The organism is Pseudomonas sp. FG6 (genome assembly GCF_057809015.1).
Window position 1 is genome coordinate 1 of the sequence record NZ_JBMDJD010000009.1, and the last position, 55346, is coordinate 55346.

Consider the following 55346-nt stretch of genomic DNA (forward strand, 5'->3'; position numbering starts at 1 on the left):
GAGCTTGCTCCCGCTGGGCTACGGAGTAGCCCCAACCATTTCAGGGCCGCTTCGCGCCCCAGCGGGAGCAAGCTCCCTCGCCACAAAAGTGCTGCGTAAGCCAAGTGATCACCGATCCTTGGCCTCCTTCGCATCCATTTCCGCATTGCGCTCGGCCACGCGCTTGCGCTGTTCATCCGTCAGCTCGACCTTGTTGGCGGTGTCGCGCAGCAGCATTAAGCCACCGACGATCGAGCCGATGGCAACGATCAGAATCAACCAGGCATACCAGGGCATAGGGCTCTCCTTGAGGGTGCAATGGACACCTGTCCATCGCACCTACCACTTATGAGCGAAGGTCGTTCGCAGTGGTTCCATACTACGCCCGTTGCGCCGGGTTCACCTCACAGCCCGGTCAACATCGCATCGGCCGGGGCGTCGGCGCGTAGTTGGGCGGTGAGCAGGAAATACAGGAAACCCACCACCATGAAGCCGAGGAAGATCAGTCCGATCAACGCGTTGAACCAGGCCATCGCCACCAGGCACACCACGGCCAGCACCAGGGCGATGCCTGGCACGAGGGGATAGCCGGGGGCACGGAAGGTGCGTTCCAGGTTGGGTTCGGTTTTGCGCAGTTTGAACAGGCTGAGCATGCTCATGATGTACATGACGATGGCGCCGAACACGGCCATGGTGATCATCGCGGCGGTCAGGGTCATGCCGCCGAGGTTGATCAGGCCGTCGCTGTAGATCGCGGCGATGCCGATCACGCCGCCGGCAACGATGGCTCGGTGCGGGGTCTGGAAGCGTGACAGCTTGGCCAGCGAGACGGGCAGGTAGCCGGCGCGGGCCAGGGCGAAGAACTGGCGCGAGTAGCCGAGGATGATGCCGTGGAAACTGGCCACCAGACCGAACAGGCCGATCCACACCAGCATGTGCAGCCAGCCGGAGCTTTCGCCGACCACGGTTTTCATGGCTTGGGGCAGCGGGTCGTTGATGTTCGACAGGGTGCGCCAGTCGCCGACGCCGCCGGCAAAGAACATCACACCCATCGCCAGGATCACCAAGGTCAGGATGCCGCTGATGTAGGCCTTGGGAATCGTGCGTTTCGGGTCCTTGGCTTCTTCGGCCGCCATGGCGGCGCCTTCGATGGCCAGGAAGAACCAGATGGCGAAGGGAATGGCGGCAAACATCCCGGCAATCGCGGGTGCACTGAATGCATCGGCTCCGGCCCAGCCGTTCAAGGCAAAGTTGCTGAAGCTGAAGGCCGGGGCGACGACGCCCATGAACACCAGCAGTTCGAGCACAGCCAATACGCAGACAATCAGCTCGAACGTCGCGGCCAACTTTACCCCGAGGATGTTCAGGCCCATGAACACGATGTAGGCACCGACGGCGGCGTGTTTCGGGTCGAGTGCCGGGAATTGCACGTTCAGGTAGGCGCCGATGGCCAGGGCGATGGCAGGCGGGGCGAAGACGAATTCGATCAGTGTCGCCAGTCCGGCAATCAATCCACCTTTCTCGCCAAAGGCCCGGCGGCTGTAGGCGAACGGTCCGCCGGCGTGAGGAATGGCGGTGGTCAGCTCGGTGAAGCTGAAGATGAAGCAGGTGTACATGGCCGCGACCATGAATGAGGTGACCAGGAACCCCAGCGTGCCGGCGACGCCCCAGCCGTAACTCCAGCCGAAATACTCGCCGGAAATCACCAGGCCGACCGCAATTCCCCATAAATGCAGGGTGCCCAGGGTGGGTTTGAGTTGTGTGTTCATCGGTGGCTCCCCTCGATCCATAGCAAAAGCGCTGGGGAGGGCAGTGCAGTGGGCGTGCCAGTGTGACGAGAGCGGTCGTAATGGGTGAAATCGTGTCGTATCGGGGATGTTCCCTGCTTGATGTTCCCCTGTTGTGCGCCAGTTGAGGGCGTTGGTGTTGATGATGCCGCCTTCGCGAGCAAGCCCGCTCCCACACTGGTCTTGCGGTGAGCGGTCGATTTCATACACACCACAAATCTCTGTGGGAGCGGGCTCGCGAAGAGACCCGCCCAGCCAACCACCCAGCCAACCACCCAACACTTTTTACGGATTCTTTACCCCCCAGCCCCACCCTAGATCTCGTTCCTTTACAGCCTCCCTGCCGACAATTACTCCACACGCGGCACGACGCCGTATCACGGAGAAGTCCCATGAGTGTCCTGGACGGGGTGTCGCTGCTGCTGGCAGTGGCGCTGTTCATTTACCTATTGGTTGCGCTGTTGCTCGCGGACCGGAACTAGGAGCGGTTATGCACGGTTATGACTACGGGCTGATCCTCGCCTTTTTCGCGCTGGTGCTGGTTCCGGCTCCCTTTCTCGGACGGTTCTATTACAAAGTCATGGAAGGCCAGCGAACGTGGCTTTCCCCGGTTCTCGGGCCGCTGGAGCGCGGATGCTATCGCGTGGCCGGTGTAGACCCTGCGGTCGAGCAGAGCTGGCAGCAATACACTTTGGCCTTGCTTGCCTTCAATCTCGCGGGGTTTGTGTTGTTGTTTGCGATTTTGTTGCTGCAAGGCTATTTACCGCTCAACACCGAGCAATTGCCGAACATGGAGTGGACCCAGGCGTTCAACACCGCCGTCAGTTTCATGACCAATACCAACTGGCAGTCCTACAGCGGCGAAGCGTCCCTGAGCTACCTGAGCCAGATGGTTGGCCTGACCGTGCAGAACTTCGTCAGCGCGGCGACGGGCCTGGCGGTGCTGGTGGCGCTGTGTCGCGGGATCGGGCGCAAGACCACCCAGACCCTGGGCAATTTCTGGGTCGACATGACCCGCGCGACACTCTATGGACTGCTGCCGCTGTGCTTGCTGCTGGCGTTGTTCCTGGTGTGGCAGGGCGTGCCGCAGACGTTCGCGCACTATGTGCACGGGGTCACCACGATGCAGGGCGCCGACCAGGTGATCCCATTGGGCCCGGCCGCCAGCCAGATCGCGATCAAGCAACTGGGCACCAACGGCGGTGGCTTCTTCGGCGTCAACTCGGCGCACCCGTTCGAGAACCCGACGGCCTGGAGCAATCTGTTCGAGCTCGCCTCGATCATCCTGATCCCCGTCGCGTTGGTGTTCACCTTCGGCCATTACGTCAAGGACCTGCGCCAGAGCCGGGCGATCATCGCCTGCATGCTCGTGTTGTTCCTGATCGGCGGCGCCACTTCGCTGTGGGCCGAGTATCAGCCCAATCCGGCGCTAAACAACGCTGCGGTGGAGCAGACCGCGCCGTTGGAGGGCAAGGAAGCGCGCTTTGGCACCACCGCCACGGTGCTTTGGTCGGTGACCACCACGGCGGCGTCCAACGGCTCGGTCAATGCCATGCACGACAGCCTCAACCCCCTCAGTGGCATGGTCTCGCTGGTGAACATGATGGTCGGCGAGGTGATCTTCGGCGGCGTCGGGGCCGGGCTCTACGGGATGTTGCTGAACGTGTTGATCGCGGTGTTCCTGGCTGGCCTGATGATCGGCCGGACCCCGGAGTACCTGGGCAAGAAACTCGGTGCCCGGGAAGTGCAACTGCTGGTGGTGACCTTGTTGGTGATGCCGGTGAGCGTGCTGGTACTGGGTGCCGTCGCCGCGAGCCTGCCCGGGCCTGCCGCCGCTGTGAGCAACCCCGGCGCCCACGGCTTCAGCCAATTGCTCTACGCCTACACCTCGGCGGGCGCCAACAACGGTTCGGCATTCGGTGGTTTCAGTGCCAACACGCCGTTTCATAACCTGATGCTGGGCCTGGGCATGTTGATCGGGCGGTTCGGCTACATCCTGCCGGTGCTGGCGTTGGCCGGTAGCCTGGCGCTGAAGAGAACCGCGCCGATCGGCCAGAACAGCTTTCCGACCCATGGCCCGCTGTTCGTGACGTTGCTGACCGTGACCATCCTGCTGGTGGGCGGCCTGACCTTCCTGCCGACCCTGGCCCTGGGGCCGATTGCCGAACATCTGAGCATGGGCTTCTGAGGATCTGATGATGAATATGCCGATGAGCAAAGCCGCCGTCGCCAAGGCGCCGGAGCAACCTAAGACCGCCATTTCGGCCCTGTGGCGGCCGGCGTTGGTGCAAGCCTTGCGCAAACTCGACCCGCGCCAGTTGCACCGCGCCCCGGTGATGTTGGTGGTGGAGCTGACCGCGATCCTCACCACCGTGCTGTGCTTTATCCCCGACAGTGCCGTGCCGACGTTCGTGGCCGCGCAAATAGCCCTTTGGCTCTGGTTCACGGTGCTGTTCGCCAACTTCGCCGAAGCCTTGGCCGAAGGTCGTGGCAAGGCCCGGGCCGATAGCCTCAAGGCCGGGAGCGAAGGCCTGAGTGCCCGGCGCCAGAGCGCCAGTGGTTTTGAAGTGGTCCCGGCCACCCGCCTGCGCAAGGGCGACGTGGTGCGCGTCGAGGCCGGGGAAATGATCCCCGGCGACGGTGAAGTGATCGAGGGCATCGCGGCGGTCAACGAAGCGGCGATCACCGGCGAATCGGCACCGGTCATTCGCGAATCGGGTGGCGACCGGTCTGCCGTCACCGGCAATACCCGGCTGGTTTCCGACTGGTTGCTGGTGCGCATTACCAGCAACCCTGGCGAATCCACCCTGGACCGCATGATCGCCCTGGTCGAAGGCGCCAAGCGCCAGAAGACACCCAATGAAGTCGCGCTGGACATCCTGCTGATCGGCCTGACCCTGATCTTCCTGCTGGTGGTGGTGACGCTGCAACCGTTTGCCCACTTCGCCAACGGCAATCTGCCGCTGGTGTTTCTGGTGGCGCTGTTGGTGACCTTGATCCCGACCACCATTGGCGGGCTGTTATCGGCCATTGGCATCGCCGGGATGGATCGGCTGGTACGCCTGAATGTAATCGCCAAGTCCGGCCGTGCCGTGGAGGCGGCGGGGGACGTGCATGTGCTGATGCTGGACAAGACCGGCACCATCACCTTTGGCAATCGTCGCTGCGCCGCGATCCACGCCGCTCCCGGTGTGAGCCCTCAGCAGTTGGCCGAAGGCGCCTTGCTCGCCTCGTTGGCCGATGAGACGGCCGAGGGCAAGTCCATCGTCGAGTACCTGCGGGGCCTGCATGCACAACCCGAACCCGGCAAGGACTCGTTGCTGGCCGTGCCCTTCAGTGCCGAAACCCGGTTGTCCGGTGTCGATTACCAGGGGCATGTGTACCGCAAGGGCGCGGTGGATTCGTTGCTCAGTTTCATTGGCCTTGCGCGCAATGAGTTGCCCTCGGCGCTGGCGCGGGAAGTCGACAAGATCGCCCAAAGCGGCGGTACGCCGTTGCTGGTTTGCGCCGACGGCAAGCTGCTGGGGGCGATCCACTTGAAGGATGTGGTCAAGCCGGGGATCCGCGAGCGTTTTGCCGAGCTGCGCAAATTGGGGATCCGCACGGTGATGGTGACCGGTGACAACCCACTGACGGCGGCGGCGATTGCCGCCGAGGCGGGCGTCGATGATGTGCTGGCCGAAGCCACGCCAGAGAAAAAACTGGCGCGCATCCGGCATGAGCAGAATGACGGTCGGCTGGTGGCCATGTGCGGTGACGGCGCCAACGATGCCCCGGCCCTGGCCCAGGCAGATGTAGGCATGGCGATGAACGACGGCACCCAGGCGGCGCGCGAGGCGGCCAACATGGTCGACCTCGACAGCGACCCGACCAAGCTGCTGGATGTGGTGCAGATCGGCAAGGAACTGCTGGTGACCCGTGGGGCGCTGACCACCTTTTCCATCGCCAACGATGTGGCCAAGTACTTTGCCATCCTGCCGGCGTTGTTTGCCTCGATTTATCCACAACTGGGCGTGTTGAACATCATGCATCTGAGCAGCCCGCAGAGCGCCATCCTGTCGGCCATCGTCTTCAACGCCTTGATCATCGTCGTGCTGATCCCTTTGGCCCTGCGCGGCGTGCGGGTGCAGGCCGCGAGCGCGGCGGCGCTGTTGCGGCGCAACCTGTTGATCTATGGCCTGGGTGGGATTGTGGTGCCGTTCGTGGGGATCAAGGCGATCGATATGTTGCTGACGGCGTTGGGGTTGGTATGAGCCTACTAATGCCGGCTATTGACTTTGTGGCGAGGGAGCTTGCTCCCGCTAGGCTGCGCAGCAGCCTCAAAGAAACTCAGCACTGCTTTGTCTGATGCATCGAGATAGCAGGCTTTGGGGCTGCTGCGCAGCCTAGCGGGAGCAAGCTCCCTCGCCACAACGACGTATGCCTGGAAATTTGCGGTTTCTTATTCGAGGGTTTTGAGATGTCCACTCTGATTCGCCCGGCCTTGAGCCTATTGTTTCTGATGACCCTGCTCACTGGCGTCGCTTACCCACTGGTCGTCACCGGCGTGGCGCAAGTCGCCTTTCCCGTCCAGGCCAATGGCAGTCTGGTCCAGGATGCCGAGGGCAAGGTCCGTGGTTCAACGTTGATCGCCCAGGATTTTACCGGCGATGCCTGGTTTCACCCACGGCCCTCGGCCGGCGCTTTTGCCACGGTCGCCAGTGGCGCCAGCAACCTCGCCCCGAGCAATCCGGCCTTGGCGACGCGGGTGTTCGATGATGCCCGCAAGCTCCAAGTGCCCGGTCAGGGTCCGGTTCCGCTAGCCTTGCTGACCACCTCTGGCAGCGGCCTGGATCCGCACTTGCCACCGGCGGCGATTGCCTATCAACTGGCGCGTGTCGCCGCCGCGCGCAACCTGCCGATTGCAACCTTGCAGCAACTGCTCGATGCCCACATCGAACAACCCCTGGTGGGGCCGCCGGTGGTGAATGTGCTGGCGCTGAACCTGGCCCTGGAAAAACTGTAAGAACCCTTTCCAAACAAGAGAACACCCAGCATGAGCGACTCCGGCCGCGCCGACGCACTGTTAGCCAATCTGCCCCGCAACGGTTGCGGTCGGCTCAAGGTTTTCCTGGGCGCGGCGCCCGGTGTCGGCAAGACCTTTGCCATGTTGCAGGCGGCCCATGCCCGGATGCGCCAGGGTGTGAAAGTCATTGCCGGCGTGGTGGAGACCCACGGTCGCAGCGAAACCGAAGCACTGCTCGGCGGCCTGGCGCAACAGCCGCTGGTGCGCTCGGAGTATCGCGGCGTGATGCTCGAGGAAATGGACCTCGATGGCTTGCTCGCCGCCCGCCCCAGCCTGGCCCTGGTGGACGAACTGGCTCACAGCAACGCACCCGGCAGTCGCCATGCCAAACGCTGGCAAGACATTCAGGAACTGCTCGCCGCCGGCATCGACGTCTACACCACCGTCAATGTCCAGCACCTGGAAAGCCTCAATGACCAGGTGCGCGGCATCACCGGCGTGCAGGTACGCGAGACGTTGCCGGACTGGGTCTTGCAGGAGGCCGATGAGCTGCTGCTGATCGACCTGCCACCCCGGGAACTGCTGGAGCGCCTGCGCGATGGCAAGGTCTACGTGCCGGAACAGGCCCGGGCGGCGATCGATGCGTTTTTCACCCAGACCAACTTGACCGCGTTGCGTGAACTGGCGATGCAGACCGCCGCAGCCCAAGTCGACAACGATCTTGCCCAAGGCTATCGACAGCTGGGCCAGGCGGCGCCGGCGGTGCGCGGTCGGCTGCTGGTGGGCGTCGACGGTGATCTTCAGGCCGAACGCCTGGTGCGTCACGCCAGCCGGGTGGCCCAGCGTCGGCATCTGCCCTGGAGTCTGGTGCACGTCGACAATGGCAGCGCCCGTGACGAGCCCTCGCGCCAGCGCTTGCAGAATGCCCAGCAACTGGCCGAACGCCTGGGTGGCGAAGTTGTGCTGCTGCGGGCCGGCGAGGTCGCGAAAACCCTGATCCAGCACGCCACGGAGCGGCGCGCCACTCTGGTGTTGGTGGGCCAGTCGCGGCCAAGGCTGCGCCGACGCTGGTTCGGTGGCGGCCTGGCGTCACGCTTGCTGCGCGATGCCCGAGGGCTGGAGATCAACGTGCTGGACAGTGACGAACAACCACGTCCCGCCCGCGTGCGCTCAAGCGCCGTGCAGACCGGCTTCGATTATGTGCTGGCGCTGGTGGCGACCGTGGCGGCCAGTGCATTGGCCTGGGGGATTTCGGGGCTATTGGCGCTGCCCAATATTTCCCTGGTGTTCTTGATGGCGGTCTTGCTGGTGGCGGTGCGCAGCAGTCTCGGGCCGGCGCTGGCCTGCTCGGCGCTGTCGTTCCTGGCTTATGACTTCCTGTTCATCCCGCCGAATTTCTCCTTCACCATCCAGCGTGAAGAGGACGTGCTGACGCTGGTGTTCTTCCTCCTGATGGCGACCCTGACCGGCAATCTCGCGGCCCGTCAGCGACGTCAGTTGCAAGCCCTGCGCGACACCCAGGAGGAGACAGGCGAATTGCTCGACCTGTCGCGCAAACTCACCGCCGCCACCGACCGTCAGGCCGTCATCAGCGCCGCCGCGCAGCACCTCGATGGCTGGCATGACCTGCAATTGTGCTTGCTTAACCGCGACGGCCAGGCTGGCTGGAAGGTCGAAAGCGGCGCACCGATGACGTTCACTGAAGCCGAGCGCGCCGCGGCCGACTGGGCTTGGCAACACGATCAACCGGCCGGCGCCGGTACCGGTACGCTGCCCTCGGGGCGCTGGTGGTGGTGGCCGCTATCGGCGGAGGGCGGGCCGCTGGCGTTGCTCGGGGTATGCCCGACGGAAGGCAAGCCCCTGAGCGGTCAGCGTCGGCGTTTATTGGCTGCCCTTAGCCAGCCCCTGGCCCAGGCACTGGCCCGGGCGCAACTGGCCCAGGACCTGGAGGCCGCGCGTCTGCACGGGGAAACCGAGCAACTGCGCAGCGCCTTGCTCGCGTCGGTGTCTCATGACTTGCGCACACCGCTGACCGCCATGCGCGGCAGCATCGACAGCCTGCTGGCGCTGGGGGAAGCGATCCCGATGGAGGACCGACGCGAGCTGCTCGAGGGCACCCGCGATGAGGCCGAGCGCCTGGATCGCTACATCCAGAACCTGCTGGACATGACCCGTCTCGGCCACGGCGCCCTGAAACTCGCGCGCGACTGGGTCGCACCGGCCGATATCGTCGGCAGTGCGTTGAACCGTCTGCGAGCCGTGCTGGCGCCGCTGGCGGTGGGCATCGAGGTGCCTGCCGAACTGCCGTTGCTGTATGTCCATGCCGCGTTGATCGAGCAGGCCTTGGTGAACGTGCTGGAGAATGCGGCGCGATTTTCACCGGCCCACGGGCGGCTGCTGATGAGTGTCGAGACCACTGACACAGAGGTGCGCTTTGCGGTCGCCGACGAGGGCCCCGGGATTCCCGAGGATGAGCGGGAGAAAATCTTCGACATGTTCTACACCGCCGCCCGTGGCGATCGAGGCGGGCAGGGCACCGGACTAGGCCTGGCGATCTGCCAGGGCATGATCGGCGCCCATGGCGGGCGGATCAGCGTCGGCGATGGGCTCGACGGCCACGGTACCCGCATCACCCTGCACCTGCCGTTGCAGGCGCAACCGGGCTTGGAAAATGAAGCCTGAAGGGTTCTGGGTTACTCTCTTTTCCAGTTGATTGCATTGAACGGACCCTATGAGCCAGACCGCGACCCTCCTGGTCATCGACGATGAACCGCAGATCCGCAAATTCCTGCGCATCAGTCTCTCTTCCCAAGGCTACAAGGTGCTGGAAGCCGGTACCGGTACCGAAGGGCTGGCGCAGGCGGCCTTGAACAAACCCGATCTGCTGGTGCTCGACCTGGGCCTGCCGGACATGGACGGCCAACAGGTGCTGCGTGAGTTTCGCCAATGGTCGACGGTGCCGGTGCTGGTGCTTTCGGTGCGGGCCAGCGAAGCGCAGAAGGTCGAGGCGCTGGATAACGGGGCGAACGATTACGTGACCAAGCCGTTCGGCATCCAGGAGTTCCTCGCCCGGGTCCGCGCCTTGTTGCGCCAGGCGCCGGCGGGCGAGCCACAGGAAGCCGCGCTGACATTCGGCCCGCTGACGGTCGACCTGGCGTATCGCCGGGTGCTGCTGGACGGTGCCGAAGTGGCCCTGACCCGCAAGGAATATGCCGTGCTGGCGCAACTGGCGCGGCATCCTGGGCGGGTCATCACCCAGCAGCAATTGCTCAAGGACATCTGGGGCCCGACCCACACCGAAGACAGTCATTACCTGCGGATCGTGGTCGGTCACCTGCGCCAGAAACTGGCCGACGACCCGACCCGCCCCCGGTTCATTGTCACCGAGGCGGGGGTGGGGTATCGGTTGGTGGGTTAACCACAAGGTTTAAGCCAAGCGCTGTTGTGGCAAGGGGATTTATCCCCTCGCCACAGCAGGCCAGTGACCCTATTCAGTTCTGCTCATCCTCATAGCGATCCAACGTATCGCTGGCAATCTGTCGTCCCAACGCGATCAATTCCGGCGCCTTGTAGAACTCAAAGAACCGACACACTCGCTTCGGCACGTTGATCAGCACATCCGGTGGGTAGCCGGCGATCTTGTACTGGGCCAGCGACGTCTGCATCACCTCGAAACTCTGGTTGATCAGGTCCAGTAACGAGGCCGGCCCGACGTTGTCGATGATGAACGAACCGGTGGCGGATTTCGGTGCGCCGTCGGTTTCTGGCGCCGCGGCCGGTTGTTGGCCTTCGGGCTCGGCCGATTCGATCCAAGGATTGATCTCGGCGGCTTCGGCCCGCAAGGCTTCCTGTTCCAGCAACAACAGTTGCTCGGCCTGCCTGCGGCGAAAGGGCAGGCGTGAACCCAAGGAGTTGACCAGGGTATCGAAGCGCCGCCGGAACGCCGCGGGACGCGGGATCACCGGCAGCGCGTACTGTTTCTGATTGGTGGCGTTGAGGTTGACCGCGATGATCAGATCGCAATGGCTCGACACCACCGGCACGATCGGCAACGGATTGAGCAAGCCGCCATCCACCAGCATCCGGTTGCCTTGCATGACTGGGGTGAACAGGCTGGGAATCGCCGCCGAGGCGCGCATCGCCTGGTGCAGGCAGCCCTCCTGGAACCAGATTTCCTGCTGGTTGGTCAGGTCGGTCGCGACGGCCGTGTAGGGGATGCGCAAATCTTCGATGTCGAGCTCGCCGACGATCTTGCGAATCTGCCCGAAGACTTTTTCTCCGCGAATGGCCCCCAGGCGAAAACTGACGTCCACCAGCCGCAGGACATCCAGGTAGTCGAGGCTTTCGATCCAGTTGCGGTACTCGTCGAGCTTGCCGGCGGCATAGATCCCACCCACGACGGCCCCCATGGAGCAACCGGCGATGCAGGCGATGTCGTAGCCACGTCGTTCGATTTCCTCGATCACGCCGATATGGGCATAGCCCCGGGCGCCGCCCGACCCCAATACCAATGCCACACGTTTTGTCATGAGCCGGCCTCTTATCGATCAGGTTCAACAATGCACCCATCGACGGCCCGGCTCAATCGTTGCGGCGCAAGCGTCGTTTTTTGACACGTCGGGGTGGCATTTGCGTATTCTCGTCCACACTTGAATAGAAGCGGTCTGGCAAGGCACTTTTTGCCGGCGGGACCGTCTTATCAGCACGACTGTTTTACCTGACTTGAGGTGTAATCGATGAAAGCCCGGATTTGCCTACCCTTGGTGGCATCCCTGATGGTCCTGACCCTGGCCGGTTGTGCAGGCAAGACCGCTTACCGTGACAGTTGCGGCAGCCAGCTCGACAGCGCCTGGCACGAACTGGACCTGGCCAAGGCCGAAGGCTTTGCCGGTACCGTCAGCTACTCCAAGGCCCTGTCGTTGCTGACGGGCGCCAAGACCCAGCAGCAGTTCGAAGCATTCGAAGGCTGCGCCCGCAAGGCCGAGAAGGCGCGCTTCTATATTCGTGAGTCCCGCGCAGGGCGATAAAGATAAAAGCAGCGGCAAGCTGCTAGCTTCGAGCTGCAAGAGGGGGCGCATCGCTTCTCTCTTGCAGCTTGGAGCTTGTCGCTCGAAGCTGCGTACGGAGTACGCCCCATGATCGATCGGCTGGTGGCCCGGATACTGGGCCTGGAAGTGCGGCTGCTGGCCTGTCAGGCACGCTTGAATGCCAATACCGACAGCGAGGCGCTGCATGACCTGCGCACCACGGTGCGTCGTTTGCGCAGCTTGTTGCGTCCGTTGCGCGGGTTACCCGGTGTCGAGCAGCTGGAAACAGCCGCTTCGGCAGTCGGCACCCTGACCACGCCCTTGCGTGATCGGGAAGTGCTGGCAGCGTATCTTGAGCAGCACGGCCAGACGCAAGCGGCCCAATGGCGCAGGGCGCAGATGACCCACGCCTACCCTGGGGTGGCCGGTAGCCCCGAGTTGGCCCAGCTGCTGATGATCCTCGACGCGTTTCCCCGTTTCATGCGCGCAGCTCAACGCGAAGGGCTGCTCAAGCGATTGCGCAAACGCATTGAAAAACGCCTGGACAAACAATGGAAGGAGCTCGGTGAAGCCTTGCGCGACCCGGCGCACGATCGCCACCGCTTGCGGTTGCTGATCAAACGCGTGCGCTACGCCATGGAGGCCTACCCCGAACTCGACCGCTTGCCCGAAGCGGCGATGCCCCGCCTCAAGTCGGCCCAGGGCGCCTTGGGTGATTGGCACGATTGCTGGCAATGGCTGGCCCGCGCCCAGGAAGAAAGCGATCTGCAAGCCTGCGTGCCGACCTGGCAGGTCACGATGGAGAAGGCCGAGGCCAAGTCCGACAAGGTGCTCGACAAGCTGGTTGGCTGTTGCTTCAAAAAAACCTGAGCCCACCTCCGCTCCCACAGGCGATATTTGTTGGGTTCAGGTTCGCGGCCTATCTGCCAGCCCCTTTGGCCAGAATGAACCCTGTGTCGTCCACCCGGGCTGGGTAAGATCCCTTCATCCTTTTCCTCTGTTTTCGAGGTCTCCATGCGCTTTTCCGATTTGATCGATGCTGTGCGTCGCCAGCCTGGCGCTGTGACCATCGCACCTGAGTGGGGCCAGGGGCGCGCCAGTTTTGGCGGGGTGGTGGCGGCGCTGCAATACGAGGCGATGCGTGCCCGGGTACCGGCGGATCGTCCGGTGCGCTCGCTGGCGATCACCTTCGTCGGCCCGGTGGAGCCTGATGTGCCTGTCAGTTTTGACGTCGAGGTCGTGCGCGAAGGCAAGGCGGTGAGCCAGGTGTTGGGGCGCGCGGTGCAGAACGGCCAGGTGGTGACCGTGGTGCAGGGCAGTTTCGGGGCGTCGCGTTCTTCCGTGGTGGCCGTGTCCGCTGATCCTGCGCCGGAGTTCAAGCCTGTGGAGCAGTGCCAGGAGCTGCCCTACGTCAAAGGCGCCACGCCGGAGTTCATGCGGCACCTGGCGCTGTGCTGGAGCGTCGGTGGCTTGCCGTTCAGCGGCAACACATCCCGGCGCATGGGCGGTTGGGTACGCTTGCGTGGCGACGTCAAGGAGGAGCCCTTGAACGAGGCCCATATCCTGGCGCTGGTGGATGCCTGGCCGCCGGCACTGCTGCCGCACCTCACGCAAATGGCCCCGGGCAGCACGCTGACCTGGACCATCGAGTTCGTCCAGCCATTGCTCGCGCTCAGCACGCTGGACTGGTGCAAATACCTGGCGGAAATCGAACACGCCCAGGACGGCTATGGCCACGTCGCGGCGAAGTGCTGGAGCGCCGACGGCCGCCTGATCGCCCTGAGCCGGCAGACGGTCACGATCTTCGGCTAGGGCGCTTCATGATCGTGGCGCTGCAATCCGAGCGCTGCGATCACACCGATGATGCCGATGGCGATATCCGCCAGGTTCGCGCTGATCACCCCCGATACCGTCAGCAGGAACCCGATGATGAACAGTGGTACGGCGATCAGCTGCGAGGTGGGTTGATGATGGCCGGGAAGGATGTGCCATTGCCAGGCGGCGGGATTGGAATGACGTTTGCCCATGATGCTGCTCCTTGGTGAAACCGAATAACCCAAGGATAGGTTCGGCCGGGCGGCGCGGCGAATCGTGGATGGCTATCGAAGCGATAGGCGGCCAAAAATTTTCAACTATGCGGCGAGGGACTGCTCTTGTGGCGAGGGAGCTTGCTCCCGCTGGGCTGCGAAGCAGCCCCCAAACAGGCTGAGTTCATCCACCTGACACTCCGCGGTTGTGAGTAGGTCTGCTGCGCAGCCCAGCGGGAGCAAGCTCCCTCGCCACAATGAGCAGTTCTAAAGCTTGAGCTGCCCAATCGCCTGGCTCAGTTCCCCCGCCAATGTCGCCAATTCATGGCTGGTGGTGGCCGAATCCACCGTCTGGCGCACGGTGTCTTCCGTGACGTCGCGAATGCTCACCACTGCCCGATTCATTTCCTCCGCAACATGGCTTTGCTGCTCGGCCGCGACGGCGATCTGGGTGTTGCTTTCGCGCATCTGCGCCACTGCACGGGTGATCTGTTCCAGCGCATCGCCGGCATCGCGGGCCTGCTGTACGCAGTCGTCGGCCTTGTACGAACTTTCCTGCATGAAATCCACAGCGTCGCGGGTCCCGGCCTGGAGGGCTGAAACCATGGAGGTGATTTCATCGGTCGAGGTCTGTACCCGCTTGGCCAGGTTGCGCACTTCGTCGGCCACCACCGCAAAGCCCCGGCCCATTTCCCCGGCCCGCGCCGCCTCAATCGCCGCGTTGAGGGCGAGCAGGTTGGTTTGTTCGGCAATGCTGTGGATGACGCTGACCACGCTGTTGATCTTCTGGCTGTCTTCGGCCAGGCGCTGGATCATTCCGGCAGTCTGCTGCACTCCAGTGGAGAGCCCGGTAATCGACTGCTGTACGCGGCTGACCACCTCGCGGCCATTGCCCGCCAGCGTGTCGGCGGTTTGCGACAAGTCGCGCGTGGCGCCGGCGTGCTGGGCGATGTGATGAACCGTGGCGGTCATTTCGTTGATGGCTGTGGCGGCCTGATCGGTTTCGCTCTGCTGGCCGAGCATGCCGTGGCGCACATCGTTCATGCTCGACGCCAGGCGCGCCGCGCCGCCGTCCAGTTGCCTCGCGGTGCTGGCGACGGTGTCGACCACCCGTTGATAGCCGGCCTGCATGGCATTGAAAGCCGCCGCCATCTGACCCACTTCGTCCCTGCCGGCCAAAGGTACGCGTGCGGCCAGGTCACCGGTTTTTTCCACGTGCAGCATCACGTCCTTCAAGGTATTGAGCTGGCTTAGCAGAAAACGGATCAACAGCTGCGATGCGCCGAGCATGGCCAACATCAGCACGAAAACCGCCGCCGCGTATTGCCCGAAGCGTTCGCCAAACACTTGGCCCAGGCTTGCACCGTGGGCCAGCACGGCGAGCTGCTGACCGTCGCCTCGACGGACCACTTCGGCGCCCACCAAAGGGTTGTCGTCCAACAACGATGCCGTGTTGAACTCGACCCAACCATCGGCCTGCGCCAGGGAAGGCAGCGGCTGCTCGTTGAACACCGGAATCTGGCCGCGTTGCAACAGCAACAGGCCGTCGGCCTTGGGCAGTGGTTGGCCTGCGGGCCAGGCACCGAGCAACCGTGCCTGGGCCTGGGCGTTCGCCTGGGCCAGCTGGTTGCGCGCGTGCTGTTCCAGGTGCACCGCGTAGAGCACCAGCAGCAGGGTCGTGACGAAGGCGACGGCATTGACCGCCCAGAATTTGTACTTCAGCGAGATATTGCTAAGCCAGGCACCCATAGAAGGTCTTCTCTGATAGCGGAAACAGCAAGGTGCCATTATTCTGCCGCCATTCAGGTGCCACTCGATTGATATGAATCAAAAGACCACCAAATCCCCAGTGGGCGCGAGCAAGTCCGCTCCCACAAGGGGTCGTGGGTTCATTCGGAAAGGGTCGGCAACCCGAAAAACGCCCGGGCGCAGGCAGTGGTGTGGGCTGCCAGGTCATCCGGGGTTTCGCCCCGGTGCGAGGCGACTTCGCGCAAGACCTCCGTGAGGTAGGCCGGTTCGTTGCGACCATTCTTGGGTTTGGGCCGCAGCGTGCGGGGCAGCAGGTACGGCGCGTCGCTTTCGAGCATCAAACGACCGCGGGGGATCTCGCGCACCAGGGGATGCAGGTGAGTGCCCCGGCGTTCATCGCAGATCCAGCCGGTGATGCCGATGTGCAAGTCCAGGTCGAGGTAGCTGAACAGCGCCTTTTTTTCACCGGTGAAGCAATGCACAACGGCTGCCGGCAACTGATCGCGAAAGTCCCGCAGGATGTCCAGCAAGCGCTGGTCAGCGTCGCGCTCATGAAGAAAGACCGGCAGTTGCAATGCCGCGGCGAGGGCGAGGTGCTCTTCGAGGACTTTTTCCTGCTGCGGGCGAGGGGAGAAGTCCCGATTGAAATCCAAGCCGCATTCCCCCACCGCGCGGACCCGGTCCTGCAACAGCAGATCCTTGAGGTGCCTGGCGCTGTCGGCTGTCCATTCGCTTGCGCTGTGGGGATGAATGCCGGCGGTGCAAAACAGCCGCTCGCCGCTGTCGTCGAGTTGATGGCACAGCTCCAGCGCTTGCTCGCTGCCCTCGACGCTGGTGCCGGTCAAGACCAGTTGGCAGACCCCGGCCTCGAAAGCTCGCTCAAGCACCGCCCGGTGTTTGTCGGCGAAGCTGGGGTTGGTCAGGTTGACGCCGATATCGATGAGTTGCATGGTGCTACCTCGGCCCAAAGGCCGGAAAGCATATCAGAGCTGTAGATTTATAAGAAAAGCCAAGAACTACAACGGGTTGAGGCGGTCTGTCGAGGTCGTGGGACAACTCGGATTGGTATAAACGCCGGCGTTGTGCCAGTCTTGCGCACTTTTTCAGCGCCCCAGGTGCTCTGTTTCTGCCGACCCCACCCCTTTTTTTCAGGGTGGTGGCCAGCAGTCGTCCTTTGCGGAGAGTAGATGACACGTCCCCAAGTGTTGCTACTGTTGTGTTGTTCGCTGTGGTTGCCGATGCCGGCAGAAGCGCGGCTGCCCGGACCAGTGCAGGCCGTGGCGCCTGGCACCGTGCGCGACCTTGCGCAGATCCGCAGCAGCCGGGTGCTGAACGTTCTGGTCAATCAGAGCCGCAACAGTTCCGGTGAAGTTCAGGGGCAACCCATCGGCGTTGAATACCATCGACTGCGGGCGTTCGAGCAGTACCTCAACGGCCATGCCCGCGATGGCCAGGAAATCACCCTCAAGATCATTCCCAAGGCCAAGGACCAGTTGCTTGGCGCTTTGCAGCGGGGCGAGGGAGACTTGGTCGCCCCCGGCGAGTTGCTCGAGTCCCAGGCTGCCCATGCGGTCAGCGCCAGCGATCCGATCCGCACCGATGTGCCGTTGTTGCTGGTGGGCATCAAGGGCGAGAAGCGCTACACCCGTGTGGAACAACTGTCCGGCAAGACCCTGGCGCTGCCCAATGGCAGTGTAGCGGGGGAGGCGGTGGGCCAGATCAACCAGAAGCTGGCGCTGCTTAAATTGCCACCGGTGAAGATCGAATGGGTCGACCCCACACTGGCCGTGGAAGACGTGCTGGAGATGGTCCAGGGCGGGATTTTCCACCTGACCATCGTCGAGCAACCCATTGCCGAACGTTGGGGCAAAATCCTTCCCAAGCTGCGCTTCGACCGTCAGCTGTTGATCGGTGAGCCGAACGACGAGTACTGGTTCGTGCGTCGCGACGCCGCCATGCTGCGAGCGAGCATTGACCGCTTCCTAGCGACCTACAAGGTGCCGGCCAACCAGGACGCGGATTTCCTGCGCATCTACCGTCGCTTGTACCAGGTTCACTATCCGTTGGCCCGCGCCGACCGCCAACGCTTGGAAAGCCTGCGCCCAGTGCTGCAAAAACATGCCGAGGCCCAAGGCATGGATTGGCTCAACCTGGCGGCCCTGGCGTTCAAGGAATCGGCCTTGCAGCCCACCTCCCGCAACGGCGGTGGCCCCACCGGACTGATGCAGATCACCCCGTCGGCGGCCCAGCGGGTCGGTGTCGATAACATTCAGAACCTGGACGCCAACGTTCAGGCTGGCGCGAAATACCTGGCGCTGATCCGTCGCAAGTTCTTCGCCAGCCCCAAGCTCAACGAGCGCGAGCGCATGGCCTTTGTCCTGGCCGCCTACAATATGGGACCTGAGCGCGTCCAAGGCATGCGTGCCGAAGCGCGGCGTCGCGGCTTGAACCCCAACCAGTGGTTTTTCCAGGTCGAGCGCATCGCCATGGAGCAGGTAGGAATGAGCGCCGTCAGCTACGTTAATAGTGTGAACAAATACTATCTGGCGTTTGATCGTGAGCGGGAGTCGTTGGAGCCGAGGGAGCAGAAGGTTGCATCACGCAAGTGATCGAATAAATTGATTGGTATTACGGATTTTTTCCGCTTTTAACATGAGTTTTATTGATTAATATAGCGACCAACCCCAACCTATTCCCAAGGAATGCACGCTATGAGCCCTTTCATCAACAAAATCCTTTCCACCCGCGCCGGCTATGGTTTGACTGTCTTGCGCATTGCGGTAGGTATCATTTTCGCAGCCCACGGTTCGCAGAAACTCTTCGGCCTGTTCGGTGGCTACGGTCTGGCGGGAACGGCGCAATGGATGGAAAGCATCGGCCTGACCCCGGGTTACCTGATGGCGACGCTGGCCGGTGGCACCGAGTTTTTTGCGGGCCTGGCCTTGATCATCGGTTTGCTGGTGCGTCCGGCGGCGCTGGGCTTGGTTTTCCTGTCGCTGGTGGCGATTTTCTCTGTGCACATTGGTAATGGGTTGTTCATGGCCAACAATGGTTATGAATTTGCCCTGGCCTTGCTGGCGGGGAGTGTTGCGGTGTTGATCGAAGGTGGCGGTAAGTTGTCGGTTGATCGCGCTATTGCGGGGTGATTGCCTAGGAACGTGTGGTAAATGCCCGAGAAAAAGGCGCTTCTTTCGGAAATGAAGGAGGCGCCTTTTTTTGTGGGGTTTGGATGGTGGGTAGATCCGTTTCATCGATTACGGCGGCTTATGGTTCCGCCCTTACGGCGGGTCACTTTTTGAGGAGCGCAAAAAGTAACCAAAAACGCTTTGCCCCACCACTCGGCACCTCGCCTAGGCGAGGTGTTCCCTCACTCCGGCATTGCTCCGTGGGCCCGCCGCGAAGGGCCATCCATGGCCCAGCGCGGCTATCCCGGCCTCCATGCCGGGATGCCCACTGCGCAATGCCTGCGTTCGGCCAGCGTGGTTGATGGGGCGCTAAGATCAAGATCAAGATCAAGATCAAAAGCCAAAGCCAAAGTCTGTGGGAGCAAAGCTTGCTCGCGATGACGTCTGCCCAGACACCACAACCCCCTTGGCGAGGGAGCTTAAACGAACAGCATTACCTCAGATGGCAGCTATTCTTGACACTGTCCGGTCCGCTTCTCTAGGATGCTGCCCATGCGCCGATTTAAACAGCTACTTGCGGGGCGCCAGGTGACTCTTTCGTCGCCGACAGAAGCCAGGAACGGGCTTCGAAATACCGCTAAAGCGCTGGCTCGGTGTTGCCTCTCACCTGCCATGCAGACTTTTGAGGCAGAGACACGACACGATGAATGCTCCCAGCCCCCTTGTACGTCTTGCGCCCATCACGGCGAACCTTACGCAACGCAACCCGAAAATTCTCCTGGGCGGTACACACCAGCCAACGTTGTTGCGCTATCTCGACGGCTGGCCGCGTCGCAACCACGGCCCTGCAGCGTTCCTGATCCAGTTTGTCGAAGACGGTGAGTCGCTGGCTCGCTTTGCCAATGACAGTTTCGACCTGGCCGTCATCCAGTCCCCCAGTGCGGCGGACGCTCCTGAAGTGATCCGGCAATTGATCCGTGTGGCACGGCAAGGGCTGATCACGCGCCGTTGAGGTGCTGACATTGAATTGGAAGCGCCGACCGGTCTGCATACTCTAACGGCGCGGATTACGAATACGTGATGTCGACGATGTAGACCAACTTCTCTCCTGTCGGCGTCTGGACCTTGACCTCGGCATCCAGGGCCTTGCCTATCAAGGCTCGCGCCAAGGGTGAGTCAATGCTGATCAGGTTCTGCTTCAAGTCCAGTTCGTCGGGGCCGACGATGCGATAACGGGCTTCTTTGCCATCCTCGTCTTCGACGGTGACCCAGGCGCCAAAATAGACCTTGTTCGGGTCGCTGGGTTTTTCACTCACCACTTTGAGCGCTTCGAGGCGTTTGGTGAGGAAGCGGACGCGGCTGTCGATCTCGCGCAGCATTTTCTTGCCGTAGGTGTATTCGGCGTTTTCCGAACGATCCCCTTGGGCTGCCGCCTCGCTGACCGCCTGGGTCACCTGGGGGCGGCGCACGTGCCACAGTTCATGGAATTCAGCGCGCATCCGCGCCTCACCCTCGGGGGTGATCAGCGCGGTGCCGGCGGTGCGGGGTGGGCGATAACGGCTCATGGCATTTTCTTGTAATAGCGAAGCCGAAAGTCTATCAACCCTCGCGCAATACTGTCAGCGGGCTCGCGTTCAGCGCTCGACGGGTACCAAAGACCCCGGCTGCGCCAATCAGCAGCGCGCCTATCAACGGTAGCGCCAGCAGCCAAGGATGCGGATGCCAGGGCAGGTCGAAGGCATAGCGGTAGAGCACCAGGCTCACCAGTTCGCTGCCCAGGGCCGCGAGCAGGCCGCTGACCGCTCCCAGCAGACCGAACTCGATCCGTCGGGCCTTGATCAGCAGGGGCCGTGCGGCACCCAGTGCGCGCAATAAAGCGCCCTGGCGAATCCGCTCGTCGAGGGTCGCCTGCAGACCGGAAAACAGCACGGCCAGGCCAGCTGCCAGGACAAACAGCAGCACGTATTCCACGGCCAGGGTCACCTGGGCCAGGATGCTGCGCAACTGTTCGAGCAGGGCCTCGACTTGCAGGATGGTTACCGCGGGGAAAGCCCGGGACAGTTCGACGATCTGCAAGTCATGACCCGCCGCCAGGTAGAAACTGGTGAGGTAGGTGGCGGGCAGGTCCTTCAAGGTGCCGGGCTGGAAGATCATGAAGAAGTTGGGCTGGAAATTGTCCCAGTTAATCTCCCGCAGGCTGGTGACCTTGGCTTCCCGATTGACGCCCCCCACGCTGAAGACCAGGCGATCGCCCAGCTTGATCTGGAGGTTTTCGGCCACTTTACCTTCGACCGAGACGCCCGGGATGTCGTCCGGTGCCTGTTGCGACCACCAGTTCCCCGCCGTGACGACGTTGCCCTCTGGCAGGTCGGCGGCCCAGGTCAGGCTCAGGTCGCGTTGCAGCGCCCGGTCGCCAGCGGAGTCCTTGGTGACGAATTCCGTCGCCGGCTTACCGTTGATGCTGATCAGTCGTCCGGGTACCACTGGGTAGAGCGGGGCTGATTGAGCCGACAACGCCAGCAGCTTGTCGGTGAAGGCCTGCTTGTCATTGGGCAGGATATTCAAGGCGAAATAGTTCGGAGCGTCCTTGGGCAGTTGGTTCTGCCAAGTGTCCAGCAACTCACCGCGCAACAGTGCAATCAACGCCATGGACAGCAGAATCAGGCCGAATGCCAGCGCCTGGCCGGCCGCTGCCAGGGGGTGACGCAACAACTGGCCGAGTCCCAGCCGCCAAGGCAGCGCCGCGCGGGCCAGCAGGCGACGCAGGCTGCGGAGCATGACTAGTAACAGGCCGCCTAGCACCAGGGCAGCAATGACCCCGCCACCGAGCAGGGCGAAAGTCAGCACCAGATCCAGGCTCAGGCGCCACATGATCAGGCCCAGGGCGCCCAGTGCGGCACCGTAGACCATCCAGGTACTGGATGGGATCGGCAACAGGTCCCGGCGCAGCACACGCAACGGCGGCACGCGACCCAGTGCGGCCAGCGGCGGCAGGGCGAACCCGGCCAGTGCCACCAGCCCGGTGCCGATCCCGGCGAGGGCGGGCAGCAAGCCTCCTGGCGGTACCGCGGTCGGCAACAGGTCATGCAACAAGGCGAACAGCCCCAGCTGGGCGACCCAGCCGAGCAGGGCGCCGCTGATGCTGGCCAGAAGCCCCAGCACGGCCAATTGCAGGCTGAACAGCACCAGGGTTTCCCGGCGGGAAAGCCCCAGGCATCGGAGCAGGGCGCTGGCATCGAAGCGGCGGCTGGCGAAGCGGTTGGCCGAAAGGGCGACGGCGACGCCGGACAACAGCACCGCCACCAGGCTGGCCATGTTCAGGTAACGCTCGGCCTTGCCCAGGGCGCCGCCGATCTGGCGGTTGCCGTCGCGGGCGTCCTGCAGGCGCTGGTGGGCCTCCAGGCCTGGCTTGATCAGGTCGCGGTAGGTTTGCAGGGCGGGCGCCGGCCCACGCCACAGGTCGCGGTAGCTCACCCGGCTACCGGGTTGCACGACGCCGGTGGCTTCCAGGTCCTTGAGGTTGATCAGGACGCGGGGGGTAAGGCTGTAGAAATTACCAGCGCGATCCGGCTCATAGGTCAGGACGCGGCTCAGGCGAAGCGTCTGGTTGCCGACGTCGATGCTGTCGCCGATCTTGAGGTCCAGCGCGGTCAACAGGCGTGCCTCGACCCAGGCTTCGCCGGGGTTCGGGCGTCCGCCAGGTTGCTCCGGGGCGAACGGCGCCGGGGCGCTCTTGAGTTCGCCGCGCAACGGGTAGGCCTCATCGGCGGCCTTGACGCTGGAAAGCTGGATACCGTTGTCGGTGGCAACGACGCTGGAGAACTCGACGACCCGGGCATGCTCCAGGCCCAGTTCGGTACCGCTGCGGATCTGTTCCGGGCGGGCGGGCGAGCTGCCTTCGAGCAGCAGGTCGGCGCCGAGGAATTCGGTGGCGCGCATCATCATCGCGCCGTTGAGGCGGGCTCCGAAGTAGCCGATGGCGGTACTGGCCGCCACCGCCACCAGCAAGGCGAAGAACAACACCCGCAACTCACCGGCGCGGGCGTCGCGCAACAATTGGCGGACAGCGAGACTGAACAGGCGCAACAGCGGCATACGTGCCATCAAGGCTCCAGGGGCGCGACCATCTGGCCGGCTTCAAGTCGGATCAGGCGCTGGCAGCGATGGGCCAGGCGTTCATCGTGGGTGACCAGCACCAGGGTGGTGCCGCGTTCCTTGTTCAGGTCGAACAAGAGGTCGCTGATCCGCTCGCCTGTGTGACTGTCGAGGTTGCCGGTGGGTTCGTCGGCAAACAGCACGTCGGGTTCGGCGGCAAAGGCACGGGCAATGGCCACGCGTTGCTGCTCGCCGCCGGAGAGCTGGCGCGGTGAATGGGTCAGGCGCTGGCCCAGGCCGACGCGCTGCAACAATTCCGTGGCGCGCTCACGGGCATCCTTGTGCCCTTCCAGTTCCAGCGGCAGCATGACATTTTCCAGGGCATTGAGGCTGTCGAGCAATTGGAATGACTGGAAGACAAAGCCCACATGCTCGGCGCGGATCCGCGCCCGCTGGTCTTCATCCAGTGTGCTGAGCGCTTGGCCGGCGAGCGTCACTTCACCCCCGCTCGGCAGGTCGAGGCCGGCCAGCAGGCCCAGGAGGGTGGATTTGCCGGAGCCGGACGCACCGACGATAGCCAGGCTGTCGCCTCTGTTCAGTTCCAGGCTGAGTTCGTGCAGGATGGTCAGTTCACCTTCCGCGCTGGGAACCACTTTGCTAAGGTCCGTCGCGGTGAGAATGCTTGAGCCCATGGAGAATCCGATGCGTGTGTGGTTTTTGAGTGCCGGCCTGGCCTTGATGTGCATGGCCCAGGGCGCAGCGGCGGGTACAGTCCTGATCGTCGGCGATAGTATCAGCGCGGCTTTCGGCCTGGATACCCGGCAAGGTTGGGTGTCATTGCTCGAGCAACGGCTCAAGGCCGAGGGTTTTGACGATAAAGTGATCAACGCGTCCATCAGTGGCGACACCAGCGCAGGAGGCCAGGCGCGGCTGCCGGCGCTGCTTGCAGCCCATAAGCCGGACCTGGTGGTGCTCGAGCTCGGTGGTAACGATGGCCTGCGTGGACAGCCGCCAACACAATTGCAACAAAACCTTGCAGCGATGATCGACAGCGCCCGAGCCAGTGGCGCCAAGGTGCTTTTGCTGGGCATGCAATTGCCACCCAATTACGGGCGGCGCTACACCGATGCCTTTGCCCAGGTCTACAGCACCCTCGCCGAGGAGAAAAACGTGCCGTTGGTACCGTTTTTTCTCAAGGACATAGGTGGTGTTTCCGGGATGATGCAGGGCGACGGACTGCACCCGTCCGTCGCGGCCCAGGGCAAGTTGCTGGAAAATGTCTGGCCGACGCTCAAACCGCTGCTTTGACGCTTTTCTACAGGCGGGCTTTCGGCTAATGTGGCGCCCCCGATTTGGAGCCCTCGATGCCGCGTCCCGCCTGGTCCTTGTTTGCCTATCAACTGATCGAGCCTGACGAGCAGCTGGATCTGTTCGCCTGCCAGGAAGTGCGGGTGCATCTGGTGACCCGTCAGTTGGAACTCGGCGGCTCGGCTGATCGGACGCTTTGTGGCAGCCTGTTGCCGGCCCAGCCGCGTTGGTCGAGCGTGGATCGCCGGATCTTCCAGGACCATCGCCTGTGTTCATTGTGCCGGGCGATCCTGGAGTCGCAGAAGCGCGGTACCTCGCCGATCTGGCCGGAGTTGCGGTTCGAGTTGTAATCCCGCCCTGATTCCCGGCATGACCTTTGTGGGAGCGAGCCTGCTCGCGATAGCGGTGAATCTGCTTGCGTTGATGTTGAATGAGCCGCCGCCATCGCGAGCAGGCTCGCTCCCACAGGGCGAATCACAATGTTGCGCATCGGTACCGCTCTCCCCGAAATTACAGGGGGCGGTGTACAATCGCTGTTTTCACCCTCTTTATTCGATCTGCGAAGGATTTCCCGGATGTCGCCGCGCTTGTCTGCCGTTGCCCGCTGCCTGTCTCTTGCCGCCTTGTGTATGGCGGGCCCTGTCGCTGCATTGGAGCTGCCCCTGCCACCACCGGGTGAAGACATCGTGGGCCAGGTGCAGGTCATCAAGGCCAAGTACGAAGACACCTTCGCCGACCTGGGCACGACCTACGACCTGGGCTACAGCGAGATGGTCGCCGCCAACCCCGGAGTCGATCCGTGGTTGCCGGGGACCGGCACCGAGGTCGTCCTGCCGACCCGTTTCATCCTGCCGCCGGGCCCGCGCGAGGGCATCGTGATCAACCTAGCCGAGTACCGCCTGTACTATTTCCCCAAAGGCCGGAACGTGGTCTACACCTTCCCGCTGGGAATCGGTCGCGAAGGCTGGGGATCGCCCATTGCCCATACCAGCATCACTGCCAAGACGCCAAACCCGACCTGGACGCCGCCAGCTTCGATCAGGGCCGAGCATGCCGCCGACGGCGACCCGCTGCCCAGCGTGGTACCGGCCGGTCCGGACAACCCGCTGGGGCCGTTCAAGTTCACCTTGGGTACGCCGGGTTACCTGATCCATGGTTCGAACAAGAAGTTCGGCATCGGCATGCGCACCAGCCATGGCTGTTTCCGGATGTTCAACAACAACGTGCTGGAAATGGCCAAGATGGTGCCGGTCGGCACTTCGGTGCGGATCATCAACGATCCGTACAAGCTCGGCCTGAGCGGCGGCAAGGTTTACCTGGAAGCCCATACCCCGCTGGACGACAAGGGCAATCCGTCGGTGGTGGACAAGCACACCGCCGTGATCAACGCGATGCTCAAGCGTGAGGACATCACCAGCAATCTGCGCATGGACTGGGACGTGGTGCGTGACGTGGTGGCGGCCGAAGACGGCCTGCCGGTGGAGATCGCCGTCCCTGGCACCTCGGCCCGCATGGTGTCGAGCGCGCCGATCGACCTGCAGCAGTAAGTTATCCGCTGCTCACCCGCCCGCCGGTATTTGACGATGCCGGCGGGTTTTTTATTGCCGGGCCAAACACCGGGTAATCGCTTTCAAATCCCCAAAAAAAAGCCGACCCAAAATGGGTCGGCTCGATAACAATCCCGAGGGATTATTACTTGCGGCTAGCTTTTTCCAGCATGCGCAGAGCACGCTCGTTAGCTTCGTCAGCAGTCTGTTGTGCTTTTTGAGCAGCAGCCAGAGCTTCATCAGCTTTACGGTAAGCTTCGTCTGCACGAGCTTGGGCGCGAGCGGCTGCGTCTTCGGTAGCAGTCAGACGTGCTTCGGTTTCTTTCGATGCGCTGCTGCAACCGGTAGCCAGAACTGCGGCCAGGGCCAGAGCAGAGAATTTCAGAACGTTGTTCATCGTGTTCCCCTTCAAGGACTTTCTATTTAATGACTGTCTCCCCGGACTGGGGAGTTAGCCGGCGTACATACTACCCATTACTTGTAGTAAGTAAACTGACGTAGCGCAAGAAGCAAAAAAATTGTAGTGGGTGATTCTTTTTCGAGCAACTTTTCTTCTGCTTGTTGAGAAAATATACAGCGCCGAGCCCTTGGCTTGAGCGTCCAGGCGCAGAAAAGTTCCGCCGCAGGGCGAACTCTTGCAGTCCTGCTAACGTCGTTGTTTATTGATTTGCTTACACTTCTGTACAAAATTTGTGCAGCGCGTCAGGCATCTTGCAGGTGGGTGGTGACTTTAACTAGGCGAGTTCGTCTCAAGACTCAACAACTGGCGATGTTCAGCTATTGCACCGTGGTCGACTACAGCGTGATGGAGCTGCTCAATCGATACACCGCAGGGATTTTATCCCTCTAATGACAGGTGTGCCTTGAGCATTTGCGTCATTGGTGCCTACTATTCACGACGTGCTCGGGTTTGAGCGGTTCGATTTTGGCGCTCGGTGACCATCAAGGCACGGGGTGGCGTAGATGTTCCTTCGCCGGAAAAACATCGGTAAGGTAGGGTCAGCATTCAGACCCGCGAGGAGTAGCAATGAGCGAGGCGTTGTCCATCCACCATGACCAGGCTGGTCATCAGTTCGAGACCAATGTGGACGGTCATCGTGCCTACCTGACCTATATGGACCTGGGCAAACAGACCCTGGATATCTATCGCACTTTCGTGCCAAACGCCCTGCGCGGCCGTGGCATTGCGGCGGCATTGACCGAAAGGGCGCTGCAGTATGCCGAAGAAATGGGCTACACGGTGATCCCGTCCTGCTCCTACGTGGAGCGCTACATGGAGCGTCACCAGCGGCACGCCGCAAAGCTCTGACAAAACCGATTCCCAAAAAAACGCCGGACTGGAAAGTCCGGCGTTTTTTTATGGCTTGAGGGACGCAAAAGATCGCAGGCTTCGCCAGCTCCTACATCCCCAAACATGTATGGCGACCGTGTAGGAGCTGTCGAGTGAAACGAGGCTGCGATCTTTTATTCAGCCGCGCTGACGCTTCGGCAACACGTCCTTGAGCTTGGCGTGCATGCTGCGCAGGGTGTTCTCGGTTGCGCTCCAGTCAATGCAGGCGTCGGTAATGGAGACACCGTACTGCAAATCCGCGAGGTCTTTCGGGATCGCCTGGCAACCCCAGTTCAGGTGACTCTCGACCATCAGGCCGATAATCGACTGGTTGCCTTCCAGGATCTGGTTGGCCACGTTCTCCATGACCAGCGGTTGCAGTGCCGGGTCCTTGTTGGAGTTGGCGTGGCTGCAATCGACCATGATGTTGGGCTTGATCTTGGCCTTGTTCAGCGCTTGCTCGCACAGTGCAACGCTGACCGAGTCATAGTTCGGCTTGCCGTTGCCGCCGCGCAGCACCACGTGACCGTAGGCGTTGCCCTTGGTGGTGACGATCGACACGCCGCCTTCCTGGTTGATGCCCAGGAAACGGTGAGGGCTGGAAACCGACTGCAAGGCGTTGATCGCCACGGTGAGGCCGCCGTCGGTGCCGTTCTTGAAGCCCACTGCCGAAGACAGGCCGGAGGCCATTTCGCGGTGGGTCTGGGATTCGGTGGTGCGCGCGCCGATGGCCGACCAACTGATCAGGTCCTGCAGGTATTGCGGGGAGATCGGGTCCAGGGCTTCGGTGGCGGTGGGCAGTCCCATTTCCGCCAGGTCCAGCAGCAGTTGGCGACCGATGTGCAGACCGTCCTGGATCTTGAAGGAGTCGTCCAGGTAAGGGTCGTTGATCAGGCCTTTCCAGCCGACGGTGGTCCGCGGCTTCTCGAAATACACACGCATGACCAGGTACAGGGTGTCGGACACTTCCGCCGCCAGCACCTTCAGGCGTTCGGCGTATTCGTGGGCGGCCTTGATGTCATGGATCGAGCAGGGCCCGATGACCACGAACAGGCGATGGTCGGTGCCATCGAGAATGTTGCGAATAACTTCCCGGCCCTTGGTCACGGTGCGCAGGGCAGCGTCGCTCAGGGGGATATCGCGCTTGAGCTGGTCAGGCGTGATGAGGGTCTCGTTGGAGGCGACGTTAAGGTCATTGATCGGTAAATCAGCCATCGTGTTACTCGTCAGGTCACGGGTGCCGGCCGCCAGCGATCCCCGCGCGGCGGTGCACAGCGGATTTTAAGCGCGTCGGGGAGCCGAACCTTATCGCGTTAACAGGCCGCTCGACAATGGGCAGCGCCCGGTTTTATTGCGCCGAGGGGCTGTGGGGGCAAGCCCTGCCTCCACAGCCGAGCTCTTTGCCAGAGGGTTGTGTAATGATGGGCACAGGGGATCTACCAGAGGATTGGCAACGATGCAGGCAGGCGTTAAACCGCGGATCGGGATGATTGGCACCGGGGCGATCGGCGGATTCTACGGGGTGATGCTGGCCCGCGCCGGTTTTGACGTGCACTTTTTGCTGCGCAGCGAGTTTGGCGCGGTGGTCCGGGCAGGCTTGCAGGTCGACAGCGCGGTTCATGGCGCATTGACCCTCAACCCGGCCCAGGCGTATCGCACGGCGGCCGACATGCCGCCGTGCGACTGGCTGCTGGTGGGCGCCAAGACCACCAGCAATGCCGAACTGGCCCCGGCCATTGCCCAGGCTGCCGCTGAGGGGGCGAAAGTCCTGTTACTGCAAAATGGCCTGGGCGTCGAAGATGATCTGCGTCCGCTGTTGCCGGATTCGTTGCACCTGCTGGGCGGCCTCTGCCTGATCTGCGTGCACCGTGTCGGCCCCGGCGTGATTGCCCACCAGGCCCTCGGCGCGGTCAACGTCGGTTACCACAGCGGTCCCAGCCACGATCAGGCCGGGCGCCTGGCAATCGTGGAGGAGGCGGCGGCGCTGTTTCGTGTCGCCGGCATCGACTCTCAGGCCATGCCCAACCTGCAACAGGCGCGGTGGCAGAAGTTGGTGTGGAATGTGCCGTACAACGGCCTTTCGGTGCTGTTGGGGGCTAGTACCACGCCGTTGATGGCCGACGAGCAGAGCCGTGGATTGATTCGCGCATTGATGGCCGAAGTGGTTCAAGGCGCCGAGGCCTGTGGGCATCCCATTGCGCCGGGCTATGCCGACTATCTGTTCGCGATGACCGAGAAAATGCCTGACTACTGGCCGAGCATGTATCACGATTATTCCCACAAGCGTGCGCTGGAGTCGGACGCGATCTACGCCCGGCCCCTGGCGGCGGCAAAAGCGGTGGGATGCGAGCTGCCGAAAATCGAAGCCTTGTACCAGGCGTTGGCGTTCATGGATCGGCGTAACCGCTGATCGGGCGAAGGGGGAGCGATATGGCAAACAACATTGACGACAAGTTGGTGCTGGCGATTTCGTCACGGGCGCTGTTCGACCTGAGTGAAAGCCACAAGGTGTACTTGTCGAGCGGCGTCGAGGCCTATCGGCAATACCAGATCGAGCATGAAGACGAAGTCCTTGAACCCGGCGATGCCTTCGCCCTCGTGCAAAAACTGCTGAGCCTCAACGAACACTTGGGGCGTGCCCGGGTCGAGGTGATTCTGGTGTCACGCAACAGTGCGGACACGGGCCTGCGGGTATTCAACTCGATCCACCACTACGGCCTGGCGATCTCCCGCGCGGCGTTCGTGGGCGGTCGCAGTCCTTACCCGTACCTCAAGGCCTTCGGCTGCGACCTGTTCTTGTCCACCCATGCCGAGGACGTACGCAGCGCCCTGGACGCCGGGTTCGCCGCGGCCACCATCCTGTCTGGCGGGGCCAGTCGCGCGGCCAGCGAAGAACTGCGCATTGCCTTCGACGGCGACGCGGTGTTGTTTTCCGATGAGTCGGAGCGTGTCTACCAGGCGGGCGGCCTGGAGGCGTTCCAGGCCAGCGAGCGGCAAGCCGCGCGCGAACCGCTGCGAGGCGGGCCGTTCAAGGGCTTCCTGGCGGCGCTCAATGCGTTGCAGCGCGAGTTTCCAGAGGATGCCTGCCCGATCCGCACGGCGCTGGTCACGGCCCGTTCGGCACCGGCCCACGAACGGGTCATCCGCACCTTGCGCGAGTGGGACATTCGCCTGGATGAGTCGTTGTTCCTCGGCGGCCTGACCAAATCGGCCTTCCTCGAGGCCTTTGCCGCCGATGTATTTTTCGACGACCAGACCGGTCACTGCGAGCTGGCTCGCGAGGTGGTCGCGACCGGCCACGTGCCCCACGGCATCAGTAACGAAGTGAAGCTTTGACCGCCCGTTCTTCGGGACATCAAGCCGCACGTCGCACTCATCGAGGCGCTGCTAAGCTGAATCCATCTCCGCCATTCTGGCACGCGAGGAGGTCACATGATTCGTTCGATGCTGTACGCCACAGACCTGGGGCTCTATGCCCCATATGTGATGCAGCATGCCTTGGCGTTGGCACGGACGTTTGAAGCCGAGTTGTATGTGGTGCATGCGGTAGAACCGATGGGGTTGTTCGCCGAATCGGTATTGCAAAGCTATCTCGATGAGCAGGCGCTGAACGAATTCCATCGCGAAGGTCTGAATACGGTGATGGCCAATATCGAGCAGCGGGTCCTGGACAACTTTCGTGAGGAGCTGGGGGAGGGGCAGCAGGACTTGAAGCTGATCAAATCGGTCCGGGTGTTTCAAGGCGATCCTTCCCAGGTGATTCTCGAACAGGCCGCGAAACTCTCCGTCGATTTGCTCATCGTTGGCAGTCATTGCCAGGGCGCCAGCGCCGAGGCGCCGTTGGGCAGGACTGCCGCACGGGTATTGCAGTTGGCCCGGGTGCCGGTCTACCTGGTGCCGCTGGTGCAGCGCCGACGGCAGGGTGAAGCTTGAGGCTAAATGATGGCTTTTTATAAAATGTTCTAGATTTATTGTTTCAACCATTCATATAGTTATATACACCGTCGCTGATGCCCGTGGCGTCCAACTGCTTTGAGGGATTCATATGAAGCTTCAACAACTGCGCTACATCTGGGAAGTGGCGCACCACGACCTCAACGTTTCCGCTACAGCCCAAAGTCTCTATACGTCGCAACCTGGCATCAGCAAGCAGATCCGCCTGTTGGAGGATGAACTGGGCGTCGAAGTCTTCGCCCGCAGCGGCAAGCACCTGACCCGCGTGACCCCCGCCGGTGAGCGCATCATCACCACGGCCGGCGAGATCCTGCGCAAGGTCGAAAGCATCAAGCAGATCGCCCAGGAGTTCTCCAACGAGAAAAAAGGCACCCTGTCGATCGCCACCACCCACACCCAGGCCCGTTATGCGTTGCCGCCGGTGATCAGCAATTTCATCAAGCAGTACCCGGATGTGGCGTTGCACATGCACCAGGGCTCGCCGATGCAGATCGCCGAGATGGCGGCCGATGGCACGGTGGATTTCGCCATTGCCACCGAAGCCCTGGAATTGTTCGGTGACCTGGTGATGATGCCGTGCTACCGCTGGAACCGCTGCGTCGTCGTGCCCCAGGGGCATCCATTGACCAAGTTGCCGAAACTGACCCTCGAAGCGCTGGCCGAATACCCGATCGTGACCTATGTGTTCGGCTTTACCGGTCGTTCGAAACTCGACGAGGCCTTCAGCCATCGCGGATTGACGCCGAAAGTGGTGTTCACTGCCGCTGACGCCGACGTGATCAAGACCTATGTCCGCCTTGGCCTGGGCGTGGGCATCGTGGCGAAGATGGCGGTCGATACCAAGCTGGACAGCGATCTGGTCGTGCTGGATGCCAGCGAGCTGTTCGAGTCGAGCATCACCAAGATCGGTTTCCGCCGTGGCACTTTCCTGCGTGGTTTCATGTGCGACTTCATCGAGAAGTTCGCGCCGCACCTGACCCGGGAAGTCATGGCCAAGGCCATCCAGTGCCACAACAAGCAGGAACTCGAAGAACTGTTCGAAGGCGTCGAACTGCCCGTTCACTAAATTCCTCTAGATCGCCTCGGTGACAGCGAACTGTTGCCGGGCGCCCGCGACCACGATCTCCACTTCATCCCCTTCTAACTTGCCCAGCAGGCCCCGGCCCAGCGGTGAGCGAGGGGTGATGACGGTGATCGGCTGGCCCACCAGCGAAACCTTCAAGCCCGCCGCGTCCGGCCCCAGGAACAGCCATTGCTGGCGGCCGTCCTCGTCCTCCAGTCCGATCAATGTCCCGACCTGGATACCGCGTTGCTCGTCGTACGGCCGCAGCGTCAGGTTCTGGCAGAGGGCGAGGGCCTGGCGGATTTCTTCCACGCGCCTGGCTTGCCCGGCTGCGAGGTAGGACGCTTCCAGGCCGAGAGTGTCGTACTTGTTCTCGGCGATGTTCTCCTCGTGGGTCGCGGTCTCATAGGCGGTCTGGGCTGCGCGTTCGGCGATCTCCAGGTCGACCTTGAGCTTGTCGAGGATCAGTTGGTGGACGGTCTGCTTGTTCATGCTCATTCGCAGAATTGCAAAACGTTGGCCCGGCTTTTTTCACTGGGGGCGGTCTGGTCCTGTTGCAGCCAGAACTGGCACTTGGGGTTGGACAGGTTGCGAGGATTGCTGCGCGCCTGGTCGAGCGCCTGCCGCTGTTCGTTCTTCTGCAGGTTCTGCTGGTATTGCTCGAACATCGGTGTCGGTGGCTCGACGGCCGGTGGCGGTGCGGGTGCCGGTGGTTGCGCCAGCCGATGCATGGCCGTGGCCATCGGGGCCATGGGACCCTCGAACAGGTATTTCGACAGCAGCCAACCCGTCAGGACGATGGCCAGGAACCCGAGCCACAGGCCCATGGCAATGCTGAGGGTCAATTGCACGGCTGAAAGTCGTGGGGCGGGTGGGTGATCAGGCATGGCTGCTTCCTGGCAGTGGCTGGGTGGGCGATGATTGTCGCATGAAGATTAATCGCCGTCGGCTCTTCTGCATGATCGGCTTATTCGGGACAATCACGCCTTTGCCATGGAGAGTCGCGAATGACCGTGCGCTGGGATATTTTTTGCACCGTCGTCGATAACTTTGGCGACATCGGCGTCACGTGGCGCCTGGCTCGGCAACTGGTGGCCGAGCATCGATGTGCGGTGCGGCTATGGGTCGATGACCTGCGCGCCTTCGAAAGGCTGTGTCCGGAAATCGACATCACCCTGTCCGAGCAATGGCAACAAGGCGTGCAGGTTTGCCATTGGCCTGCGCACTGGCCGTCCACCGAGGCCGCCGAGGTGGTGATTGCCGCGTTTGCCTGTCAGTTGCCGGCCGCCTACATGGATGCCATGGCCGCGCGCCCGACAGCGCCGCTGTGGATGAACCTCGATTACCTGAGCGCCGAGGACTGGGTGATCGGTTGCCACGGACTGCCGTCGGTCAAATACAAGCAGGTGCAGAAGTATTTCTTTTTCCCAGGGTTCCAGAAGGGGACGGGTGGCCTGCTGCGCGAGGCGGGTTTGCTGGAGCGCCGTCGGCAATTTCAACAGGACCCCACGGCACAGCGGCTTTTCCTGCAGGGGTTGGGTGTCGAGCGGGCGCCGGAGAGCTGCCTGATCTCACTGTTCGCCTATGAAAACGCCGGGCTGGCGAGCTGGTTCGACGCCATGGCGTCCGGTGTCCAGTCGTTTCATGTGCTGGTGCCCGAAGGGCGGGTGCTGGGGGATGTCGAACGCTGGCTCGGGGTCGAGGGCCTGGGTGTCGGCGCGCTGCATCGACGCGGGGCGCTGACGGTGCAGGTGCTGCCGTTCGTCCGCCAGGATCAGTATGACCCACTGCTCTGGTGCTGTGATTTCAACGCCGTACGGGGCGAAGACTCCTTCGTGCGCGCCCAATGGGCCGGCCGGCCTCTGCTCTGGCATATCTACCAGCAGGAAGAAGACGTCCACCTGGAAAAGCTCGACGCGTTTCTCAGGCTCTACACCCAAGGCCTCGACGAGGCGGCGCAAAAAGCGATCAACGGTCTCTGGAAGGCCTGGAACGCCGGCCAGGACATGACCGAACACTGGAAAATGGCCTGGGAACAGCGTCATGAACTGACCGAACATGCCCAGGCATGGTGTCTGGAACAGGCCTCGCGACCGGATCTCGCTGCGGCGCTGGTGAAGTTTTACCTAAATTGGATATGATACGCGGCCTAGATTTTTGTACATTCCATCCAAATTCGGATATTCGCAATGAAAACTGGTAAAGAACTCAAACCCGGTACCGTGATTCGTATCGACAACGATCCTTGGTTGGTTCAGAAAGCTGAATTCACCAAGTCGGGCCGTAACAGCGCGATCATGAAGACCAAGCTGAAGAACCTGCTGACCGGCTACAAGACTGAAACCGTCTACGGTGCCGACGACAAGCTGGACGACGTGATCCTCGACCGCAAGGAAGCGACCCTGTCGTTCATCAGCGGCGACTCCTACACGTTCATGGACACCACCGACTACACCATGTACGAGCTGAACGCCGAAGACATCGAAAGCGTTCTGCCATTCGTGGAAGAAGGCATGACCGACGTCTGCGAAGCCGTCTTCTTCGAAGGCCGCCTGGTTTCCGTAGAACTGCCGACCACCATCGTGCGTCAGGTTGACTACACCGAAGGTTCCGCTCGCGGTGACACTTCCGGCAAGGTGATGAAGCCTGCCAAACTGAAGAACGGTACCGAGCTGTCGGTTGCTGACTTCATCGAAATCGGCGACATGATCGAGATCGATACCCGCGAAGGCGGTTCCTACAAAGGCCGCGCTAAGTAAGCGAAGCCTTGTGGATGAAAAAGCCCGACCATTGAGTCGGGCTTTTTTGTGCCTGCCGGATCATGTTCAGGCCGAGGGGCAGGATGGGGGCGGAGGTGAGGGAATTGATCCCAGCCTTGTGGGAGCAAAGCTTGCTCGCGATACAGGCGCCTCTGTCCTCATCGCGGGCAAGCCCTGCTCCCACAGTCACCACAAGTCATTTCAGGTGTTGTTTGAGCTCCTGCGACACCTGCAACATCGCCGAGCGCACCGCCGGCACTTGGCTGACCACGTTGAGCAAACCGTAATCGTGAATCATGCCGTTGTAGCGCACGGCGGTGACCGGTACACCGGCCGCGTCCAGCTTGCGGGCATAGGCTTCGCCTTCGTCGCGCAAGACATCGGCCTCGGCGGTCTGTACCAGCGCCGGTGGCAGGCCCTTGAGTTGTGCGGTGCTGGCGCGTAACGGCGAGGCATAGATCTCGCCGCGTTGCCCAGCATCGGTGGTGTAGTTGTCCCAGAACCACTTCATCATGTTTTTACTGAGGAAGTGCCCTTCGGCGAACTGGTTGTAGGACGCGGTCTCGAAGCTGGCATCGGTCACCGGCCACAACAGTGCCTGGAAACGGATCGCCGGCGCACCTTTGTCCTTGGCCATCAGCGCCACGACCGCCGCCATGTTGCCACCGACACTGTTGCCTGCAACCGCCAGGCGCTTGCCGTCGACGTTGATCTCTTTGCCATGCTCGGCCACCCATTTCGTCGCAGCATAGGCCTGGTTGATCGCGACGGGGTAATGCGCCTCGGGTGACGGCGTGTAGTTGACGAACACCGCGACAGCGCCCGAGCCAGCCACCAGATCCCGAACCAATCGTTCGTGGGTCGGGAAGTCGCCCAGCACCCAGCCACCGCCGTGGAAGAACATGAACACGGGCAACTCACCCTTGACCCCGGCCGGGCGGACAATGGTCAGGCTGATCGACTGGCCATCGACCTGGATGGTTTTCTCGCTGACGTCGGCCTTGGGCAAGGTCAGTTTGACCCCGGCCTGAGCGCCAACCAATACGGCGCGGGCGTCCTTGGGCGACAGTTGTTCCAAGGGTTTGCCGGTACCGGCATTCAGCGCGTCGAGAAACGCCTGAGTGTTGTGCTCGACGATGCCGTCGGCGAAAGCGCTACTGACGCCAAGTGCGAGAAGGGTGCCGGTCAGGGTCTTGGTGAACGTGTTCATGCGCATCTCCTTGGGTTCGGTCCGGGTTGGTGGGTTAAACGGTCACATGCAGGCGCACGTCGACGTTGCCGCGGGTGGCGTTGGAGTACGGGCAGACCAAGTGAGCCGCGTCCACCAGGCTTTGCGCGTCGGCCTGATCCAGGCCCGGCAAGCTGATGTGCAAGTCGATGTCGAGGCCGAAACCGCCGGGAATCTGACCAATGCCGACATGGGCAGTGATCGAGGCGTCGTCCGGGATCTTGCGTTTGCTTTGGCTGGCGACGAACTTCAGCGCACCGATGAAGCAAGCCGAGTAACCGGCGGCGAACAGTTGTTCAGGGTTGGTCGCTGCGCCGCCTGCGCCACCGAGCTCCTTGGGGGTTGCCAGTTTGACGTCGAGAATGTTGTCGCTGGAGATTGCACGACCGTCACGGCCACCAGTGGAAGTTGCGATTGCGGTATAGAGCGTTTTCATGATGAGAGCCTCGTTTCTGGGTTGGTATTGTTGCGCAAAATGTTTGCGCGCTAAGTAGCTGTGAAGCGAATGTATAGTGCTAATGTTTTGCGCGCAAGATAAATTTTGAGTGAAATAGACTCTAGGGTGCGTAACTGACTTTAAATATTTGATTTAAATGATTTTTTTTGAGGTGAAAAAATTTGTGGAGAAGGGCTGTGGGGGGGGCGCTAGCGCAAGCTATGCTCCCCTGGGACTGAAGACAGGCATGAATGCCGAGTCCACCCGAGGTCAAGGTAGGAGCGAGCTTGCTCGCGATAGCGGGGATCAGTTGGCAGGGGATGTGCTGCCCTCATCGCGAGCAGGCTCGTTCCCACGGGAAGTGGTGGTGTAGCTGGGCTCAGAGACTGTCCTGCAAATGCCCGCGCAGTGCCTGCAGGTCCTGTTGCAGCTTCTTCAACTGCTCCAGGGTCTGGCCGCTGGCGGCGAGGATGCATTGGGGGATGTCTTGGGCCTTTTCACGCAAGGCGCGGCCCTGTTCGGTGAGCTCGACGATCACCACGCGTTCGTCCTCTCGGCTGCGGGTGCGGCTCAGCAGGCCTTCGGCTTCCAGGCGCTTGAGCAGCGGAGTCAGCGAGCCGGGATCGGTGAGCAGGCGCGTGCTGATTTCGCCGACGGTCAAGCCGTCCTTTTCCCACAACACCATCATGGCCAAGTATTGCGGATAGGTCAGGCCCAGGGCTTGCAGCAGCGGCTTGTAGACCTTGGTCATCAACAGCGACGTGGAATGCAGGGCGAAGCAGACCTGGTTGTCGAGCAACAGGGCTTCGCAGGCCTCGGGGGTGTCGCGCTGGGTTGTCATGACAAAACCTTCAACTCAATGAGAGTGATGAATCTAGCGGGCGAATCTTTAATGCGCCAGGTAATTTTCGATCAGTGGCGGTCAAGGTTGGTTCGCAGCGCCAGGTCCCAAGGGGGGATCGGGCTGAAACGGGTCTTGAGGTATTCCAGCAGCAAGCGACTGCGTGCGCTGGGTTGTTGCTCCAGGCGCAGGGCGTAGATGCCGGTGCTTTCCGGTGCGGGCAGGCCGTTTTCGCAAAACAGCGGCAGCAGTTCGCCCCGCAGCAGGTATTCACTGGTCAGCCAGGTTGGCAGGTGCGCGATACCTAATCCGGCCAGTGCGCCGCACACCAGCGCTTCGGCATTGTTGGCACTCATGCGGATCCGTGCCGGCCGATGCAGTTGCATCTGTCCGTCGCGCGCAAAGCGCCAGGCGAAGGGCGGCGCCAAGCCTTCCCAGTCCAGGCCGTCATGGTCGGCCAAGTGTGACGGATCGGTCGGCATGCCCCGCCGCTGCAGGTACTCGGGGCTGGCGCAGGCGATGCGCACCATGCTCGCCAAGGGCGTGGCCACCAGCCGCGTGTCAGCCATTTGCCCGGCTCGCAGCACCAGATCGACCTTGCCCAGGTTCGAGCCCTGCATATCGACAAAGCTGTCGATCAGATGCAGTTGTACGTCGAGCCCGGGATAGAGCGTGAGAAAGTCGGCAATCACCGGCGCCAGATGGCGACGCCCGAACGCGGCTGGTGCGTCGACGCGGATCAGGCCTTCCGGGGCGTTGCTCAAGGACACCGCTTCCGCCCGAGCCAGACGCAGCTCCTCGACGATTCGCCGCGCACGCTCGGCAAAGGCCAGGCCGGCCGGCGTCGCCCGTACCGCATGGGTCGTGCGGATGAACAGTTGGCTGCCGACAGCGCTTTCCAGGCTGTCGATACGGCGTGCCACCGCCGAGGGGGTCAGGGGATGGCGGCGGGACGCGGCGGAAAAACTGCCGCTTTCCAGGACATCAAGGAACAAGCCCAGTTGTTCAGTCAATTGATTCGGGTTCACGGTGTCGTCCATGCTTGTGCGAGTTTGGCACAGCCATTGTGCGCTGCTGTGCGTTTCCCTGCTAGCGTCGACTGCGTAGGATGAACGGCCTGACAAAAGGAAAAGCCTTGTGATCGAGTTCGTGACGTATCTGGTGTTCGGCACCGTTTTGGGGACCCTCGGCGGGCTCTTCGGCATCGGCGGGGGATTGATCGCCATTCCGCTGCTGGGCGTTTGGGGCGGCCTCGATCAGCAGATCGCCCAAGGCACGGCGCTGGTGATGGTGGTGCCGAGCGTGATGCTGGCGCTGTGGCGCTATCACCAGCGCAACCGCATCGAGTGGCGTCATGCGCTGGCGCTGGCTTCGATGGGGTTCTGCTTCGCCTGGCTCGGTTCGATCTGGGCGGTGGGCATCGATGCGCAAACCATGCGCATGGGCTTTGTCGCCTTCCTGGTCGCGCTGTCGGCCTACAACCTCATCCGAATGTTCGCCGCCCCACCACCTGTGTCTTCGCACATGCGCTATGCATGGCCATGGCTGGGCGTGCTCGGCGCTGCGTCGGGAACCATGGGCGGGTTATTCGGCGTCGGTGGGGCCGTGGTGGCAACCCCCGTGCTGACCAGTCTGTTCGGTACCAGCCAAGTGGTCGCCCAAGGCCTGTCGCTGGCGTTGGCATTGCCCAGCACAGGTGTCACGTTGGCGACCTACGCGGTGCACCATCAGGTGAACTGGCTGATCGGCGTGCCGTTGGCGATCGGTGGGTTGATGAGTATCAGTTGGGGGGTGAGAGTCGCCCACGCCTTGCCTGAACGGCTGCTGCGCGGGCTGTTCTGTGCCTTCCTGGTGCTCTGCGCGGTGCTGCTCGCCCTTAAAGTTTGAAGCCTTCGACAATGTGCTCGGCCAGGCACTCGGTGATCGGCGACGGATTGTGCAGGTTGCGAATCAGCATGATGCTGGCCTCGGGCAGTTCCGGCAGGTCTTCGGCCTCGCCGAGCACGCGCATGTCCGGGGTCAGCAGGCTTTCCAGCTGTGCGGTGATCGCCAGGCCCGCACCCACCACGGCCATCAGCGCCGACAGGCTCGAGCTGTTGTACGCCACGCGGTATTCACGGCCCATGGCGTCCAGGGCATTGCAGGCCCACTGCCGGCAGAAACAATCACTGTTGAACATCGCCAGCGGCAGCGGTGTTTGCTCGTGGACGTTGAAGCACGCGGCTTCGGCCCAGACAAAGCGTTCCTTGCGCAACAATTGGCCGATTTCGTCGCCCGGCTTGCGGGTGACGATGGACAGGTCCAGATCCTGGCGCAACAGCAATTGCTTGGACGATTCGCAGTGCACCTCAATTTCGATCAGCGGATAGAACTGGGCAAAGCGCTGCAAGATCCCGGGCAGGAACCGCATCACGTAATCGTCCGGCGTACCGATGCGCACGGTACCCACCATGTGCGGCTCACGCAGGGTGTTGAAGACTTCGCTGTGCAGCTTGAGGATCCGCCGGGCGTAGCCAAGCAAGACCTGGCCTTCGGCGGTCAGCTTGACCTGGCGCCCGTCCCGCTCGAACAGGCGCCGTTGCAGGACATCTTCTTCCAGCCGCTTCATCTGCATGCTCACGGCGGATTGGGTGCGATTGACCAATTCACCGGCCCGGGTAAAACCGCCCTGGTCCGCAATCGCGACAAAGGTACGCAGCACTTCCGTATCGATGCTCGGGTAACTCGACAATTGATCAATCTCCGAGATGGCTGGCATAAGAAACATTCGTTGGATTGATCTTATCGTTGGCGCGAGACTTGAGCCATCCCCCACGGAGGACATCACGATGAAAGGTCAAAAAGGTTATGTACTGATAGACAAACTCTCCCACGGTTTTTCGGTCGGCGCGCTGTTGCACAAGTTTAGCCGCTGGTACGAATTGCACCATGAACGTGAACTGTTGGCTGGAATGAGCGACGAGGCGCTCAAGGACATTGGCATCAGCCGTGCCGACGTAGAAAGGGAAGTGGTTCGGCCGTTCTGGGATGACCCAATGCACAAATGAGCCATCCTTTCCTACACAAACCCTTTATTGGTGAGGTAGGTTGCGAGCAGACAAGGAGATCTCCATGCCCGCGACTCTGTCCTTTACCCTCAAACAGGCCCGGCGTCTGGCGCTGGCCGCCCAAGGATTCGATGGGCGGTCACCGCCAGCTTCGGTGCAACCCTCGCGCCTCAACCGCCTGATCGAACGCCTCGGCGTGCTGCAGATCGACTCGGTCAACGCTCTGGTGCGCTCGCATTACCTGCCGCTGTTCTCCCGCCTCGGTCCCTACAACCCGGATTTGCTCGACCAGGCCGCCTGGAGCCAGGGGCGACGTCGCACCTTGTTCGAGTACTGGGGCCATGAAGCCTCGTTGATGCCAATGTCCATGTACCCGCTGATGCGCTGGCGCATGGCGCGGGCGGCGCGGGGCGAGGGTATCTATCAACAACTGGCGCGTTTTGGTCATGAGCAGCAGGCCGTCATCCGTCGGGTCCTGGCGGCGGTGCGCGAGCAGGGCGCCGTTGGTGCGGGCAGCTTGTCCACGCGCCAGGAAAAGGCCGGGCCCTGGTGGGACTGGAGCGCCGAAAAGCACGCGCTGGAGTGGCTGTTTGCGGCGGGCGAAGTCACGGTCGCCGGGCGACGGGGTTTCGAACGGCTCTATGATTTACCGGAGCGGGTGCTCCCCGATGCGGTCCTCCGGCAGCCGCTGCCGGATGAATCCAGCGCCCAGCGGGCTCTGTTGGTGCAGGCCGCCGAGGCCTTGGGTATCGCTACCGAGAAAGACCTGCGCGACTACTTTCGCCTCGACCCGGCTGACACCCGGGAGCGGCTGGCCGAGCTGGAGGAGGCCGGGGAACTGCTGCGCTGCCAGGTGCAGGGTTGGAAGCAGCCGGCGTGGTGCCGACCTGCGGTCAAAATCCCGCGCAAGGTGGCCACCAGTGCCTTGCTGTCGCCGTTCGATTCGCTGGTCTGGGAGCGCGGCCGCACCGAGCGGCTGTTCGATTTTCGCTATCGGCTGGAGATCTACACGCCTGTTCACAAGCGGGTGTACGGCTATTATGTCTTGCCGTTCCTGCACAACGAACGCATCGCGGCGCGGGTGGACCTGCGCGCGGAGCGGGCCCATGGCCGGTTGGCGGTGCACGCGGTGCATGAGGAAGAGCCGGGGCTGGGTGAGGAGGGGATTCACGCGTTGGCGATGAATCTCAGGCGCATGGCCGATTGGTTGGGGTTGGAGCGGGTCCAGCTTAATTGCCAGCGGGTGGGTGGGGTGCGGTTGGCGGGGGCTTTGGCTGGGATGGGTTGTGGCTGATGGATCGCTATCGCGAGCAGGCTCGCTCCCACATTGACCGCGGCGTTCACAAATATCGTGTTCACCAGAGATCAACTGTGGGAGCGAGCCTGCTCGCGATTGCAATGTAACAGTCGATGAAAAACCTACTGACTCAGCGCCTTACCTGCTTCAACGTCTCGGCAATCAAGAACGCCAATTCCAGCGACTGGTCGGCATTCATCCGCGGGTCGCAGTGGGTGTGATAGCGGTCCGACAGGCCGTCTTCGGTGATCGGCCGCGCGCCGCCGATGCATTCGGTGACGTTCTGCCCGGTCATCTCGATGTGAATACCCCCGGCATAAGTGCCTTCGGCGGCGTGGACCTGGAAGAACTGCTTCACCTCGCCGAGGATCTGCGCGAAATCCCGGGTCTTGTAGCCGCTGCTGGCCTTGATGGTGTTGCCGTGCATCGGGTCTGAACTCCACAGCACCTGCTTGCCTTCACGCTGCACGGCGCGCAACAGCGGGGGCAGGTGATCGCCCACCTTGTTCGCGCCCATCCGTGCGATCAGGTTCAATCGGCCCGGGTCGTTGTCCGGGTTGAGCACGTCGATCAGGCGGATCAGGTCGTCAGGGTCCATGGTGGGGCCCACTTTCACCCCGATGGGGTTGTTCACGCCGCGCAGGAATTCGACATGGGCGCCCTCCAACTGACGGGTGCGGTCGCCGATCCACAGCATGTGGGCCGAGCAGTCGTAGTACTCGTTGGTCAGGCTGTCGCGGCGCACGAAGGCTTCTTCATAATTGAGCAGCAGCGCTTCGTGGGCCGTGAAGAAACTGGTTTCACGCAATTGCGGCGAGCTGTCCATGCCGCAGGCACGCATGAACGCCAGGGTTTCATCGATGCGGTCGGCCAGGTGGCTGTACTTTTCGGCCAGGGCCGAATTGGCGATGAAGTCCAGGTTCCACTTGTGCACCTGGTGCAGGTCGGCGAAACCGCCCTGGGCGAAGGCGCGCAGCAGGTTCAGGGTGGCGGTGGACTGGTGGTAGGACTGCAACAGTCGCTCGGGGTCCGGTACGCGGCTCTTTTCGTCGAAGCCGATGCCGTTGACGATGTCGCCCCGATAGGCCGGCAGGGTCACGCCGTCGACGGTTTCGTCATTGGCCGAGCGGGGCTTGGCGAATTGCCCGGCCATGCGCCCGACCTTGACCACTGGGCAGCCGGCGGCAAAGGTCATGACGATCGCCATCTGCAGCAGCACCTTGAAGGTGTCGCGGATCTTCGCCGCCGAGAACTCGGCAAAGCTTTCGGCGCAGTCGCCGCCTTGCAGCAGGAACGCGCGGCCCTGGGTTACCTCGGCGAACTGGCGGCGCAACTCCCGGGCTTCTCCGGCGAAGACCAGCGGCGGATAACTGGCCAGGGTCTGTTCCACCTGCAACAGGTGCGCGGCGTCAGGGTAGCGGGGTTGCTGCTGGATCGGCAGGGCGCGCCAGCTGTCAGGGCTCCAGGGTTGGCTCATCATGATCTCTAGGTGGTTTACGCTCGGGCGCTCATAGTATCAGCAAATTAGTGCGTGACCTGTTCCCATTGGTGGCTGACAATCGCGCCTTTGCCCGGCTATCTTGCCCGGCTATCCGGTTGCCATCAGGAGACGAAATGACAGAGGAGCGCGTCGAGCATCTGCTCGCCGAGGTGCACGACGAGTTCGGCATGATCCGGGTGTTCGAAGTGGCCGATTACCGGTTTCTCGAATTTGGCGATGCCATCGAGCAAAGCTGTGTGTTCACGGCCGACCCGAGTTGGCTGGAATACGATTACACCCGCGCCATGCTGATCGGGGCCTTGTGCCACGAGCAACCGGAGAGCGCGCTGTTCCTGGGGTTGGGTGCCGGTACGCTGACCCAGGCTTGCCTGAAGTTCTTGCCGCTGGAGGACGTCGAGGCCATCGAGCTGCGCCCCGACGTGCCGCGCCTGGCCATCGAGTACCTGGGGCTGGACGACGATCCGCGCTTGTACATCCGCGTCGGCGATGCCCTGGAACTGCTCGGAACGGCTGAGCCGGCGGACCTGATTTTCGTCGACCTTTATACTGACGTCGGTCCTGGCGTCGGGCACCTGGCCTGGGGTTTCCTGGAAAACTGCCAGAAACGCCTCAACCCGGGTGGCTGGCTGGTGATCAACCAATGGGCCACCGACGATGGCAAGCCCTTGGGCGCTGCGCTGCTGCGTGGCCTGTATCACCGACATTATTGGGAGCTGCCGGTGAAGGAGGGCAACGTCATCCTGATCGTCCCGGCGGACCTGGACCAGACGCTTGACCTGCAAGGCCTGACCGCCCGCGCCGAAGCGCTGGCGCCGCGCCTGGGGTATTCGTTGCAGTCGTTGATCAAGGCGATTCGCCCGGCGACTTGATCAAGGTCCCCGTCCTGATGGCGAGCAAGTTCCCCTGTGGCGAGGGAGCTTGCTCCCGCTGGGCCGCGAAGCGGCCCCCTTCGATTGCAGGTATCAACCCGAGCGTCTGCTTCGCCCGAGGCGTCGGACCGGCCGAGCGGGAGCAAGCTCCCTCGCCACAGAGATTGTCGGTGTGCATCTGAAGATGAAACGTTTTAGTTCGCTGCCCAGGGCCTGTGACAGACCGTCGTGCACCGGGTTTCGGCGATAAAAAAAGCTCCCTTTTGGGGCGAATTCCGGTATAGTGCGCGCCGGCCTTTAGCCGGGCCGCGTCAAGGCAGCGTAATTTCGAAGCCAGCTTCGGTTACATGTCCGCACAACGGATGCTTCCGCGACGTCCTTTTCCATTCATTCGTTTTCGCAAATCCCCGCCGACAAAGCTGCCAGGGCGACTCTTGAGTCTCAACACGGCATGCGCAGCTTTGGAGCATGGGTCTTTGCGGATGCACTTTGAGGCAGACCCATGACCCAGGAAATCGGCGGCTTCGCCGCTCTTGAACTTCACCCTAATATTGTCGCTGCAGTAGTCGCTACCGGCTATGAAGAGCCTTCGGCCATTCAGCAGCAGTCGATCCCGATCATCCTCGCCGGTCACGATATGATTGGCCAGGCGCAAACCGGCACGGGTAAAACCGCCGCGTTCGCCCTGCCGATCCTGCACCGCATTGATCCGTCCAAGCGCGAGCCGCAAGCTCTGATCCTGGCCCCAACTCGTGAGTTGGCGCTACAAGTTGCAACCGCTTTCGAAACCTACGCCAAGCAAATGCCGGGCGTGACTGTTGTGGCTGTCTACGGCGGCGCGCCGATGGGCCCACAACTGAAAGCAATCCGTAATGGCGCACAGATCGTTGTCGCCACCCCGGGCCGTCTGTGCGACCACCTGCGTCGCGATGAAAAAGTCCTGGCCACCGTGAACCATCTGGTTCTCGATGAAGCCGACGAAATGCTCAAGCTGGGCTTCATGGATGACCTGGAAGTCATCTTCAAAGCCATGCCGGAAAGCCGCCAGACCGTCCTGTTCTCGGCCACCTTGCCACAATCGATCCGTGCCATCGCCGAACGCCATCTGCGCGATCCGAAGCACGTGAAGATCCAGAGCAAGACCCAGACCGTCACCGCGATCGAGCAGGCCCACCTGCTGGTTCACGCTGACCAGAAGACCTCCGCTGTACTGAGCCTGCTGGAAGTCGAGGATTTCGACGCCCTGATCATGTTCGTACGCACCAAGCAAGCGACCCTGGACCTGGCCAGCGCCCTGGAAGCCAAAGGCTACAAGGCCGCTGCGCTGAACGGCGACATTGCCCAGAACCAGCGTGAGCGCGTCATCGACTCCCTCAAGGATGGCCGCCTGGACATCGTTGTGGCGACCGACGTTGCTGCTCGTGGCCTGGACGTTCCGCGCATCACCCACGTGTTCAACGTGGACATGCCGTACGACCCGGAATCCTACGTTCACCGTATCGGCCGTACTGGCCGTGCCGGTCGCGAAGGTCGCGCGCTGCTGCTGGTTACCCCGCGTGAGCGCCGCATGCTGCAAGTGATCGAGCGTGTAACCGGTCAGCGAGTGGCTGAAGTTCGCCTGCCGGACGCCCAAGCCGTTCTCGATGCCCGCATCAAGAAGCTGACCAACAGCCTGTCGCCGCTGGTAGCGGACGCCGAAGCGACCCACGGTGATCTGCTCGATCGCCTGACCGCTGACATCGGTTGCTCCCCGCGTGCCTTGGCCGCGGCCCTGCTGCGCAAGGCCACCAACGGCCAGGCGCTGAACCTGGCGGCAATCGAGAAGGAACGTCCACTGGTGCCGAACAGCGCGCCGCGTGGTGATCGTCCTGAGCGTAGCGGTGATCGTCCGGACCGTGGTGATCGCGAGCGTCGTGCTCCGATGCCGCTGGCCGAAGGTCGTGCTCGCTGCCGTACGGCGCTGGGCGCGCGTGACGGCATCGCGGCCAAGAACCTGCTGGGCGCCATCCTCAATGAAGGTGGCCTGGCACGTGAAGCCATCGGTCGCATTCAGGTGCGTGACAGCTTCAGTCTGGTGGAGCTGCCGGAAGATGGCCTGGAGAAGTTGCTGGCCAAGCTGAAGGACACTCGCGTAGCCGGCAAGCAGCTCAAGCTGCGTCGCTATCGCGAAGATTGATCGGCTTTCGAGCTGATTGATCGAACATGAAAAATCCCCGACTGGTTCGGGGATTTTTTTTGCCTGTCGTTTGATGGCTCTTCAGGGAAAGTTGCAGGGAGCCAATCGGTCGATCAATCGAACCGATAAATGTCCATCCCCAACGACCCCATCGTGAATCCCGTATGGGCCACACTGAACCGGCCCCCCGCGCCCCGGGCAAAGTACAGCGGTAGCAAGTGTTCGTCGCTGGGATGGCTGCGCACAGCGTTGGGCGCCTGGCGACGGTAGTCGTGCAGAGCGGCCTCGTTGTCCGCCGTCAGTTGTTCAACCATCCAGTCGCGAAAGGCCTTGGCCCAAGGCTCGATGCTATCAGGGCCGGCCTGCCAATCCAGGTCCCGCAGGTTGTGGGTGATGCTGCCGGAGCCGATCAGCAACACACCTTCCTCGCGCAGACTGGCAAGGGCGCGGCCGACCTGCGTCTGTAGCGCCGGCCCCTGGTGGCTGGGCAGGGACACTTGTACCACCGGAATGTCGGCCTGCGGGTACATCAGCGACAGGGGCACCCAGACCCCATGGTCGCTGGGTCGCTGGCTGTCCAGGCGCGTCGGCAGGTGCGCCGCGTCGAGAAGGCTTGCCACCTTTGTCGCCAGTTGCGGGTGACCGGGCGCTGGGTATTGCACCTGGTACAGGGCCGGCGGGAAGCCGCCGAAGTCGTGCCATGTGCGCGGTTGCGGATTGCTGCTGACAAGCAGCTCATCGCTCTCCCAATGGGCGGACACAATGACGATAGCCTTAGGCCTGGGCAGTTGGGCCGCCAGGCGAGCCAGTGCCGGGCCGCTGTCACCGGGCTCCAGGGCAAGCATCGGTGAGCCGTGGGAAATAAACAGGCTAGGTAGCATGAGTGGACTCCTGAGCGTTAGGCTTTGTACGAAAAGTGCCTGATCGCCGCTCGGCGACTTTTCGTACAAACCCGAAGATGTTGTTATCTTCTGTCAGGTCAATGATCTAAATCTAATATAAGTTTTAGCCCGTTTTGATCGATTTTTCTGGAGCGAATCATGGAGCCTGAGTTTTGGCACAAGCGCTGGTCAACCAACCAGATCGGCTTTCATTTGTCGGAAGTGAACCCATACCTGCAACGTTTCTGGCCGCAGCTCGGATTGGCACAGGGCACGCGGGTGCTGGTGCCGTTGTGCGGTAAAAGCCTGGATCTGTTGTGGCTCGCCCATCAGGGGTATCCGGTGTTGGGCGTGGAGTTATCGGAAAAGGCTGCCACGGATTTTTTCCTTGAGCATCAGCTTGAGCCGAGTGTGAGTGAAGAGGGCACCTTCAAGGTGTTTCGTGCCGGTCCCATTGAAATTCGCTGTGGCGATTTTTTCGCCTTGGATGCGAAGGACGTGGCTGACTGCCTGGGGTTGTACGATCGCGCGGCGTTGATTGCCTTGCCTGTGGCGATGCGGGAGCGGTATGCGGCTCATCTGCAGGAGATTCTTCCGGATTGCACCGGGCTGCTGATTACGCTCGATTACAACCAGGATGAAATGTCCGGCCCACCGTTTTCCGTCGGCGATGATGAAGTGCGGCGACTGCTGGGTGGCGGCTGGCGTTTGGAGGTCTTGCAGGAGCAGGATGTGCTGGGGGAGAGTTGGAAGTTCTTGCAGGCGGGGGTGACGAGGTTGGATGAGCGGGTTTATCGGGTTTCCGGTTATTGATGTGTGGGTGTTGGGATTGGGTGTATATCCGTTACCGAAGCAATGGATATGTACCCCAACCCCAACCCAGCACCCAAAAAAACGGTGCATCTCCAAGAAGGAAATGCACCGTGTTCTCTAGCCTAAGCAGCATCACCCATCACTGCTTGGCTTTCTTTCGAAGCGCCAGCGATCAGCCGCGACGACGCAAAGCATCGATACGCTCTTCCAGCGGCGGGTGGCTCATGAACAGGCGCGCCAGGCCCTGCTTGATGCCACCGTTGATGCCAAAGGCATTCAGGGTATCGGGCATGTGGACCGGCAGGCCTTGCTCGGCACGAAGGCGTTGCAGGGCGCCGATCATGGCGCTGGTGCCTGCCAGGCGTGCGCCAGCGTCGTCGGCGCGGAATTCGCGTTTGCGCGAGAACCACATGACGATGGCGCTGGCGAGGATGCCCAGTACCAGTTCGGCGAAGATGGTCGCGACGTAATAGGCGATGCCCTGGCCTTCTTCGTTCTTGAAGATCACCTTGTCGACGAAGTTGCCGATGATGCGGGCGAAGAACATCACGAAGGTGTTCACCACGCCCTGGATCAAGGCCAGGGTCACCATGTCGCCATTGGCGACGTGGCCGATCTCGTGGGCCAGCACGGCCTTGACTTCATCCGGAGAGAAGCGCTCGAGCAGGCCCTGGCTGACGGCCACCAGTGCGTCGTTCTTGTTCCAGCCGGTGGCGAAGGCGTTGGCCTCGTAGGCTGGGAAGATCCCGACTTCCGGCATCTTGATGCCCGCTTCGCGGGACAACTGCTCGACGGTCTGCAGCAGCCATTGCTCATGGCGAGTGCGCGGCTGGCTGATGATCTGGGTGCTGGTGCTCATCTTCGCCATCCACTTGGAGATGAACAGCGAGAAGAGGGAGCCGGCGAAGCCGAACACCGCACAGAAGATCAGCAGCTGGTTGAGGTTGAGGTCAACCCCGTTGGCCGCCATGAACCCGTTGAAGCCAAAGAGGCTCAGGGTGATGCTGGCAATCAGCACGACCGCCAGGTTAGTGGCCAAGAACAGCAGGATGCGCATCATGGTGGTGGAAATCTCCTCATGCTAAAGATGTAGCGTTATGCGGGGTATATAAGGTGCTGCCGCAGGCTATTCAACTCGACGACTATTTCAAACTGTGTCCTACAGGCGTCCTAAATGATTGAAAGACTTTTCTGAAAGTGACATGGGAAAAGAAATTTGGCGTGCGTGCCCTGTGAACGTTGAGCCTGGGTGCTCATCGCCTGTCCAGTCACCAGTGTAGAAGGCCTGTCGGAACCGACGGAACGGAAGTGTTGCTGAATCAAACGGCGTGCGCGGCGAGGGGCCGTGCACGCCGCCCGGATCACTGGCGGTAGGACTTGAGGAAGTTGCCGATCCGGCCAATGGCCTGGTCGAGGTCATCGACCCGGGGCAGGGTCACGACACGGAAGTGGTCCGGCCACGGCCAGTTGAACGCCGTGCCCTGGACCACCAGCAGCTTCTCGGACAGCAACAGGTCGAGGACGAATTTCTCGTCGTTGTGGATCGGGCAGACTTTCGGGTCGATGCGCGGGAACGCGTACAGCGCTCCCATCGGCTTGACGCAGCTGACGCCGGGAATGTCATTGAGCAGTTCCCAGGTGCGGTTGCGTTGTTCCAGCAGGCGTCCCGGTGGCAGGATCAGGTCGTTGATGCTCTGGTAGCCGCCCAGCGCGGTCTGGATCGCGTGCTGGCTCGGCACGTTGGCGCACAGGCGCATGTTGGCCAGCATGTCGATGCCTTCGATATAGCTCTGGGCGTGGTGCTTGGGCCCGGAGATGGCGATCCAGCCGGAGCGGAAACCCGCGACCCGGTAGGACTTGGACAGGCCATTGAACGTCAGGCACAGCAGGTCCGGCGCCAGGGAGGCGGTGCAGATGTGCACGGCGTCGTCGTAGAGGATCTTGTCGTAGATCTCGTCGGAGAACACCACCAGGTTGTGCTGGCGGGCCAGTTCCAGCATGCCCAGCAACACTTCCCTGGAGTACACGGCGCCGGTCGGGTTGTTCGGGTTGATGATCACCAGCGCCTTGGTGTTCGGCGTGATCTTGGCCTTGATGTCCGCCAGGTCGGGAAACCAATCGGCCTGTTCGTCGCACAGGTAGTGCACCGGGTTGCCACCGGCCAGGCTCACGGCTGCTGTCCACAGCGGGTAGTCCGGCGCCGGCACCAGCACTTCATCGCCATTGTTGAGCAGTGCCTGCATCGACATCACGATCAGCTCGGACACGCCGTTGCCCAGGTAGATGTCCTCGATGCCGACGCCTTCGACCTGCTTCTGCTGGTAGTACTGCATCACCGCCTTGCGTGCGCTGAACAGGCCCTTGGAGTCGCTGTAGCCCTGGGCGGTCGGCAGGTTGCGGATGACATCCTGGAGGATTTCATCGGGCGCTTCGAAACCAAAGGGCGCCGGGTTGCCGATGTTCAGCTTGAGGATGCGATGGCCTTCCTCTTCCAGGCGCTTGGCGTGCTTGAGCACCGGGCCGCGAATGTCGTAGCAGACGTTGGCGAGCTTGTTCGATTTGCTGACCTGCATGGCGATGTGTTCCCGAAAATGAACGATCCAGGCGGCGTATGGACTACCGTGCTGGGGATCCTGCGTCTGTACCCGGGCTTGACGCGGTATAGGCGTCACAATCCGTTTGAATACGCATGACGTGACTGCCAGACTGGCGCCTGACGAGGCGCAATCATACGTGCCGCCTGATCTGCGGAAAAGCGTCGGATCGGGCTTTTTCAATTGCCGAGGCAGGACGATGGAAAAATTGCAGAAAACCCTGGAAGAATGGCGCTCCATGCTCGACCCGGAGCAATACAACGTCTGTCGGCTGAAGGGCACCGAACGGCCATTCTCCGGTAAATACAACGCCACCAAGACCGACGGTGTGTACCACTGCATCTGCTGCAACGAGCCGCTGTTCGATTCGCAGACCAAATTCGATTCCGGCTGTGGCTGGCCCAGCTTCTACGCACCGATCGAAGGCAGTGCGGTGGTCGAGGTGCGCGATGTCAGCCACGGCATGATCCGCACCGAAGTGGTCTGCGCCAAGTGCGACGCTCACCTGGGGCACGTCTTCCCCGACGGCCCACTGCCCACGGGCTTGCGTTACTGCATCAACTCGGTGTGCCTGGACCTGGTGCCCCGAGCATAATTCTGTGGGAGCAAAGCTTGCTCGCGAACAGGGCGCCTTGGCCTGAAGAAAGATCGCATCGCCTTCGTCGCGGGCAAGCCTTGCTCCCACAATCCGTGGAGTGAGGGGGCTGATAATTAAATTGCACGCAATTGAATCGTTCGCTATTTTCATGACCTCATCTTTAGGAGCCTTGCCATGAGCGATAACCTGCTGAGCATCCCGTGCACCACCATCAAAGGCGAACAAAAGACCCTGGCCGATTACGCCGGCAAGGCGGTGCTAGTGGTCAACACTGCGAGCCAGTGCGGTTTTACTCCGCAATACAAGGGTCTTGAACAGTTGTGGCAGACCTATAAGGACCAGGGCCTGGTGGTGCTGGGTTTTCCTTGCAACCAATTCGGCAAGCAGGAACCGGGTGACGAAGGGGCGATTTCCGAGTTCTGCGAGCTGAACTTCGGCGTGAGTTTCCCGCTGTTCAAGAAAATCGATGTCAACGGCGCCGACGCCCATCCCTTGTTCGTCCAGCTCAAGCAACGCGCGCCCGGCGTGCTGGGTTCCAAAGGCATCAAGTGGAATTTCACCAAGTTCCTGATCGGCAAGGACGGTCAGGTGGTCAAGCGTTTCGCCCCGACCACCAAACCCCAGGACCTGACTGGTGAGATCGAAGCGCTGCTCAAATGAATGACCTGTCAGCCGATTCGCTGAAGCTCGACAGCCAGTTGTGCTTCAAGTTGTACGCCGTTTCCCGTGCGGTAATCCGTGGCTACAAGCCGATGCTCGACCAGCTCGGCCTGACCTATCCGCAATACCTGGCGATGCTGGTGCTGTGGGAATGGCAGCAGACACCGCCGGAACAGCCGACGGTCAAGGCCCTGGGCGAGCGGTTGTTGCTCGACTCCGGCACGCTGACCCCGTTGCTCAAGCGGCTGGAGCAGCTGGACCTGGTCCATCGCCAGCGCTCGGCCCGGGACGAGCGGGAAATGCACTTGAGCCTGTCGGAGGCCGGCCGCGCCTTGCGTGAGCAAGTCGGTCCGCTCAAGGCGCGGCTGCTGTGCGAAAGCGGGGTGGACCTGGACCGTCTCGGGGCGCTGCGAGACGGTCTCGATCATTTGCTGGGGCAGATCAAAGCGCTGACGTAGTGGGGACCCACTGATCCAGCACGGCCGCCAGCTCTTCACGGCGAAACGGCTTGGACAAATAATCGCTCATGCCGGCGGCACGGCAGCGCTCGCGCTCCTCGGGCATGGCGTTGGCCGTCAGCGCCACAATCGGCAGGTCCGGCCAGCGCCCGCTGCGACGGATCTGCCGACTGGCTTCGTAGCCATCCATCACGGGCATGTTGCAATCCATCAGCACCAGGTCGAAATCCTGCTGTTCGAGCTGACTCAGCGCCTCGGCACCGTGGGCGGCGACGATCACTTCACAGCCCAGTTTCACCAGCATGCCCTTGGCCACCAGTTGGTTGACCGGATTGTCTTCCACCAGCAACACCCGTCCGCGCCTGGTCGGCGCCAGGGTTTCGATCTGTGCTTCGTTGATGGTGGTGGTCTCGCTTTGTAAGGCGCGGCGCAGAATCTGATAGAGCGCATGCCGTGCCAGCGGCCGGGCCTGCTGGATCAGCGGGGCGAGGGTGGCAGCCTCTTCGCTGGGCATGAAACTGCCGTAGGCGGTGACCAGCAGGATCGGAGCCTTGAAAGTAGGGCGCAGATTGAACAGGCATTCCGGGCAGTCGGTAATCAGCACATCTGGCTTGAGCCCCAGCAGGTTGTCATCCACCGAGCGCCTGACATAGTCCATTCCCCAGCCCGGAAGCAGCATGTCCAGCAGTTCGGCGAGCCCGCTGCTAGCGGCGGTGATGGCGACGATGTGGCCGCGCAGCGGCTCGACGGGCACCGCCGGGGTGTGGCAGGGCAGAGGCAGGTCGGCGCAGAACAGGCTGCCAAAGCCCATTTCGGAGCTGATACTGAGCCGGCCCTGCATGGCTTCGCAGAGGTTGTTGGTCAGTGCCAGGCCCAGCCCGGTGCCGCCAAACTGACGGGTAATACCGGCTCCGGCCTGGGTGAACGGCTGGAAGATCCGTGCCTGCGCTTCCTGGGGAATGCCGATACCGGTGTCGCGGACTTCGATCCGTACACCGCCTTCATGCTGGCTCAACTTCACGTCGACGCGACCGAAACGGGTGAACTTCAGCGCGTTGGACAGCAGGTTGCTGACGATCTGGCGCACGCGGGTCGGGTCGCCGAGCACCTGGGCGGGAAACTGCGGCTCGACCAGGCAGGCCAGTTCGACGCTGGGGGCGGCGTTCTGCGACAACAGGTTGGCGGTGTCTTCGATCAGGGCGCCAAGGTCGAACGGGATCCGTTCGAGTTCCAGTTGGCCGGCATCGAATTTCGACAGATCGAGAATGTCGTTGAGCAGTTCGACCAGCACCTTGCCCGAGTCATGGGCAATCGAGAGTTGTTGCTGCTGTTCGGCGGTCAGGGGGCCGTCCAGGGACAGCGCGATCATGCCCAGCAAGCCATTGAGGGGCGTGCGGATCTCATGGCTCATGCTCGCCAGGAAGGCGGAGCGGGCGTCGGCCATGTCCAGGGCGGTGCGCCGGGCCACTTCCAGTTCTTCGTTGGACTGGCTGAGACGGCTATTGGTGGCCTTGAGCTCGGCGGTTCGGGCCGAGACGATGTTTTCCAGTTGCGCCAGGTATTCGGTCAGGCGGTTTTCGGCCGTACGCCGTTGCTGGATTTCGGTGGAGATGTTTTCGAACTGCTGGTTGGCGACCGAGACCAGTACACCGATTTCATCGGACTGGTGGCCGGATGGGCACACCAGGGGATTGAGTTCGATGCTGCCAGGGTCGCGGCTGCTCAGTTCGCGAATGACCCGCACCAGGGGCTTGGTCAGCATCACGTAGAACAGCGCCAGCAGCAGGCCCGTGAGGATCAGGCTGCGGGCAAAGCCGTTGAGCAGGGTGACCTCGGCGCGCCGCAGGAAACGGGTGCCGAACGCATAGGTGTCGACTTCCAGCCGCAACACACCCAGTGATTCGCCGGGCAGGTGATCCAGGTAGAGCCGGTCTTCGAACTGGCGCTGGGCGCCGAACAGGGAGTCGCTGATGAAGCGATAGCTGCTCTGCAGTTCCGGTCGCTTGACGCTGGCCAGTACGGTGTTGTTGTTATCGATCAGTTCTGCACCGATGATGGCCGGTGAGCGCAACAGGCCCATGGACAGTTCCTGGGCCAGTTCGGCGTCGATGTTGTAGGCGATGCGCGAGGCCGGGTTGTGGCTGATTTCCAGCAACGACAGGATTTCACGGTTGATCGAGGCGTCTTCGCTGGCATAATCGATGCCGATCTGCACCAGGCTGAGCAAGGTGCCCAGCAGGAATCCCACCAGGACGGTCAGGCGGGCCTGTTTGTAAGACAACCGTTGGGTGAATCTGATGTCCATGGAATGGTGAACCACTTACGTTTCCCTTCGCCGCTCAAGCATAGCTGATCATCTCTGGATTCCGACGCTGCCGGTTTATGTCGTGCAGGATAGACCCGCCATCGGGTACGGCGTTTCGTCGCCGTAGCGCCATCATTACTGTGAACTTGTCCGAGGAGAAGACGTGGACTCTCGACTCAATGCCTTTCTTGAGCGTGCCGATGCGGTGCTGGCGCGCATCGAGCCCTTGTTGCCCGCCCCCCGGCCCGCCATCGACTGGACCCAGACCCTGGCCGCGCGCTGGCAGCGTGACGGTCGCAGCGGTTACCTGCTGCCGCTCCAGGTCAGTCTCGACATGCGTCTTTCGGACTTGATCGGCGTGGAGCGCCAGGTCGAACAACTGGGCCGCAACACCCGGCAATTCATCGATGGCATGCCGGCCAACCACGCATTGCTCTGGGGCTCGCGTGGCACCGGCAAATCGTCCCTGGTGCGCGCGTTGCTGGCCGAACACGCCCAACAGGGCCTGCGGTTGATCGAGATCGAACGCGACCACCTGGCCGACCTGCCTCGGGTGGTCGAGCAAGTCGCCAAGCTGCCCCAGCGCTTCGTGGTGTTCTGCGACGACCTGTCGTTCGAATCCGGAGAGGGCGATTATCGCGTGCTCAAAAGTGTACTGGACGGCTCGCTCGAACAGGCGCCCGACAACGTGCTGTTGTATGCCACCTCCAACCGTCGCCACCTGGTGCCGGAGAAGGAAAGCGACAACGAGAACTGGAAGCGGGTCGATGGCGAGCTTCATCCCAGCGAAGCCGTGGAGGACAAGATCGCGTTGTCCGACCGCTTCGGGTTGTGGCTGTCGTTCTATCCGTTTACCCAGGAGCATTTCCTCAACGTGGTGGAGCACT

General features: G+C 62.1%; 55 protein-coding genes and 1 pseudogene (1 of these 56 running past the window's edge). 33 read left to right on the forward strand and 23 right to left on the reverse strand.

The features are described 5' to 3' along the window. Positions 1-108: 108 nt before the first annotated feature. Together ACODSJ_RS07755 and eat are read right to left on the reverse strand one after the other, a co-directional pair. Entirely contained in the window at positions 109-276 is a 168-nt protein-coding gene (locus ACODSJ_RS07755; protein ID WP_080942495.1) for a DUF2897 family protein, read from the reverse strand. A 107-nt stretch (positions 277-383) separates the two neighbouring features. Then, a complete protein-coding gene (gene eat / locus ACODSJ_RS07760) occupies positions 384-1748 on the reverse strand; it encodes an ethanolamine permease (protein WP_489101162.1) in 1365 nt (454 codons plus the stop codon). Between the two features lie 410 nt (positions 1749-2158). Between eat and kdpF the strand changes: the two genes are divergently transcribed. From kdpF to ACODSJ_RS07790, 6 genes are all read left to right on the forward strand, one after another. Then, a complete protein-coding gene (gene kdpF / locus ACODSJ_RS07765) occupies positions 2159-2248 on the forward strand; it encodes a K(+)-transporting ATPase subunit F (RefSeq protein ID WP_489101163.1) in 90 nt (29 codons plus the stop codon). Between the two features lie 8 nt (positions 2249-2256). Next, the gene (gene kdpA, locus ACODSJ_RS07770; RefSeq protein ID WP_489101164.1) at positions 2257-3954 is read left to right on the forward strand and encodes a potassium-transporting ATPase subunit KdpA; all 1698 of its coding nucleotides are present in this window, start codon (positions 2257-2259) and stop codon (positions 3952-3954) included. 10 nt (positions 3955-3964) lie between these two features. Next, complete coding sequence (kdpB, locus tag ACODSJ_RS07775; protein ID WP_489101165.1) at positions 3965-6019, forward strand: potassium-transporting ATPase subunit KdpB; 2055 nt, start codon at positions 3965-3967, stop codon at positions 6017-6019. A gap of 206 nt (positions 6020-6225) precedes the next feature. Beyond that, positions 6226-6771, forward strand: a complete 546-nt coding sequence (kdpC, locus tag ACODSJ_RS07780; RefSeq protein ID WP_489101166.1) for a potassium-transporting ATPase subunit KdpC — start codon at positions 6226-6228, stop codon at positions 6769-6771. A gap of 30 nt (positions 6772-6801) precedes the next feature. Continuing rightward, on the forward strand, positions 6802-9453 hold the full coding sequence (locus tag ACODSJ_RS07785; RefSeq protein WP_489101167.1) for a DUF4118 domain-containing protein: 2652 nt from the start codon (positions 6802-6804) through the stop codon (positions 9451-9453). A gap of 49 nt (positions 9454-9502) precedes the next feature. Next, entirely contained in the window at positions 9503-10189 is a 687-nt protein-coding gene (locus ACODSJ_RS07790) for a response regulator (RefSeq protein ID WP_489101168.1), read from the forward strand. Between the two features lie 73 nt (positions 10190-10262). Here the strand turns inward: ACODSJ_RS07790 and ACODSJ_RS07795 are convergent, their stop codons facing one another. Then, positions 10263-11300, reverse strand: a complete 1038-nt coding sequence (locus tag ACODSJ_RS07795; protein WP_489101169.1) for a patatin-like phospholipase family protein — start codon at positions 11298-11300, stop codon at positions 10263-10265. Between the two features lie 207 nt (positions 11301-11507). Here ACODSJ_RS07795 and ACODSJ_RS07800 point away from each other — a divergent pair, with 207 nt between their 5' ends. The 3 genes from ACODSJ_RS07800 (at position 11508) to ACODSJ_RS07810 (ending at position 13610) form a co-directional block, all read left to right on the forward strand. After that, positions 11508-11798 (forward strand): hypothetical protein, encoded by a 291-nt coding sequence (locus ACODSJ_RS07800; RefSeq protein WP_489101170.1) that lies wholly within the window; start codon positions 11508-11510, stop codon positions 11796-11798. Between the two features lie 108 nt (positions 11799-11906). Further along, the gene (locus tag ACODSJ_RS07805; protein ID WP_489101171.1) at positions 11907-12668 is read left to right on the forward strand and encodes a CHAD domain-containing protein; all 762 of its coding nucleotides are present in this window, start codon (positions 11907-11909) and stop codon (positions 12666-12668) included. Between the two features lie 144 nt (positions 12669-12812). Beyond that, positions 12813-13610 carry an acyl-CoA thioesterase gene (locus tag ACODSJ_RS07810; RefSeq protein ID WP_489101172.1) on the forward strand — a complete coding sequence of 266 codons (798 nt, stop codon included), beginning with the start codon at positions 12813-12815 and terminating at the stop codon, positions 13608-13610. Between the two features lie 8 nt (positions 13611-13618). Here the strand turns inward: ACODSJ_RS07810 and ACODSJ_RS07815 are convergent. From ACODSJ_RS07815 to ACODSJ_RS07825, 3 genes and pseudogenes are all read right to left on the reverse strand, one after another. Then, positions 13619-13825, reverse strand: a pseudogene (locus ACODSJ_RS07815) (terminase); the annotation flags it as partial. A gap of 267 nt (positions 13826-14092) precedes the next feature. Continuing rightward, entirely contained in the window at positions 14093-15574 is a 1482-nt protein-coding gene (locus ACODSJ_RS07820; protein WP_489101173.1) for a methyl-accepting chemotaxis protein, read from the reverse strand. Between the two features lie 140 nt (positions 15575-15714). After that, positions 15715-16524 (reverse strand): TatD family hydrolase, encoded by an 810-nt coding sequence (locus ACODSJ_RS07825; RefSeq protein WP_489101174.1) that lies wholly within the window; start codon positions 16522-16524, stop codon positions 15715-15717. 237 nt (positions 16525-16761) lie between these two features. Here ACODSJ_RS07825 and ACODSJ_RS07830 point away from each other — a divergent pair, with 237 nt between their 5' ends. The 3 genes from ACODSJ_RS07830 to ACODSJ_RS07840 all read left to right on the forward strand — a co-directional run bounded on the left by ACODSJ_RS07830 (position 16762) and on the right by ACODSJ_RS07840 (position 19711). Continuing rightward, a complete protein-coding gene (locus ACODSJ_RS07830; protein WP_489101175.1) occupies positions 16762-18183 on the forward strand; it encodes an MltF family protein in 1422 nt (473 codons plus the stop codon). A gap of 102 nt (positions 18184-18285) precedes the next feature. Continuing rightward, positions 18286-18720 carry a DoxX family protein gene (locus ACODSJ_RS07835; RefSeq protein ID WP_489101176.1) on the forward strand — a complete coding sequence of 145 codons (435 nt, stop codon included), beginning with the start codon at positions 18286-18288 and terminating at the stop codon, positions 18718-18720. Between the two features lie 682 nt (positions 18721-19402). Continuing rightward, positions 19403-19711: a class I SAM-dependent methyltransferase gene (locus tag ACODSJ_RS07840; RefSeq protein WP_489101177.1), complete on the forward strand. Its 309-nt coding sequence runs from the start codon at positions 19403-19405 to the stop codon at positions 19709-19711. Between the two features lie 55 nt (positions 19712-19766). Here the strand turns inward: ACODSJ_RS07840 and greB are convergent, their stop codons facing one another. Genes greB through ACODSJ_RS07855 form a run of 3 tightly spaced genes read right to left on the reverse strand, consistent with a single transcriptional unit; the run spans position 19767 to position 23486 of the window. Then, positions 19767-20264, reverse strand: a complete 498-nt coding sequence (greB, locus tag ACODSJ_RS07845; protein WP_489101178.1) for a transcription elongation factor GreB — start codon at positions 20262-20264, stop codon at positions 19767-19769. Between the two features lie 34 nt (positions 20265-20298). After that, entirely contained in the window at positions 20299-22803 is a 2505-nt protein-coding gene (locus ACODSJ_RS07850) for an ABC transporter permease (RefSeq protein ID WP_489101179.1), read from the reverse strand. Further along, complete coding sequence (locus ACODSJ_RS07855; protein ID WP_489101180.1) at positions 22803-23486, reverse strand: ABC transporter ATP-binding protein; 684 nt, start codon at positions 23484-23486, stop codon at positions 22803-22805. The genes ACODSJ_RS07850 and ACODSJ_RS07855 overlap by 1 nt, the downstream gene beginning before the upstream one ends. A 10-nt stretch (positions 23487-23496) precedes the next feature. On the opposite strand from ACODSJ_RS07855, the gene ACODSJ_RS07860 reads away from it, so the two are divergent. From ACODSJ_RS07860 to ACODSJ_RS07870, 3 genes are all read left to right on the forward strand, one after another. Continuing rightward, complete coding sequence (locus tag ACODSJ_RS07860) at positions 23497-24102, forward strand: arylesterase (RefSeq protein ID WP_489101181.1); 606 nt, start codon at positions 23497-23499, stop codon at positions 24100-24102. Positions 24103-24158: 56 nt separating this feature from the next. After that, positions 24159-24452, forward strand: a complete 294-nt coding sequence (locus ACODSJ_RS07865; protein WP_042728326.1) for a hypothetical protein — start codon at positions 24159-24161, stop codon at positions 24450-24452. A 225-nt stretch (positions 24453-24677) separates the two neighbouring features. Beyond that, complete coding sequence (locus ACODSJ_RS07870) at positions 24678-25649, forward strand: L,D-transpeptidase family protein (protein ID WP_489101182.1); 972 nt, start codon at positions 24678-24680, stop codon at positions 25647-25649. A gap of 145 nt (positions 25650-25794) precedes the next feature. Here the strand turns inward: ACODSJ_RS07870 and oprI are convergent, their stop codons facing one another. After that, on the reverse strand, positions 25795-26046 hold the full coding sequence (gene oprI, locus ACODSJ_RS07875; RefSeq protein WP_011335311.1) for an outer membrane lipoprotei OprI: 252 nt from the start codon (positions 26044-26046) through the stop codon (positions 25795-25797). A gap of 327 nt (positions 26047-26373) precedes the next feature. Here oprI and ACODSJ_RS07880 point away from each other — a divergent pair, with 327 nt between their 5' ends. Then, a complete protein-coding gene (locus tag ACODSJ_RS07880) occupies positions 26374-26499 on the forward strand; it encodes a hypothetical protein (RefSeq protein ID WP_489101183.1) in 126 nt (41 codons plus the stop codon). A 177-nt stretch (positions 26500-26676) separates the two neighbouring features. Further along, complete coding sequence (locus ACODSJ_RS07885) at positions 26677-26958, forward strand: GNAT family N-acetyltransferase (RefSeq protein ID WP_003183779.1); 282 nt, start codon at positions 26677-26679, stop codon at positions 26956-26958. Positions 26959-27117: 159 nt separating this feature from the next. Here ACODSJ_RS07885 and ACODSJ_RS07890 read toward each other — a convergent pair whose 3' ends face one another. Next, positions 27118-28194: a 3-deoxy-7-phosphoheptulonate synthase gene (locus tag ACODSJ_RS07890; protein WP_003199364.1), complete on the reverse strand. Its 1077-nt coding sequence runs from the start codon at positions 28192-28194 to the stop codon at positions 27118-27120. Positions 28195-28435: 241 nt separating this feature from the next. On the opposite strand from ACODSJ_RS07890, the gene ACODSJ_RS07895 reads away from it, so the two are divergent. The 4 genes from ACODSJ_RS07895 (at position 28436) to cysB (ending at position 31999) form a co-directional block, all read left to right on the forward strand. After that, a complete protein-coding gene (locus ACODSJ_RS07895; protein WP_489101184.1) occupies positions 28436-29389 on the forward strand; it encodes a putative 2-dehydropantoate 2-reductase in 954 nt (317 codons plus the stop codon). Positions 29390-29409: 20 nt separating this feature from the next. Then, positions 29410-30315, forward strand: a complete 906-nt coding sequence (locus ACODSJ_RS07900) for a 5'-nucleotidase (RefSeq protein ID WP_489101185.1) — start codon at positions 29410-29412, stop codon at positions 30313-30315. A gap of 96 nt (positions 30316-30411) precedes the next feature. Beyond that, positions 30412-30912 carry a universal stress protein gene (locus ACODSJ_RS07905; protein WP_489101186.1) on the forward strand — a complete coding sequence of 167 codons (501 nt, stop codon included), beginning with the start codon at positions 30412-30414 and terminating at the stop codon, positions 30910-30912. 112 nt (positions 30913-31024) lie between these two features. Then, positions 31025-31999 carry an HTH-type transcriptional regulator CysB gene (gene cysB / locus ACODSJ_RS07910; RefSeq protein ID WP_489101187.1) on the forward strand — a complete coding sequence of 325 codons (975 nt, stop codon included), beginning with the start codon at positions 31025-31027 and terminating at the stop codon, positions 31997-31999. 6 nt (positions 32000-32005) lie between these two features. Here cysB and ACODSJ_RS07915 read toward each other — a convergent pair whose 3' ends face one another. Then, positions 32006-32488, reverse strand: a complete 483-nt coding sequence (locus tag ACODSJ_RS07915; RefSeq protein WP_489101188.1) for a GreA/GreB family elongation factor — start codon at positions 32486-32488, stop codon at positions 32006-32008. A gap of 2 nt (positions 32489-32490) precedes the next feature. Further along, on the reverse strand, positions 32491-32883 hold the full coding sequence (locus ACODSJ_RS07920; protein ID WP_489101189.1) for a hypothetical protein: 393 nt from the start codon (positions 32881-32883) through the stop codon (positions 32491-32493). 120 nt (positions 32884-33003) lie between these two features. Between ACODSJ_RS07920 and earP the strand changes: the two genes are divergently transcribed. Together earP and ACODSJ_RS07930 are read left to right on the forward strand one after the other, a co-directional pair. Next, positions 33004-34137: an elongation factor P maturation arginine rhamnosyltransferase EarP gene (gene earP / locus ACODSJ_RS07925; protein WP_489101190.1), complete on the forward strand. Its 1134-nt coding sequence runs from the start codon at positions 33004-33006 to the stop codon at positions 34135-34137. A 48-nt stretch (positions 34138-34185) separates the two neighbouring features. Continuing rightward, complete coding sequence (locus ACODSJ_RS07930) at positions 34186-34755, forward strand: elongation factor P (RefSeq protein ID WP_007955690.1); 570 nt, start codon at positions 34186-34188, stop codon at positions 34753-34755. A 196-nt stretch (positions 34756-34951) separates the two neighbouring features. Here ACODSJ_RS07930 and ACODSJ_RS07935 read toward each other — a convergent pair whose 3' ends face one another. From ACODSJ_RS07935 to ACODSJ_RS07950, 4 genes are all read right to left on the reverse strand, one after another. After that, positions 34952-35965, reverse strand: a complete 1014-nt coding sequence (locus ACODSJ_RS07935; protein ID WP_489101191.1) for an alpha/beta hydrolase — start codon at positions 35963-35965, stop codon at positions 34952-34954. A 34-nt stretch (positions 35966-35999) separates the two neighbouring features. Continuing rightward, positions 36000-36419 carry an organic hydroperoxide resistance protein gene (locus ACODSJ_RS07940; RefSeq protein ID WP_260955145.1) on the reverse strand — a complete coding sequence of 140 codons (420 nt, stop codon included), beginning with the start codon at positions 36417-36419 and terminating at the stop codon, positions 36000-36002. Between the two features lie 379 nt (positions 36420-36798). Further along, the gene (locus tag ACODSJ_RS07945) at positions 36799-37260 is read right to left on the reverse strand and encodes a MarR family winged helix-turn-helix transcriptional regulator (protein ID WP_489101192.1); all 462 of its coding nucleotides are present in this window, start codon (positions 37258-37260) and stop codon (positions 36799-36801) included. 71 nt (positions 37261-37331) lie between these two features. After that, positions 37332-38288 carry a LysR family transcriptional regulator gene (locus ACODSJ_RS07950; protein ID WP_489101193.1) on the reverse strand — a complete coding sequence of 319 codons (957 nt, stop codon included), beginning with the start codon at positions 38286-38288 and terminating at the stop codon, positions 37332-37334. Positions 38289-38397: 109 nt separating this feature from the next. Here ACODSJ_RS07950 and ACODSJ_RS07955 point away from each other — a divergent pair, with 109 nt between their 5' ends. Beyond that, positions 38398-39147, forward strand: a complete 750-nt coding sequence (locus tag ACODSJ_RS07955; RefSeq protein ID WP_489101194.1) for a sulfite exporter TauE/SafE family protein — start codon at positions 38398-38400, stop codon at positions 39145-39147. Here the strand turns inward: ACODSJ_RS07955 and ACODSJ_RS07960 are convergent. Next, positions 39137-39991 carry a LysR substrate-binding domain-containing protein gene (locus ACODSJ_RS07960; protein ID WP_172679721.1) on the reverse strand — a complete coding sequence of 285 codons (855 nt, stop codon included), beginning with the start codon at positions 39989-39991 and terminating at the stop codon, positions 39137-39139. The genes ACODSJ_RS07955 and ACODSJ_RS07960 overlap by 11 nt on opposite strands. Before the next feature lie 97 nt (positions 39992-40088). Here ACODSJ_RS07960 and ACODSJ_RS07965 point away from each other — a divergent pair, with 97 nt between their 5' ends. Beyond that, positions 40089-40307 (forward strand): DUF1127 domain-containing protein, encoded by a 219-nt coding sequence (locus ACODSJ_RS07965; RefSeq protein ID WP_489101195.1) that lies wholly within the window; start codon positions 40089-40091, stop codon positions 40305-40307. A gap of 64 nt (positions 40308-40371) precedes the next feature. Next, entirely contained in the window at positions 40372-41601 is a 1230-nt protein-coding gene (locus ACODSJ_RS07970) for a winged helix-turn-helix domain-containing protein (RefSeq protein ID WP_489101196.1), read from the forward strand. 133 nt (positions 41602-41734) lie between these two features. Here ACODSJ_RS07970 and ACODSJ_RS07975 read toward each other — a convergent pair whose 3' ends face one another. Next, on the reverse strand, positions 41735-43081 hold the full coding sequence (locus ACODSJ_RS07975) for a class II 3-deoxy-7-phosphoheptulonate synthase (RefSeq protein WP_489101197.1): 1347 nt from the start codon (positions 43079-43081) through the stop codon (positions 41735-41737). 137 nt (positions 43082-43218) lie between these two features. On the opposite strand from ACODSJ_RS07975, the gene ACODSJ_RS07980 reads away from it, so the two are divergent. Then, a complete protein-coding gene (locus ACODSJ_RS07980; RefSeq protein ID WP_489101198.1) occupies positions 43219-43974 on the forward strand; it encodes a spermidine synthase in 756 nt (251 codons plus the stop codon). A 502-nt stretch (positions 43975-44476) separates the two neighbouring features. Beyond that, on the forward strand, positions 44477-46150 hold the full coding sequence (locus ACODSJ_RS07985) for a DEAD/DEAH box helicase (RefSeq protein ID WP_489101199.1): 1674 nt from the start codon (positions 44477-44479) through the stop codon (positions 46148-46150). Between the two features lie 113 nt (positions 46151-46263). Here ACODSJ_RS07985 and ACODSJ_RS07990 read toward each other — a convergent pair whose 3' ends face one another. Further along, a complete protein-coding gene (locus ACODSJ_RS07990; protein WP_489101200.1) occupies positions 46264-47031 on the reverse strand; it encodes a DODA-type extradiol aromatic ring-opening family dioxygenase in 768 nt (255 codons plus the stop codon). A gap of 159 nt (positions 47032-47190) precedes the next feature. Between ACODSJ_RS07990 and ACODSJ_RS07995 the strand changes: the two genes are divergently transcribed. Further along, positions 47191-47844 (forward strand): thiopurine S-methyltransferase, encoded by a 654-nt coding sequence (locus ACODSJ_RS07995; protein ID WP_489101201.1) that lies wholly within the window; start codon positions 47191-47193, stop codon positions 47842-47844. A 172-nt stretch (positions 47845-48016) separates the two neighbouring features. On the opposite strand, the gene htpX is transcribed toward ACODSJ_RS07995, so the two are convergent. Together htpX and ACODSJ_RS08005 are read right to left on the reverse strand one after the other, a co-directional pair. Further along, the gene (htpX, locus tag ACODSJ_RS08000) at positions 48017-48904 is read right to left on the reverse strand and encodes a protease HtpX (RefSeq protein WP_041020684.1); all 888 of its coding nucleotides are present in this window, start codon (positions 48902-48904) and stop codon (positions 48017-48019) included. 301 nt (positions 48905-49205) lie between these two features. Then, positions 49206-50417, reverse strand: a complete 1212-nt coding sequence (locus ACODSJ_RS08005) for a pyridoxal phosphate-dependent aminotransferase (RefSeq protein ID WP_489101202.1) — start codon at positions 50415-50417, stop codon at positions 49206-49208. Positions 50418-50637: 220 nt separating this feature from the next. Here ACODSJ_RS08005 and msrB point away from each other — a divergent pair, with 220 nt between their 5' ends. From msrB to ACODSJ_RS08020, 3 genes are all read left to right on the forward strand, one after another. Next, complete coding sequence (msrB, locus tag ACODSJ_RS08010) at positions 50638-51033, forward strand: peptide-methionine (R)-S-oxide reductase MsrB (RefSeq protein WP_489101203.1); 396 nt, start codon at positions 50638-50640, stop codon at positions 51031-51033. Between the two features lie 177 nt (positions 51034-51210). Next, positions 51211-51696, forward strand: a complete 486-nt coding sequence (locus ACODSJ_RS08015; RefSeq protein ID WP_489101204.1) for a glutathione peroxidase — start codon at positions 51211-51213, stop codon at positions 51694-51696. Beyond that, entirely contained in the window at positions 51693-52154 is a 462-nt protein-coding gene (locus ACODSJ_RS08020; RefSeq protein WP_489101205.1) for a MarR family winged helix-turn-helix transcriptional regulator, read from the forward strand. Before ACODSJ_RS08015 ends, ACODSJ_RS08020 begins: the two co-directional genes overlap by 4 nt. Here the strand turns inward: ACODSJ_RS08020 and ACODSJ_RS08025 are convergent. Continuing rightward, on the reverse strand, positions 52138-54459 hold the full coding sequence (locus ACODSJ_RS08025) for a response regulator (RefSeq protein ID WP_489101206.1): 2322 nt from the start codon (positions 54457-54459) through the stop codon (positions 52138-52140). The two genes, ACODSJ_RS08020 and ACODSJ_RS08025, sit on opposite strands and share 17 nt — an antisense overlap. A gap of 163 nt (positions 54460-54622) precedes the next feature. Between ACODSJ_RS08025 and ACODSJ_RS08030 the strand changes: the two genes are divergently transcribed. Next, positions 54623-55346, forward strand: partial view of an ATP-binding protein gene (locus tag ACODSJ_RS08030; protein WP_489101207.1) — the 5' portion only. Its footprint extends 167 nt past the window's final position; 724 of the gene's 891 nt are visible here — the first part of the coding sequence; its start codon is at positions 54623-54625; its stop codon lies beyond the right edge, outside the window.

Coding starts and splice junctions, on each gene's coding strand:
- ACODSJ_RS07755 (WP_080942495.1), bottom strand. CDS start 276: ATGCCCTGGTATGCCTGGTTGATTCTGATCGTTGCCATCGGCTCGATC.
- eat (WP_489101162.1), bottom strand. CDS start 1,748: ATGAACACACAACTCAAACCCACCCTGGGCACCCTGCATTTATGGGGA.
- kdpF (WP_489101163.1), top strand. CDS start 2,159: ATGAGTGTCCTGGACGGGGTGTCGCTGCTGCTGGCAGTGGCGCTGTTC.
- kdpA (WP_489101164.1), top strand. CDS start 2,257: ATGCACGGTTATGACTACGGGCTGATCCTCGCCTTTTTCGCGCTGGTG.
- kdpB (WP_489101165.1), top strand. CDS start 3,965: ATGAATATGCCGATGAGCAAAGCCGCCGTCGCCAAGGCGCCGGAGCAA.
- kdpC (WP_489101166.1), top strand. CDS start 6,226: ATGTCCACTCTGATTCGCCCGGCCTTGAGCCTATTGTTTCTGATGACC.
- ACODSJ_RS07785 (WP_489101167.1), top strand. CDS start 6,802: ATGAGCGACTCCGGCCGCGCCGACGCACTGTTAGCCAATCTGCCCCGC.
- ACODSJ_RS07790 (WP_489101168.1), top strand. CDS start 9,503: ATGAGCCAGACCGCGACCCTCCTGGTCATCGACGATGAACCGCAGATC.
- ACODSJ_RS07795 (WP_489101169.1), bottom strand. CDS start 11,300: ATGACAAAACGTGTGGCATTGGTATTGGGGTCGGGCGGCGCCCGGGGC.
- ACODSJ_RS07800 (WP_489101170.1), top strand. CDS start 11,508: ATGAAAGCCCGGATTTGCCTACCCTTGGTGGCATCCCTGATGGTCCTG.
- ACODSJ_RS07805 (WP_489101171.1), top strand. CDS start 11,907: ATGATCGATCGGCTGGTGGCCCGGATACTGGGCCTGGAAGTGCGGCTG.
- ACODSJ_RS07810 (WP_489101172.1), top strand. CDS start 12,813: ATGCGCTTTTCCGATTTGATCGATGCTGTGCGTCGCCAGCCTGGCGCT.
- ACODSJ_RS07820 (WP_489101173.1), bottom strand. CDS start 15,574: ATGGGTGCCTGGCTTAGCAATATCTCGCTGAAGTACAAATTCTGGGCG.
- ACODSJ_RS07825 (WP_489101174.1), bottom strand. CDS start 16,524: ATGCAACTCATCGATATCGGCGTCAACCTGACCAACCCCAGCTTCGCC.
- ACODSJ_RS07830 (WP_489101175.1), top strand. CDS start 16,762: ATGACACGTCCCCAAGTGTTGCTACTGTTGTGTTGTTCGCTGTGGTTG.
- ACODSJ_RS07835 (WP_489101176.1), top strand. CDS start 18,286: ATGAGCCCTTTCATCAACAAAATCCTTTCCACCCGCGCCGGCTATGGT.
- ACODSJ_RS07840 (WP_489101177.1), top strand. CDS start 19,403: ATGAATGCTCCCAGCCCCCTTGTACGTCTTGCGCCCATCACGGCGAAC.
- greB (WP_489101178.1), bottom strand. CDS start 20,264: ATGAGCCGTTATCGCCCACCCCGCACCGCCGGCACCGCGCTGATCACC.
- ACODSJ_RS07850 (WP_489101179.1), bottom strand. CDS start 22,803: ATGGCACGTATGCCGCTGTTGCGCCTGTTCAGTCTCGCTGTCCGCCAA.
- ACODSJ_RS07855 (WP_489101180.1), bottom strand. CDS start 23,486: ATGGGCTCAAGCATTCTCACCGCGACGGACCTTAGCAAAGTGGTTCCC.
- ACODSJ_RS07860 (WP_489101181.1), top strand. CDS start 23,497: ATGCGTGTGTGGTTTTTGAGTGCCGGCCTGGCCTTGATGTGCATGGCC.
- ACODSJ_RS07865 (WP_042728326.1), top strand. CDS start 24,159: ATGCCGCGTCCCGCCTGGTCCTTGTTTGCCTATCAACTGATCGAGCCT.
- ACODSJ_RS07870 (WP_489101182.1), top strand. CDS start 24,678: ATGTCGCCGCGCTTGTCTGCCGTTGCCCGCTGCCTGTCTCTTGCCGCC.
- oprI (WP_011335311.1), bottom strand. CDS start 26,046: ATGAACAACGTTCTGAAATTCTCTGCTCTGGCCCTGGCCGCAGTTCTG.
- ACODSJ_RS07885 (WP_003183779.1), top strand. CDS start 26,677: ATGAGCGAGGCGTTGTCCATCCACCATGACCAGGCTGGTCATCAGTTC.
- ACODSJ_RS07890 (WP_003199364.1), bottom strand. CDS start 28,194: ATGGCTGATTTACCGATCAATGACCTTAACGTCGCCTCCAACGAGACC.
- ACODSJ_RS07895 (WP_489101184.1), top strand. CDS start 28,436: ATGCAGGCAGGCGTTAAACCGCGGATCGGGATGATTGGCACCGGGGCG.
- ACODSJ_RS07900 (WP_489101185.1), top strand. CDS start 29,410: ATGGCAAACAACATTGACGACAAGTTGGTGCTGGCGATTTCGTCACGG.
- ACODSJ_RS07905 (WP_489101186.1), top strand. CDS start 30,412: ATGATTCGTTCGATGCTGTACGCCACAGACCTGGGGCTCTATGCCCCA.
- cysB (WP_489101187.1), top strand. CDS start 31,025: ATGAAGCTTCAACAACTGCGCTACATCTGGGAAGTGGCGCACCACGAC.
- ACODSJ_RS07915 (WP_489101188.1), bottom strand. CDS start 32,488: ATGAACAAGCAGACCGTCCACCAACTGATCCTCGACAAGCTCAAGGTC.
- ACODSJ_RS07920 (WP_489101189.1), bottom strand. CDS start 32,883: ATGCCTGATCACCCACCCGCCCCACGACTTTCAGCCGTGCAATTGACC.
- earP (WP_489101190.1), top strand. CDS start 33,004: ATGACCGTGCGCTGGGATATTTTTTGCACCGTCGTCGATAACTTTGGC.
- ACODSJ_RS07930 (WP_007955690.1), top strand. CDS start 34,186: ATGAAAACTGGTAAAGAACTCAAACCCGGTACCGTGATTCGTATCGAC.
- ACODSJ_RS07935 (WP_489101191.1), bottom strand. CDS start 35,965: ATGAACACGTTCACCAAGACCCTGACCGGCACCCTTCTCGCACTTGGC.
- ACODSJ_RS07940 (WP_260955145.1), bottom strand. CDS start 36,419: ATGAAAACGCTCTATACCGCAATCGCAACTTCCACTGGTGGCCGTGAC.
- ACODSJ_RS07945 (WP_489101192.1), bottom strand. CDS start 37,260: ATGACAACCCAGCGCGACACCCCCGAGGCCTGCGAAGCCCTGTTGCTC.
- ACODSJ_RS07965 (WP_489101195.1), top strand. CDS start 40,089: ATGAAAGGTCAAAAAGGTTATGTACTGATAGACAAACTCTCCCACGGT.
- ACODSJ_RS07970 (WP_489101196.1), top strand. CDS start 40,372: ATGCCCGCGACTCTGTCCTTTACCCTCAAACAGGCCCGGCGTCTGGCG.
- ACODSJ_RS07975 (WP_489101197.1), bottom strand. CDS start 43,081: ATGAGCCAACCCTGGAGCCCTGACAGCTGGCGCGCCCTGCCGATCCAG.
- ACODSJ_RS07980 (WP_489101198.1), top strand. CDS start 43,219: ATGACAGAGGAGCGCGTCGAGCATCTGCTCGCCGAGGTGCACGACGAG.
- ACODSJ_RS07985 (WP_489101199.1), top strand. CDS start 44,477: ATGACCCAGGAAATCGGCGGCTTCGCCGCTCTTGAACTTCACCCTAAT.
- ACODSJ_RS07990 (WP_489101200.1), bottom strand. CDS start 47,031: ATGCTACCTAGCCTGTTTATTTCCCACGGCTCACCGATGCTTGCCCTG.
- ACODSJ_RS07995 (WP_489101201.1), top strand. CDS start 47,191: ATGGAGCCTGAGTTTTGGCACAAGCGCTGGTCAACCAACCAGATCGGC.
- htpX (WP_041020684.1), bottom strand. CDS start 48,904: ATGATGCGCATCCTGCTGTTCTTGGCCACTAACCTGGCGGTCGTGCTG.
- ACODSJ_RS08005 (WP_489101202.1), bottom strand. CDS start 50,417: ATGCAGGTCAGCAAATCGAACAAGCTCGCCAACGTCTGCTACGACATT.
- msrB (WP_489101203.1), top strand. CDS start 50,638: ATGGAAAAATTGCAGAAAACCCTGGAAGAATGGCGCTCCATGCTCGAC.
- ACODSJ_RS08015 (WP_489101204.1), top strand. CDS start 51,211: ATGAGCGATAACCTGCTGAGCATCCCGTGCACCACCATCAAAGGCGAA.
- ACODSJ_RS08020 (WP_489101205.1), top strand. CDS start 51,693: ATGAATGACCTGTCAGCCGATTCGCTGAAGCTCGACAGCCAGTTGTGC.
- ACODSJ_RS08025 (WP_489101206.1), bottom strand. CDS start 54,459: ATGGACATCAGATTCACCCAACGGTTGTCTTACAAACAGGCCCGCCTG.